Source organism: Vibrio sp. 10N.247.310.98, assembly GCF_041467395.1.
In the GTDB taxonomy this organism is placed as follows: domain Bacteria; phylum Pseudomonadota; class Gammaproteobacteria; order Enterobacterales; family Vibrionaceae; genus Vibrio; species Vibrio crassostreae_C.
This window is the reverse complement of the sequence record NZ_JBFSUL010000043.1, coordinates 1-43,445: the sequence shown is the minus strand read 5'-3', so window position 1 is coordinate 43,445 and position 43,445 is coordinate 1. Positions and strand designations below refer to the sequence as shown.

Genomic DNA, 43,445 nt, shown 5'->3' with positions numbered 1-43,445 from the left:
TTCTTCTTCTCGTACTTTGTATTGAAGATAAAGAATCCGGTAGAAGCTTTAGGTTGTGTAACCGGTGGTCGAAGTGCAAACCCAGCGTTCGCTGCATTGATGGAAAAAACAGGCAACGCAACGCCAGTATTCTCTTTTACTGTGACTTACGCCGTAGCCAACGTGTTACTGACTCTATGGGGCCCAATTATCGTCGGCATTATTACCGTTAATGCGGGTATGTAATTAAAACCTACAACTCATTATAGATTTAAAAAATCATCAACTTATTAACAGACCTACCCAATCAAAAATAGGGTAGGCCTGAATAATCACGCTTAAGTAAAACACTTTATTTAATTACAAGTGTTTAATATTAAATTATTAGGTAAATATTATGACTACTCAAACTCCAACTATCGATTTTTCAAAATTCGCTGACCTAAGCCCATTCGAGCTAAAAGACAAACTGATTGAAGTGGCGCAAGCTGTGCCAGATCGTGCACTTCTTGATGCAGGTCGTGGTAACCCTAACTTCCTAGCAACGCTACCTCGTAAAGCCTTCATCCGTCTTGGTGAGTTTGCGGTAGCAGAAGCAGAGCGTAACTACGCTTACCTAGGTGGTGATTTCGGTGGTATCCCTGATGGTGTTGGCATCGTTGAGCGTTTCGACACGTTCGCAAGCCAATATGCAGCAGACAAAGGCGTTGACTTCCTACGTCGTGCACTAAGCTACGCAAAAGACCGTCTAGGTATCGAAAAACAAGCGTTCCTAAACGAGCTAGTACTGGCTTACCTTGCGTGTAACTACCCAGTACCACCACGTATGCTAGTGAACATCGAGAAAGTGGTTAAACAATACATCGCAGAAGAGATGTACGGCCCAATGCCAATGACGACTAACTTTGACCTGTTCGCAACAGAAGGCGGCACTGCGTCAATGACGTACACGTTCGCAACCATGTTCAACAATGGTCTATTGAAAAAAGGTGACAAAGTTGCGCTAATCACGCCAATCTTTACCCCTTACCTAGAAATCCCAGAGCTTTCTGAGTACGAACTAGAGATCGTTGAACTGCGTCTTGATGAGACCACTTGGCAGCTTCCAATGTCTGAAATCGAGAAACTGGCAGATACAGACATCAAACTACTTTGCGTCGTTAACCCTGCTAATCCAGCATCAGTGAAATTCTCTGACGAGACTCTAGAGAACCTAACAAACTTTGTGAATGAGCAACGCAGTGACCTATTCATCATCACTGATGACGTATACGGCACATTCGCAGATGAGTTCGTTTCTCTGTTCGCAAAACTACCGTATAACACACTATGTGTTTACTCATTCTCTAAATACTTCGGTGCAACAGGCTGGCGTCTAGGCACTATCGGTATTCACGATGAGAACGTGTTCGACGATACACTTCGCTCATTCAGTGAAGCGACACAGTGCCAATTGGACGACCGTTACAAAACGCTAACTCCAGAGCCACGTGACATCAAATTCATCGACCGTATCGTTGCTGATAGCCGCAGCGTAGCATTGAACCATACTGCAGGTCTGTCTCTACCACAACAAGTACAAATGGCGATGTTTGCATTAACTTGTCTAATGGACTCAGAAGGTCGCTACAAAGCCGCTTGTAAACGCATCATCCGTGAGCGCTACACAACGCTTTACAAAAACATGGGTGTAGCAATCGAAGAGAACAAAGACCGTGTGGATTACTACACACTACTAGAGCTAGACACGCTAGGTGGCAAACTTTACGGTCAAGAGTTTGTCGACTGGTTCAAAGCTAACGAGAAAGGTAAAGACTTCCTATTCCGTCTTGCTCACGAAACCGGCGTAATCTTACTACCTGGTAAAGGTTTCGACACAGTACACGCATCAGTACGTGTATCACTAGCGAACCTTACTCACCACGAGTACGAGCTAATCGGCCGTGCAACACGCACTGTATTGGATGAGTACTTCGCTGAGTTTCAAGACGCATAAGTTCAAGTCTGGCTTAGAATCAAATACATGATTTAAAGCCGATGACGTCCAACTCATTAAGAATAAGCCTCGGCGATGTCGAGGCTATTCCGACCAAATAAGCACAGTGGTTAGATCGATAAAACTTCCTATCTTGATGTTCCGTTGTGTTTATTTAGTCGTCTTATCCAAGTATTCAAATCCATTTCAAACTGAAAGAGCGACGCATGAAAAGCATTATTTCTATTCAATCTCACGTGGTTTACGGGCATGCAGGAAACAGTTCTGCGGTTTTTCCAATCCAAAGAATGGGACTCGATGTGTGGCCAATCCACACTGTTCAGTTCTCTAATCACACTCAATATCAACAAGGTTGGACCGGGCAAACATTCGGCTCAGATGATATTCGAAACTTGATTCGAGGCTTAGACAACATCAACGTACTGAAAGACTGTGGTGCGATCCTATCGGGTTATCAGGGAAGCGCAGACCAATGTAAAGCGGTTGCCGAGTCGGTTAATTTAGTTAAAGAAAAGAACCACAGTGCACTCTATGTTTGTGACCCTGTAATGGGTGACCCAGATAAAGGTTGTATCGTTGAGGATGGCGTTAGAACCGCCATTACTAAACACTTGCTTCCTATAGCCGATGTTATAGTGCCAAACCAATTTGAACTAAGTGAATTGACCGGCATTAAAATCCTCTCCCTTTATGACGCGGTTACAGCATGCAAGAAAGCATTGGAGCTTGGTCCAAAGATGGTGCTCGTGAAGCATCTTCACTCATTACCCGATGACGCGTTCAGTATGATTTTAGCAACGAAAAAGGCATGTTATTTAGCCCAACGACCGAACATTGAATTTGCTCAACAACCGGTTGGTGTCGGTGACCTTATCTCTGGCCTGTTTACCGCAGGGTTAATAAAGAGAATGTCTCCCGTAGCTGCATTCCGACATGCAAATAACGCGGTCTATGGTGTGTTGGAGCTAACTAAAAGCTATGGCACTTGGGAGCTACAAACAATCAATGCACAATATGAATTTGTAGAGCCTACCCACGATTTCAACGTGGTCAAAATCGGGTAGAGCGTTTAACTCCGATAGTGGTGGAGGGTGTACCTATTCGATGGGTCGCATCCTACAAACGAGATTACGAGCTAAGACTAAACCTAGCTATATTACTCCCAGAAAGAGACGGACTTCACTTTATCCCTATTTATTAACTTCTCTGTTTATAGCTGTTCTTTTGATTAAACAGAGTCTCTGAATCATTTTAGAGAACATTAAATGAGCCTAATTATGAACCGTCTAATTTCCTCGGGTTTTACCGTTGCTTTGTCATTACTTGTAGTGGCATGTAGCTCACCCCACACGTTGGATGTACGCGTACACAAAGACAATTACAAAGAAGTGGTTGTAGAAGAAGCGATATCAGTAAAAGAGCCATTGCGTATGTGGGCGAGTGAGAACCCAGACTTCTTATACTCTCCAATCGATCAAACAACGCCAATTAAAGTGTCAGGTGAGCAACTAAATATCTTAGCTTTGTCAGGAGGCGGCGCGAACGGAGCCTTTGGAGCCGGTATTTTGATAGGGCTGGAAGAATCTGGCCAATTGAAAGACTACTCAATAGTTACTGGCATCAGTGCAGGAGCGCTAATGGCACCATTTGTATTCATCGGCGGAGATGCATTTCCGAAGATGAAGGAGGTGATGTTAAACATCAATGACAAATCGGTGCTCGGCAAAAAGAACTTTTTAAACACCGTGTTTAAAGATGCTTTTACTGACGGTAAAAACTTGAATCAATTTATCGCTCAGGCGTTCCCTGAACCGATGATCGAGCAAATTGCTGCGCGACACCGCAACGGTAAGCGTTTGTTTATTGGTAGCACACACTTTGATTCTGGAGAGCTTGTCATTTGGAATGTGGGCGCAATTGCAAATAGTGACATGCCAGATAAGTCTGAACTTATATATAAGGTTTTAGCAGCAAGTGCTTCTATTCCTGGAGTCTTCCCACCGCAGTTTATCAATGTGAAGTACGAAGGTAAAAGTTATGAAGAACTTCACGTCGATGGTGGTTTAGCCGCTCAAGTATTTTTCAATCCATCTAACTTCGACTATCAGCAGATCTCAGATGCTCTTGGGTTAGAAAAACCACCACAGCTCGATGTTATTCGAAATGGAGCACTGAAAGCGCCGTACCACTCGCTGAGAGATAAGGGGCTAGATTTAGTAGCAAAGAGCGTATCAAGCCTGACTCTTGCTCAAACACGTGGTGATTTATATCGAATGAAATACATCTGTGAAATCAACAACATTGATATGCAATTTACTTACATCGAGCACGACTTTGGTTACGCCAAACGAACCAAAGACATGTTTGATGAACACTATTTATTAACCATATACGAATATGGTTATCACAAAGCAACTCAGGGCAAACCTTGGGTAACAGAATTACCTTAATTTAGGGATATCGTAAAATGAATAAAACAGTTTTAGCGCTACTTATCATGGCAACGTCTAGCGCTGCCATGGCACAAAATGTGACCTCAATGGAACAGCAAAAAGTCGATAACGACATGCTACAACTGGCCGACGTTCAACAAGAAGCGGCGTTGTTCATGGTTGAAGAAAATTCAGACTACGTGGAGATTGACTACATTGGTCAGTGGGTTGACGTGAACAATTACGTCACACACAAAGAAGCTAAAGAACGCCAGCTTCAAAAGACCACCAAGAAATACATTTACTCGCAAACAGGTGAAACTCTAGAATCCATCGAGCAGCGAATTGCTGAGCATATTCAAGTGGACCAACCTAGATATTTCAGTGTCGATGTTTACCGTAATTACCACGGTGATACTGGGGACTTTAACTATCTAGCTCGAATTATCGAATACATTTAAGTTATTCGTTTGACATCAACGATAAAACCTACTAGCTTAAGTAGGTTTTTTTGTTTCAAATTGACGAATTATTTTCACTAATATTATTCTGACAAAGTAGATATTTCGCCAACCTGTGATAATTTAAATACATAACGATTAAAAGTAAGCACAACAAAATGAATTTCAGCATTGAACAACTTCTCGCGTTCGTTACCGTTTATGACCAACTCTCTTTCAGCAAAGCCGCCGTTAAACTCAATAAACACAGAACGACAATCGGGCAGGTTATTACTAACCTTGAAGACCAACTCGCGGTAAGCCTATTTGAAAGGGTTGGGCGCTCTGTAAAGCCGACAGAAGACGGGCATCTTCTTTACCATTACGCTAAACAAACCATTGAACAAGCTCGTACCTTCGATAAGGTAGCATTGAGCCTCTCTTATGGCGGGTTGGAAAACATCACCTTTGCTTATTCTGGTGTGATACCTCATCAAATGCTTTTGGATATTCGAAAGAAACTGCGTCGTGATTTCCCGATGATGCGAGTGAACTTTTTAATCCGAAACAAAAAGGATATTAAGAAGGGCCTTCAAAGTGGCGAGTACCACTTTGGATTAGTCAATGTGCATGACAGCCGGGGTATACACAGCTTTGATGCGACTTTTCTAGGTCACATTGAGTTTTCCCCATTCGTTCAAAAAAATGGTGAGTTCTCATCTTTGGCGCAAGAGGATGTACTTTTAGCGTTAAGAAATTCAAAGCAGTTTATCTTGAGATCGTTTATTGAAGAGGGAATGTCAGAAAAAGTAACCATCAGCTCCGATAACGAAGAAGTCGATCAATTGGCGTTAGTTATTAAAATGGTTGAAGCCGGTTTAGGGTGGGCACTGTTACCAAAAACGTTTGCTCATTCTGAATTTTCCCATTACGACATTGAACCTATACAGTCGTCTGAAATGCACCAAGGATTCAAATTCGGTTTTGCGCTTTGGTGCAATCATTCTAAGCAAGTGAAGGATGTAAAATTATCGGTTTTATCTGTTATACAAGAACATGTTGATCGAGTATTGAGTCAATATTAGCAAAGGAAGAATGTAGGTAACTTATTAATAGAGGCTCATTTATATGAGCCTTTTGCGTTTCTGTCATCTCGAAAGCTCTTTAATTTTGTAGGGCGACATCCTCTATATAGGAGTAGGGCAACACCATTATTTGGCCTATTCTATGCCCGTCGATTAAGGACCCCCTTTATTGGCAATAAGTGTTTAATTTCTATGTTTATTGCAAGGAAGCAAACTTTCGGCCGGGTTTCGTCACCCGGTCTTTTTTATGAGGCAAATTTTATGACTCGCTGCGGCGGCATTGTTCTTCTTTCCTGCTTTTTATTTACAACATCTTCTTTCGCATCGTTTTATGATCCTGTTGATGGTCAATTTGATATGGGGCATCACCTTGCGGAAAACGCATATGGCTTTTTGCCTATCCCAATTTTGATTACCGAGCCTGCGGTGGGGTACGGCGGCGGTGTGGCTGGTTTGTTTTTACATGAGACGGATGAGGAAAAGCGACAAAGAAAGCAAGCTGCTCTTTCTGCCATAGATGGTGGTGCGCAGTTAGTACCCTCAGCAATGTCAGTAGTGGGCGCAGTAGGGACAGAGAACGAAACTTGGTTTGTATTTGGTGGCCATAGACGATCTTGGATGAATGATTCCATTCGTTACACAGGAGGCGGCGGCTTTGGTGTTGCGAATTTGGATTTGTACACATCAATCAACTGGGGCCCCATAGATCATGACCTTAGAATAGGCACGTCAACTTCGGTAGCCGTACTTTCACAAAAGGTGCAGTTCCGGATTGGGCATACGCCTTGGATGTTGGGAATAAAGCAGTTATTAGCTAAGTCTGAGATTGAATTTGATAACATGGTTTTAGACCGAATTTTGGGTAACGAATCGGTTACTTCTGGTTTAGGGTTGGAGGCTGAATATGACACAAGAGATAATTTATTTTATCCAACCAAAGGTTACAAATTGTCTGCAGATTACATGGTGTACGACGATGCGATTGGCAGTGATTACAATTACCGAAATTTGAACATAGATGGCGAAGCCTATATCCCAATTGCCAATAAATGGACGTTAGGCTTGGCTGCAAATTATCAAAGCTTCGAACAGCAAGACCTGTTTGTATCACCCACAGCGAAACCGTACGTGTCGTTACGCGGGGTGTCATCTTATCGGTACCAAGGAGATGAGATTGAAACAATTCAAGGCCAATTGACGTATAGCATCACTCATCGTTGGAAGGTGTCTGGGTTTTACGGTTCAGGGGTTGCAAAGCAAGATAACGGCATAAGCCACGACAGTACCGTCAATGCCGGAGGTGTCGGCTTTCGATACCAAATCGCGAGACGTTACGGTTTGCACCTTGGGATGGATTATGCGCAAAGCCATGAAGAACGCGCTATCTACTTTAACGTAGGCAGTGGTTTCTAGAACAACGGAATAGGTTAAATTTTTCCAAGAAAAAAGGCGCCAATTAGCGCCTTTTCGTTTTCTATCAATTTCTTACAGTAAGATTACTTCTTACGGCAGAACTCAGCGATTACGTACATTGATTGACCGCCGTTTGTTTTACCAGAAACAAGCTTAGGATCGTCACCAACGCTGATACCACGAATAACAGTACCTTGCTTAATCACTTGGTTAGTACCTTTGATTGGCAGGTCTTTGATTACTGTTACGTCGTCACCTTTCTTAAGTTCAACGCCATTCACATCAAGAGGCTTGTCATCAGCAGACATGCCGATTTGTGCCCAAACTGATGTTTCTTCTTCAAGGTACATCATGTCTAGCGCGTCCTGAGCCCAGCTTTCTGTGTTCAGGCGAGTAAGTTGACGCCATGCCGTTACTTGAACTGGCGCTTCCTGGCTCCACATGCTGTCAGTCAGACAACGCCAGTGGTTGATATCTTTAGGATCGTCAATCTCACCAAGACATTTGTCACATACCATGATGCCGTGATCCACTGTTACGTGGCTGTGTGGCGGCACTGCGTATGCAGTAAGAGAAGAATCAGAACCACATAGTTCACATTTAGATTGGCAGCGTTCTAGCATAGTAGCTTCAGAAGACATAATGGACTCACATTTATTAGGTATTAAATTACGGGGCTATTATCCACTTTATTTACAATAAAGAAAGAGGTCGTACGGTATTCTGTCTTGATTAATTTTAGCTGAGATCAACCATTTGTGTTTTAAAGTTTTATGCAAACGGTTAATTAGGGAAATTGTTCGAACGACAGATACAAAAATGCCAGCGGTTAGGCTGGCATTTGTTTACTTGCAACTATTACTTATTCTAAGAAGGAACCAGTAATGGATCCTGAAGTTAACGCGTTGTCGATCAAGAAGTCTACAGCTTGTGTCTGCATGCTTGCATGATGACCTGCGTCCAAAGGTGTTGGTGTAGTGGTATCTTGCGGTAATACAAATGTACTATGCGCAGCAACATCACTGAACTTAACAAAGTCCTTCGCACCGTCAGGGGTCGTGTTACTCGAATCAACGGCTGTTAGGCCAAGCTTCGTTGCCAACGGTGTGGTTCCCGCGAACGGAGCGTTTGCCACAGTGTTTGGTACTGTATCATCACCTTGTACTTGCCCCATATAAATAGGCAGAACAGGTGAGCCAGAAGCAACTAGATAAGCAGCATTGGTAAATGGGTCAACAGTATCTAACACAGTTTGTGCAGCGTAAGCGAACTGTTGAAAAGCGGCTGTCATGGTTGCTTTCTGTGCTGCAGTCGCGTTTGCTTCAAACGTTTGGTAGCACTGCTTATTAGAAAGACTTCCACAGTTTGCGGTTGCGAAACCTGCGTATTCAGTTGAAGCGCTCAATGCAACGCTGTGCTTAACTTGAGGACCAAACTCTGTAGAACCCAGTAGAAGGTTAGATATCTGACCGCCTGAGTTTTCTATAGCTGCTGCACTGAATGAATAAAGCGAATTAGCTGCGACACTACCGAGCGTACGGTTAGAGGCTGCAACTGCAGTCGTTCCAACAATACCGCCTAGTGAGTGACCTAGAAACTTAACTTGCGAGCCTTTGGTTAAATCAAAACCTTTAAGTGGCGACGCGCCTAACAATGTTGCTTGTGATGATACGGCTAAAGCCGCGCGTAAGCCCATTACATCAAGCGCACTTTGGCGTACGTTATCGCGAGCGACGGGTAAGTTCGCTAAGTTTAGATAAGCCAGAACGTCAGCGTTTGCCGAACGAGTATCATCCAAACTACGTGTACCGTGGAGCGGTAAGTCAATCGCTAAAACAGCTGTTCCGGCTCGTGCTAAGTTGTAGGCAAATGCGTAAGCGTTTTCTTTCGCTGAGGTGATACCGTGTTGGTAGATCACTACATTAGCAGGATCAGAACCATTCGGTGTAAACAACAAGAATTCAACAGCTTCCAATGATTTAACTTGTGGGACAGGAGAGTACTTGGTGAGCACTCTTTCAATATCAAGCGGTGAGCCGTCAACCAGCGTTAAATTTAAACCGATTAACTTCAGCTGTTCAGTTTGACTCGTCGCTAATATGCTTGTGTCGATGCCTGCAGCAACTAACTGGGCTGCCATATTGGCTTGCTCGGCACTATTACTTAAAGTATTTGAGACCTTAGCCAGGCTAGGCATACCCGATTCGAATGGCTGTGCATTCCATTCAGTAGCACTTGTTTCTAGATAATAAGGTAATTGAACGAAACCTTGGCTAACATCAACATTGTCAGTGGCACCGTACATAAGTTCGATGGCTCCTTTGGCTTTCGCGATTGTTGCTGCATCTCCGCCGCCAATGTATTTGTCAAAATCAACATCGTTAGTTAATGCGGTTTTGAACGTTTCAGTAGAAACAAACTGCATTGCGTAAGCTGTTGTAAGGTCGACAGAATTAGGGTTTGCACTGCCTTTCCAGACACTATTAAGGTTTGCAGATGCTAATCCTGTTGCGGTTGCAGCCTTTGTTGCGAAAAGAGAGCTGCCAACCGATTCGGTTGTAAACCACGTCGAATAGATGATGTCTTTGCTATCAAGGCTAACCTTGCCGGCTGCATTGGCCCCTGCAAAGATTGTCTCTACACCCTGAGTTACCTTCTGCGCTTGAGCAAGGCTACCTTCTGTGTAAGTTACTGCACTCGATTTCAGCGCAGCATAACTTGCCGACATGCCAACTGGGTCGCCGTTAACATCCGTTAGTTCATTGGAAAGTGCCAATACGTATTCACTTGAAGCATCTAAGGATTCATTGAACACAATTGTGAATGTGTCAGTTGAGGCGCTAGATAGAACGTTGAAGTCGGTACCTAGGGTCAATACTCCAGCAACACTTGGTGCAGTTTCAGAAGTTAGTGAGCCACTAAGCTTTAATAGGTAAACCCCACCAGTAGCTACACCGTCAGCTAAACCAGTACCTTCAAAATTCATGATGATTGGCATCGAAGTCGACCAACCATCCATTGTATTCATTGCAGCAATAGGGTTTGTTAATGAATCATCACCACCGGTCGGCAAGCCAAGTGTACCGTCGGTAGTATCCATCAACGCGAAACTAGGAAGAGGAACAGCAATATCAGCACCCGTTAATTGAAACTTGATGCTCGTCGCTTGTGCGAGTGAATCTTGAATGTATTGCTCATATTGAATCGCTGTTGAAGCACCTGAACTCGAAGAGTCATCACCACAACCAGCAAGAAACATTGCTGAAGCGAGCAGCGAAATATTAAATAACTTTTTCATGTTTTAATTCCGTTTAGTTGAAGGTGTAGTTCATTTGAATTGCAGATAAGTAAGCTACAGCATCACCAGAGAATTCAAGTTCTTGACCAAGTTCATTGGTTTCTTTGAAGTCACCATCTTTACTTTGTACAAGGGCAAAACCAGCATCGAAGGAAAGGTTAGGGCTGTACTGGTAAGTTAAACCTGCGCTGTACCAGAAACGGTCGCTATCAGGAATACTCAACGTCGCTTCACCAGCTTGCTCGTCATAAGCTAAACCAGCTCTTAAGGTCCATTCTTGGTTTAACTGATAAGTTGCACCCAGTGAGTAACGGTTATTGTCGTCGTAGTCTTCGGTCTTTTTAAAACACTCGCCACTTACACAATCTGAACTTGTCGCTTTAAGCTCTTTGAAGCTACTCCACCCAGTTTGTTGCCACCCGTAGTGAATTGCCCATTGGTCGGTCAATTGGTGGAAAGCTGAAATTTCAATAATCGAAGGCAACGTGATTTTTAGACGTCCTGTTGTTGTCGTAGCACTGCCTTCCACGATGCTGCCCGTGTAATCAGTAAAGTCACCGTCATCAAAGTCGAGGTCTACCTCTGAACGATAAGCGATAGAGAATCGGTTGTTTTCATTCAGTTCATATAACGCGCCCACGTTCCAACCAAATGCAAATGTTTCACCTGTCATACTGATCAGTTTTGTTGAGGCAGGATCTCCAGTGATGTTCGAAATAGAGCCTTGATGACGATTTAGTTCAGCCTCGGCGTAAACAAGGTTCGCACCCGCACCAACACTAAACTGGTCGTTAACTCGATACGCCACATTGGGGTTTAAGTTCACTGACACTAGTGAAGTATCACCTGCAAGATCACCCGCATAAATATCGTCTGGGTAATCGGTAGCAACGCCGTAGTTAGAAAACATACCAATGCCCCAAGCCCATTTATCGTTAATAGGGCTGATGTAGTATGCGGCAGGGACGACTTGCAATGGCGCTACGTCTTTAGATACTTGGCTTTGTCCGCCAGAACCTGGAACATTGTTTTGAGTAATATCCACTTCTGGATCAACGATAGAAACCGCGCCTGAAAATTGGGCTGTATCAAATAGGGTCATTGCGGCGGGGTTTCTCGCTAGTACACTCGCGTTATCAGCTACTGCACCTTCACCTGAAAAGGCACGACCAAGACCTGAGGCAGAATGCTCAGCAACTTGGAAACCAGCCGCAAGTGAGTTACATGCAAATAGTACTGAAAGTGAAACGAGAGAGCGTTGTATTGTTTTCATCCTTGACCCTCCTAGGGCATCGAATTTCGTTATTATGGTTTGAAAACACACTGAGCATTTTTGGTGTTGAAGCTCTAATGTAAATGGCATGTTAAATTCATGTTTTATATAAAGTCAAAGAAAGAGTTGTTATTTTGTGAGGTTATGTTTTAAAGGGGCGGCACTTTAACATCGATAATATAAGTATAATCAATAATTTATTCGTGGTTGGAGGTGTGACCAGAGTGTTTATGCATCGTTGCGGTATAAATAGTGTTCAATAGCTCAATATGTAACAACTTTGTTTCTGTTTACCACCATTCGCTAAATCGGCATAATATCGACACTCGTTAGAAGTCATTAAATTGGAATTTTAAGTTTGGAATTACTCGCGATAGAGTTTCTTGGAAAACCGCTTCGTTTAGAAGGATCAATGGCAGGGTGGCAACAGTTGTATTGGGATAACACTTTGGTATCTCAATTAGATGCGACCACAGACCAAGAAGACGCCCGAAAACACGAATTTACACTACGCGCTGGCGAAGAAACGTTGCAGTGTCACGTTGAATCGACCGTTCAGTGGCAACCGTTTGAGATGACGTATAAAGCGTCGGTGAATGGGCAAACCATTACCGAAGGCAATCGAAACACCAAAGATATTGAACAACAAACTCCTGTTGTCGCTCCTAAACCAGAGAAGCGTTTTAGCTTAATTGGGTTGGTGTCGCTTGGTATGAAAGCGCTTAAAAGCGCCAAGCTAATCAAGGTCGTACTTGCTTCTGCGAGTTTAGCGGCCTATTCATGGTTGTTTTCAATTCAGTTCGCTTTGGCCTTAATCGCCTGTTTAATGTTCCATGAGTACGGTCATATTAGAGCGATGAAATACTTCGGCATGAAAACCAAAGGGATCTATTTGATACCATTTCTTGGTGGCTTGGCGTTATCCGATGAAAAGATTAATACGCGTTGGCAAGATGTGGTTATCTCAATCATGGGGCCATTGTTCGGCCTGATATTGTCGTTAGTATTTATGGTGCTGTATTGGGCGACTGGCGAAATGTTCTTTGCCGGCCTTGCAGTATTTAATGCTCTATTAAACCTGTTCAATCTATTGCCGATTTTGCCTCTCGATGGCGGACATGTTCTTAAAAGTATCAGTTTCTCGATGAACAGTGTGCTTGGCATTGTACTTTGTGTCGCGGCTGCCGTTGCTGGTGTGGTATTGAGTTATCAGTTGAATTTAACCCTGTTTGGTTTCTTATTGATCATGGGCAGTGTTGAAATACTGTTTGAATGGAAAGGACGTCATCACAGTCACTTGTTACCGTTAGACAAATACGGGCAAGTCGTGTCGTTCGTTTGGTATGTAGGTTTAGTGAGCAGTTTGATTGGTGTTATCTGGTATTTTGCATCTACTGGTGATCAGCTATTAAGCCTACCATTACAAATTCTTGGTACTTAACGAGTGAGTTTCTGTTGTTGGAATTATCCAGCTGCTTAGTGCACTTGAACTGTTAGCAAGCAAGAAACTGAAAATGCCCTAACCAATATGGATAGGGCATTTTGTATTTACACCAGCTAGGCGATTCTTACTTAGATTACGCTTTGCAATTTGGTCTTGGTGAACCTGATTGAGGAAGCGTTTTTATCGTTGCTTGTAGATCTTTAATACGCGTACTGTGGGAAGGGTGCGTAGAAAGCAACTCTGGCGGTTGATTACCCCCTGATGCTTTCGCCATGTTTTGCCACAAGTTGACACTTTGGTTTGGATCGAAACCTGCTTGAGCCATATACTCTAAACCAACAACATCGGCTTCAGACTCTTGAGTTCGCCCATACGGTAGAATAACGCCATATTGAACGCCTAACCCTAACGCGGCCATCGTCATACCTTGATACTGTTTGTATTCTGATGCGCCTAACGCGACGTTAGTAATAGACAAGCCAGTATTAGCGATTTGAGACTGAGACAGGCGCTCATTACTGTGGTCTGCAAGAACGTGTGCCACTTCGTGACCGATAACCGTCGCGAGTTGGTCTTGATTGACTGCGACCTTGAGTAAGCCCGTGTATACACCGATTTTTCCGCCAGGCAGGGCGAATGCATTCACTTGGTCACTATCAAACACAACAACTTCCCATTCACTAAAACCTTGTTTAGGAATATATTGAGTGATGCTGTTCGCTACGCACTGAACATAAGCGTTAGTTTTGGCATCTTTGCTGATGGGTTGTTCTTTTTTCATTTGTTCAAAAGACTGTGCTCCAAGCTGAGACATGTCTTTATCTGAAAAAAGCAGCAATTGGTTTCTGCCTGTCGGAGAAGCGCTACACGCGGTTAGGCCTGCTAGTGTGAGAAGCGAGGCAAACTTCATCCATGACGTCATACAATATCCTCTGTGTATTCAGTTTTTATGCATGTTAACATCAACTTGCGTAATAACTAAGGGCTGAAAGATAACTAACAGCCAGTAATATAGAAAAAGCTATGCACGCGATAACAAGATCAATAATTAAGGAACCCACATGAGTATTTGGAAAAAGCCCGTTGACCTAGATACCTTCAACGCGACCTCAAAAAATACCTTAATTGAACACCTCAACATTGTTTACACCGAAGTAAATGACAACTCTTTGGTGGCAACCATGCCGGTTTGTCACTTTACGCACCAACCACTGGGTATGCTTCATGGCGGCGCATCGGTTGTGCTAGCAGAAACGCTTGGCTCATTGGCTGCAAACTTCTGCGTACCAGAAGGCTATTATTGCGTTGGGCTCGATATCAATGCGAACCACGTAAGGTCAATGCGTGAAGGGCATGTCATCGGTACTGCTGAGCCTATTCACTTGGGCGTCTCTACTCAAGTATGGCAGATCAATATCACTGATGATCGTCAACGCTTAGTTTGTACCAGTCGTTTAACCATTGCCGTTAAGAAACATAAGCGATAACAGACTAGGCAGTCGTACGCTGGTTTTGTCTTTAGAAGAAGTAATCAGTACTTAGAACAAGCAATCAGTATTTAAAGAAGTAACCCGAGAAGCCCATGGTCATAACGTTTAAAAGTGGAAAAGTCATCGCAACCGCACATGAATTGGTTGTTCGTTTAGATGGGGAGCATAGAGTCACGCTGCAAGCCCAAGTTGATGCAATTCAATTGATCGGAAAAGGGGCAAATGTTATTTCAGCTAACGGTTCTGAGTGTAAATGGTCGATAAAATTAGACGATGAACAGCAACTCCGTGAAATCGCTAATGAAATTGGCTGCGATGTAATGTAATCCTTTACGGTAAAAGCACTTAACCCTTAAGATTGAATAACATCTTAGGATGTCGTACTCATAATTCACAATAAAATTGTGTCAGTAATATTGATTTTACGCCATAAAATAGGGAAACTGAATTCAATGTCCTTTGAATAAGTTTTCCTCTTTATGAGCAGCCCAAGACTTCGCGTTCAATTTGAAACCCTGTTTGAATACTTCGATGGTAAAGATTCTGATGTTCAACTCGACGATATCACGGATGTGCTTTGTTGTACCCGTCGTAATGCCCGAATGGTACTCAACAAGCTTGAAGAAGAAGGGTGGGTAGAATGGTTACCTGCAGCAGGTCGAGGAAAGTTATCTCAACTTATCTTTAAACAGAATCGTTGTGATGTCAGCGAGAACTTAGCAAGACGCTACTTGCAGGAAGGAAAAATTGGACAGGCGCTGTCAGTGCTTGATCACAATGCTGCCAAACTCACGCAAGTTATTCAAAACTACTTGGGCGTACAGTATCAAGAAGGCGAACAAGTTATTCGTTTGCCTTATTACCGGCCGCTTTCAATGCTTAACCCAACCAAATCGATGCGTCGTTCAGAGCAACATATCGCTTGTCAGGTATTCAGTGGGTTGACTCATCTAGATGAGAATGACCAACTTCAACCCGATCTTGCTCATTCATGGCAAAAAATCAGCGATTACCAATGGCGATTCTTCTTGAGACCCGGTGTTCGTTTCCATAACGGGGAACCTCTGTTAACCAATCATGTTGTGGATACACTGCTTGCACTCGAACCTCTCAACATGTTTTCGCATATCAAAGATGTCTCTTCACCTGCAAATTGTGTAGTAGATGTTTTTCTCACACGTCCAGACAAGTATTTTCCCCTCGCACTAACGGAATCGGTCGCTAAAGTCACATTACCGATCACTTTACGTGGTGAAGACTACGATATTCGACCGATTGGAACGGGACCTTATCGCATTGAAAAGAACGACGAGAAACAACTCGTGTTAACCGCTTTCAATGGGTACTTTGGTTTCAGACCGTTAATTGATCGCGTTGAAGTTTGGGTGGTGGATGAGGCTTATTCTTCAATGGTTTACCCAAGCCTGTCTAAGCCTGTTATGGCCGACCGTGGCGATAGCGATGAAGTAGAACTCGATCCTGGTTGCACGTATTTACTGCTTAATAGAAAGAAGGGTATTGCACAAGATCCCGCATGGGCACAGTTTTTATCTAACGCGTTGAATGCGGCGGATCTGTTTGTTCATATTCCAAAAGAGACTGTTATCGATTTGGGCGTGTTACACGCTTATGGGATAAAACCCGGTTGGTATGACATAAAGTTAAAAGTGCCCGTTTGTCCACCAGCAGATTCGAAGCCTACCATAAGATTAGCGTATCAATGCCAACACCCAATGTTCCCAACGCTTGCAAAGGCGATTGTCACGGTGCTGAAGCAATACAACGTCGATGTTGATCTTTACGGTTACGAAACCGATCCTCCGCACGCCGATGATGTTGATGTTTGGATTAACCCTATGGGCATCGCCAATAACAGAGACGACGCCTTGGCTGGCTGGTTAATGGACTACAGTTTTCTTGATGAATCTAGCCCGGCAGAGGACTTCGACCAATGGTGTCACATGATTGACCGTTGGCGTTCTGGTGAATTCGAGCAATTCCCAGCACGACAGTTAGGTAAACAACTGGTCCAAAGCAATCAATTGATCCCGATGTTCCATTGCTGGTTAGGCGTTAATAAAGATCAATGTGGTACGTTGCAAAACGCGAAATGTAATGCATTAGGTTGGTTCGACTTTAGCCAAGTTTGGGTGAAGCCTGACGTTGATTGAAATCCAAGAAAACTCAGTTAGGACCAAATAACTCATTTAGGAAAAAACGATGCAAACTCTGATGGTTACATTTATTACGCTGGTGGCATTTGCTGCGAATTCAGTTTTGTGTCGCTGGGCCTTAATGGATCAAACGATCGATCCTTTGAGCTTTTCGATCGTTCGCATCTTATCTGGTGCGCTTACGCTTCTGATTTTATTAACGTTATCTTCCCAATCTAAGTCTAAACGTGAGTTAACAAACAACACATCGGCATATGCAAAACTCAAATCACAGTTTCAATTAACATCAATACTGTCACTGCTCGTGTATATGTTTGGTTTCTCGTTTGCTTACTTAGAGCTTGGCGCAGGTCTTGGTGCGCTGGTGTTGTTTGTCGCAGTGCAATTTACGATGATTGCCGCGCACTTGCTTTCTGGTAACAGAATGTCACTTATTGAGTGGTGCGGGTGTTTGTTGTCTGTGGCAGGGCTTGTTTACTTGTTAATGCCAACGGAATCGGCACAGGCACCCGACTTAGTTTCTATCATCTTGATGTCTCTGGCCGGAATTGGGTGGGGCATTTACACATTGGCAGGAAAGAAATCGTCAAACGCACTGCAATCGACCACCGCTAACTTTGGATTCAGTTCGCTAGTTATCCTTGTGGCATTGAGCTTATTAGTTTTGATACCTAATGCGTTAACGCAAGTGTCTATCACTGAGAAAGGTTTGATTTACGCGATTATATCGGGCTCGGTGGCTTCCGGTGTGGGTTATAGTTTGTGGTATTACGTAGTGAAAAAACTGAATACAGTTGTGGCGTCTATTGCACAGCTTTCTGTTCCAGTTATCGCGACACTTGGTGGTGTATTACTTTTATCTGAACCTGTCACCATGCAATTTATAGTCTCATCAACCGTTATACTTCTTGGGATAAGCTTGGTTCTTGTCGCCCCTAAACTTAAGAAATAAAGAGTTCAATCATTAACTTCTATGGCTAAACCAAACAAGAAACAACCGACCAAGACGGTTCAGATTTTCTGTTCCAAATGTAAAACGCAGCTTTTTAAGTATCGGAAAGGTGGCAAAGGTGCACTCGTGAAATGTTTTAAGGAGCGTATCGTTGAAGATTTCACGAAAAAACCATGTGTGTGCCCTGAATGCGGGATTGAATTTGCGCGAGACACTTTGGTTCGAGGTACGCCAGCCTACAAGTTTGTTGGTGGCAAGGTAACGATGAAATAACCTGTCACGATGAAACGACCAGTCATATTAAAACGAGCAAACAATGCTGAAACTAAAAATGCCACAGCACGGTTTGTGTGTGGCATTTCAACGTTGCTTTTGATACTCAGAGTAAAGAATTGAGCTCAGTAAGCTCTGACACGCCCTTGAAGCTTAAGAAGTAATAGCGAGACAATTGCGCCCGTGGTGTCACACAGCATATCTTTCTGTGCATCCCAAATATCGCCTTGTGAACCAAGGAATGCGATACCTTTATCACCACCTGCAATCTCCGCGTACCACCACTCGATGATTTCATAACCTGCAGCAACACTCATGATCGCAAATAACGCAAAGAAACATGCAAGCACCGGTTGAGCCAGTTTTTTACGAATCAAGTACTCAGCGAGTGGGTAAGCATAAAGGCCAATAGAGAAATGCGCGACACGGTCAAAGTTATTCCGTTCTGAACCTATCATGTTATTGAACCAATCAAATGGCACTTCCGCGAAGGTATATTTTGCGCCTATCGTATGCAAAATCAGCCAGATAAACATTAAAACGTAAGCTGTCTTAGTGAAGGTGAGCTTTGTTGATAACCACCAAATACCCACCAATATCGCGAGCGCTGGGACAATTTCGGCAATCCACACCGCTCTTGAAGAGGGAGCGAACGCTGAAAATAGAAACACAGTCAGATACAGCGTCGTCAATGACAGCAATGGTCGATTTTGAGCAAGTGGCGTGATTGTCATATCAAGATCTCTCGTCGAAGTTTTTAATAGTGTTACACAATAATGAACAGTGTTCAATTGGGTCTTAATCACCAGATTTGTTGAAAAGTGGTGTTATCGCCCAGTATCTAGACAAACGGTTGCTAGAGTTTCACAAAAGTTTGATTTACAACAAAGCGATCCTTAAAATCGCTCTATTACTACATAACAAGAAAGAAAGTCATGAAACTGGAAACTGTCGATTACCTTGCTGACGACGCAGCAGAACAATTTGTTCGCTCTCTACGTGAAACTGGTTTTGGTGTTCTTAAGAACCACCCAATCCCGAAAGAGCTTGTTGAGTCAATTTACGAAAACTGGTACCAATTCTTCATCTCTGAAGAGAAAGAGAACTTCCACTTTAATGTTGAAACACAAGATGGATATTTTCCACCTTCAGTGTCTGAAGTTGCTAAAGGCCACACTGTAAAAGACATCAAAGAGTACTTTCACGTATACCCTTGGGGCCAAATCCCTGAACAGCTGAAAGAACAGATTCTAGATTACTACCAACGTGCGAATGCTTTTGCTCAAGAGCTGCTAGGTTGGGTTGAAGCTCATGCTCCTAAAGAAGTACAAGAGAAATTCTCTATTGCGTTATCAGAAATGATCAACGGCAGTGAACAGACTCTGCTTCGTGTTCTTCACTACCCACCAATGCAAGGTGATGAAGAGCCAGGTGCAATCCGCGCTGCGGCACACGAAGACATCAACTTACTGACGGTTCTTCCTGCTGCAAGCGAGCCGGGCCTTCAAGTTAAAGCTCAAAATGACGAGTGGCTAGATGTTCCATGTGACTTCGGTAACATGATCATCAACATCGGTGACATGCTTCAAGAAGCATCTGGTGGTTACTTCCCATCGACAACTCACCGTGTAATCAACCCATCAGGTGAACGCCAAGAGAAGTCTCGTATCTCTTTGCCTCTATTCCTTCACCCGAAACCAGAAGTAGTGCTATCTGAAAAGTACACAGCAAACGAATACCTAATGGAACGTCTAAGAGAGCTTGGCGTTATCTAGTCAGTTCAATGCTTCGTCCCTAAAATTGGGATAGATGTGAAAGGTCAGCTAAGTCGCTGACCTTTTTTGTATCCGTACCAAAGAATTGCGGCTTTATTACTAGGGCGTGTTGATCTTTCGAGCTGATTTTTGCAGCGAGTTGCTGGGTATTTATACAAGGCAGAGGCATCGATGTGTAGCTAGCCTACATGAGAAGCCGATAACGTAGTAGAAATGACCAGCAAACGCTGCCCGAAGGGTTCGGCTAAAAGCGTTTTACTCTTTGTTGAGGGAGATTTGCTTAGAATGACTAGGCTACTTCTCCCTCGCCGCGATTAAAACGCTTTTATCTCGAACAAAATTTAACCGCGAAAGGTCAACACGCCCTAATGGTTGTATTCAACGAAATGGTACTCAGTTTTGACGATAAAAGGTGCCTTTAAGCCAAACGTTAGAAAGTTGTTTGTCCTTAAGCTCGACAAATCTTAGAAAATCGCTTTCAATTAAAGAAGATACGCAACGGATGCGAAACAGGTTACTTATAGTATCCACAGTTCTAGAAATCCATTAATTCAGAGAAGCTAACTGAGTCAACTATGTCGAATTATCAAGATGTGAGAGCAAACTTTCATTGCCATATGGAAAACCCATTGCTTTGGCCGATAATGGAAGTGCTTAAGCAAAAGCCAAGCGGATGGAAAGTACACACATTGGCAGCTCATCTGAACGATCTTGGGTTTGTGCCAGTGTTGGATGCTGTGCCTGAGAAAGAGTTGTTTAAAAAGAACTTCCTTATCATGAATGCGCTTTATCAGCTTCAAGAAACCTTACACCCAGATGGTTGGCTCCAAGTCCAAGCGATGGACATCGAATTGATGAATGGTCGTTATCACGGAAGCAGTCACAGCATCGATCATCAAGACCCACTTCGAGAATACTACATTAATTGGGTTAACTATGAAGCGGATGAAGGTGAAGTCAAAAGGCTGTTGAACGAATTTTGGACTCGGTATAGAAAGTATGTGGGTGGTGATGAACTCGATATGGATCGAAGTCGAGCATTGAACCTGTTTGAGTTACCTTTAGACGCGACACACCATGAAATTAGAAAACGTTGGCGACAACTGGCATTGAGATGGCATCCGGACAGAGACGAAGGCAACACCGCAAAATTTCAGACGCTCTGTGAAGCATGGCATGTATTAAGAAGCTCATAATCGACAGGTATTTTTAGCTGTCTAATTGCTTAGAACCCTAAAACAGAAAGCCCCACATTGTGAGTGACACAAGTGGGGCTTTGTCGTTATTACGCTATGTTTTGGGTAACTACGTTATGTGCTGTAGCGACTTAAGTTATTGGTGTTAGGAGTGATCTTTGCTCTCGCCACTTTTATGTTCAAAGGCATAGTCGAGTACTTTACGGATATAAGGCGCACCGACTTTTGAACCGCCGTTACCGTGTTCAATGACCACCGTCGCGACATATTCAGGGTGTTCATACGGTGCGAAAGCCGTGTAAAGCGCATGGTCAAGCAAGTGTCTAGCGAGTTTCTTCGAGTTGTAGACCTGGTCTTTCGCAAGATCAAAGACTTGTGCAGTTCCTGATTTACCGCCGCTCGTGTATTCAGTTCCCTTAAATGCACGTCTGCCGCTGCCTCGATTACCGTGGTTTACGAGTCGCATCGCATTGATTGGCACATCCCAAATTCTATCCGGTACTTCGGTGATTGAGGGCATTGGCTCCGGTTCGACAAGTTGTTGTGTACTGAAATCTTCACCATGATCTAAGGTGGCTCTTAAGATATGAGGTGGCATCACCTTACCATGATTAACTAATACTGATGTTGCTTTAGCAAGTTGCATAGGTGTCGATGTCCAATAACCTTGGCCAATACCAATCGGAACTGTGTCACCCTGATACCAAGGGGTGCGATAACGCATCATCTTCCATTCTCGAGTCGGCATGTTGGCGGTACTTTCTTCATAGATATCAATGCCTGTCGGTTCACCAAATCCAAATCGGTTCATCCAACTTGAAATTCGGTCAATACCCAAATCGAAAGCGGTTTGATAGAAGAATGAATCTACCGACTCTTCAATGGCTTGAGTGACATCGACAGGTCCGTGACCCCAACGTTTCCAGTCACGCCACGATTTAGAGTTTCGTTTAGAGCCAGGAATTCTCCAAACGCCATGGTCGTTACGGATGGTATCTTCAGAGATGACATGTTCTTGCAGTCCTGCCACAGCCATAAATGGTTTAACGGTTGAGGCAGGAGGATAAACGCCTAGAGTGGTGCGGTTAACCAACGGGTGAGCCGGATCATTCAATAAACGTTGGTAGTTCTTACTCGAAATGCCGTCGACAAATAGGTTAGGGTCGTAACTCGGGCTTGATGCCATCGCCAACACGCTGTTGTCTTTCGGATCGAGAATAACCGCGCTTCCAGTTCGGTGATCAAGTTGCTCAAAGACGTATTTTTGCAGCTCAAGGTCAATATTTAACACGATATCTTTACCAGCTACTGGCGGCACGTACTCAATGGTTCGGACTATTCGCCCACGGCTGTTTACTTCGACTTCTTGATAACCTTTGGTGCCGTGCAGAATATCTTCGTAATAACGTTCAACACCCAGTTTTCCTATGATTGTTGTAGCTTGATAATTCGCTTCTATCCCTTGTTCTTCAAGCTTTCTGAGATCGCTATCATTGATGTGCGCCACGTAACCAAGAACATGGGTAAGCACCTCACCATTCGGGTAAAAACGCTTTAAGCTGGTATCGATAGATAAGCCGGGGAACTGGTACTGGTGCACGGAGAACTTGGCGATCTCTTCCTCCGTTAAGTTCTCTAGAATAGTCACAGATTTAAAACGGCGGGTGTTGTGATAGCGTTTTTTGAAACGAGCGATCTGCTCTGCATCACGGGGGACATATTTGTCTAGCTTGGTGAGCATTGCATCGACATCATCGGTTTGCTCAGGAATCATGGTTAGATCAAAGACAAGCTTGTTCTCTGCAAGCAACACGCCGTTACGGTCGTAAATAAGTCCACGAGTAGGGGCGATAGGTAATACTTTGATTCTGTTGCCATCGGCACGAGTTTGATAGCTTTTAAAATTTTCAACTTGAAGTCGGTATAGATTGCCGACTAAGACAAGAGTGAACATCAAGATCCCACAAAACGCGACGATTACGCGGTTTTTGAATAGGTTCACTTCGATTTTATGGTCACGCATCTTAACGCGTTTATGATTCATTGAAGCCTCAAGGGTCTGTTACATTTGGTTACACTTGTCGAATCGGGACTTTATCTGAATATCACTAGGGTTTTGTAAAAGCTGTGTCATGTTTTGAGGGATCGACAGCATTAGATGGCGGTAAACAGTGCCTTTAATTTTCTCATTACAAAAGATGATAAGTAATTGATGTAAAGATTGGTTTTATGAATTTATAAAGTTCAAGAGTTTTGACGACACTAGAGGTTAGGTCAAAAGAGGTTAGATAAATTTACGGCCCTCAGAATGAGAGCCGTAGAAGGTTAATTTGCTTATTTAGTGGCTTAGAAGCTTTAGTAAATTAGAAGATTAAAACTTCAAAAACCTAGAAGCACAATAAATCCGATATTTAACGAAATCAGTTCGAAGGCTTGAACTGAGATTTACGCATACGGTTCAGAGCAGCCATCACATCTAACGTTCTTGGTTTCGCTAGGTCACCGTAGTTAGGCATGTTAGCGTGCCATTCGTTTTCTAAAATAGCGTTAAACTCTTTAGCAGGGTTGTTTGACCAACCTGGAGTTTGTGCGAATTGGAACCAAGCCCAACCGATCGCATTCACTTCAGACGGTGATTCTAATTGCTCAAGCGCAGAAAGGTCTGCAAACTCTTTACCAAAACGCAGTGACTCTTTGCCTTTAGCATTAACACGGAATTTACCGTCAGTCAGAATGTTCATCAGTGAAGCACGGTTCAATGAACGCGGTACAAACGTTTCTAAAGCAGTTTCACATTCGTTAGTACGCTGAGTAGGGTGCTGAGCAATCACGTCTTTTGCTTTTTCAGTCACATCTACCGCTTGGTAGTCGTGCATTTGAATTACAGTGTTCGCGACATCTAGGTAATCACCAGAGCCACCCATTACAACAATGGTAGAGATATCCATCTCTTCACGAAGCTGACCAATGCGGTCGACAAGTGGTGTGATTGGCTCATCGCCTTTTGACACTAGCGCTTGCATACGCTCGTCACGAATCATGAAGTTAGTCGCTGACGTATCTTCATCGATAAGTAGAGTTTGAACGCCGGCTTCAATCGATTCTTGTAACCAAGCCGCTTGAGACGTAGAACCTGACGCATCTTGTGTGCTGAAGTCAGATGTGTCTTTCTGCATTGGTAAATGGTTGATGTAGTTTGACAGGTTCAAGCTGTGCACACATCGACCATCTTCAGCGCGGATCTTCATCGTATCAATCGCAGTTACAATGCCTTCGCGACCGTCACCAGGAATATGGTTGTAGATAGAACGTTCAACGGCGTTCAACAGTGTCGATTTACCATGGAAACCACCACCAACGATCAGCGTAATGCCTTTTGGAATGCCTAGGCCGGTCACGTCACCTTGGTTTGGAGTATTTAACGTAACACTTAATGATTCTGGAGCCGCGAAAGGTACCGCGTCTTTCATTGGAAGGTCGCAGTTACCCGCGATACGAGGTAACACACTGCCGTTTGCAACGAAAGCGGCTAGGTTGTTTTCATCCAATTGAGCACGCAGCGCTTCTTGGTCTTCAATCGTTTCACAATGTTTGATCATTGCATCGATGTTTAACTCACGCTCAAGCGTCGCGCGACGAATAAACTTCGGTAAGTAGAAAGTGATGATGTTGTTCGCTTTCTTAGCAAGAATGCTACGACCATCAGCTGGTAAATTAATACGGAAACGAATTTCGATGCCGTGGTCTGTGAATACAACAGCTGTGTTGTCTAATACGGTTTGACCCGTCAGCGCGATAGAAACGGTCGACTCTTGTTTCGCGAACTCAGAGAAGCTACGTGCGATAAAGTCACGAGCGGCTACTTGGTATTCGTAAGATTTTTCTTTCAGCCAATCTAACCCGGTCAAAGACCACGCGCGCGTTGCACGAAAACGAGAAGCTGACGCGTATGGGTCACCTTGGATGTGGTCGATGTGTAATTCAAAATCAGCAAAGTCGTATTGACCTTTAATTTGTTGATATGCACGGTAGTTTTGTTTTTCGAGCTTTTTAAGCTTTGCAGTCAACTGATCCATAACGAGGAATGCCTATATAAGGGGAAAGATAAAAACAGAAAGGCGGCGATTATAAAAATCACCACCTTTAGAGTAAAGAGAAAGTAGGCCTAAATCCAAAACTAACTGCTCTTTTTCGCTTTAAGCGTAACGAGTTGTCCCCAAATAGTTTTGATTGATTAAGCTGTGTTCGAATTCTTGGCTCGGCATTGGTCTTCCGTAAAGGTAACCTTGGCCCACATCGCAGCCTTCGTTAATAATAAATTGCTCCTGAACCTCCGTTTCTATGCCTTCAATCGTCACTTTTAAGTCGAGCTTTTTGGCAATTTGGACAATAGAACGAACAATTTCCGAGTCTTCGTGTGAGTTGAGCATTTGGTCGATAAAGCTCTTATCAATCTTAATGGTGTCGAATGGGAACTTCTTCAGATAACTGAAGGAGGCGTAGCCCGTACCGAAGTCATCTAGTGACAATGTAACGCCAATATCGTGCAAAGATCCCAAGGTATTCTTGGCAACCACTTCATCTGCTATCAGTCCACTCTCCGTAACTTCAAGTTCTAAGAAACGAGGCTCTAAATGATAGGTTTCGAGTAGGTGAACCACTTGTTCCGCAAAGTGTACGTTCTTGAGTTGAATTGCAGACACATTCACAGCCATCTTGAAATCTTCAACGTATTCGGACCACTCTTTGGCTTTTTCAATCGCATTGCGTAAAACAAAGCTGCCCACTTCGAAAATCAAACCGTTTTGTTCAGCCATGTGGATCAGGGTTTCGTTAGAGATATCACCCAAAACAGGATGTCGCCAACGAAGCAAAGCTTCAGCACCGACCCAGCGATGCGTCAACGGGCTAACTTTGGGTTGAAAGTAGAGCATAAGGTCATCATTACGAACGGCTTGAAGCAAATAGCCCTCGATCTTATTAATGTGAGTTTGTTCTTCGGTATGGGATTGAGAGTAGTAAGCGAACTTTTGTCCTGAATCTTTGCAGGCTAACATCGCTTCAGAAGATTTCTGCAGAATGCTTTCCGCGTCATCTTCGTCGTTCGTAATTGCAATCCCAATAAACGCGTGCAAATGCACTTTGTCACTTTCGATGTCGAATTCTGAATGACCAACTTTAACGAGCGTCTGGCAAAGTTCTTCAAGGCGATGGTGTAAATCTTTAACGCTAAACGCCAATACGAGGTCAACCGAAGTAGGGCGTGCAGTTAATACATCGATATCACAAATACAGTCGATGCGTTTTCGGTATTCAACAAGCACTTGGTCTAACGCGTTATAGCCGTAGCGTGCTTGTATGCGTCTACCGTTGGTAAAACCAATATGAACGACTGCAAATGAGCTGTCTGTCAGCCTTCTCTGTGACAGTAGCTTGTGGTTTAAGCGAGATTCAAATGCGTTTCGGTTTAAAAAGCCGGTGCCGAGGTCGTGATTCTTTTGGAAGTTAATCTTCTGTTCAGCCGCTTTTCGTTTATCAATTTCTTGATTCAACGAGTAATTAAGGCTCGCGAGATCTTTAGTGCGATTGTAAACGCGGTTTTTTAGGTCGCGATTCATTTGGGTAAGCTTGGCGTGTTGGAATAGGGTTTTAAGCTGAGATTCAATCGAAGTCCGAAAGCTCTCTAACAGTTTGATATAAGTAGGGGTGTAGTGATTCTCTTTCGAGTCCAAGATACAAATGGTGCCAAACAGTTCACCGTTAGGCCAAAGTAATGGAATACCACAATAGGAGACTAAGCCGAGTTTGATGTCTGGGTTGTTGTCCCACTTAGGATCGGCAAGCGCGTTAGGCACAAGAAGCTGTCGTTGAGTTTCCATCACTGTTTCGCAGTACAGCCCATTCCCCAGCGTTTCAGAATCACCTTTGTTGTATGGGTTGTTCTCGCTACGACTGGTTGAAAAAAATTCAATGTAATTGGCGTGAACACGCATGATTAGTGCTGCGGGCACTTGAGTAATTTGAGCTAAGAGGTCGACAATATTCTGCCAACCGTGCTCCATATCGTCTGGGATATCTAAGTCTACTGTTTTTATCTTCTTCATATGACTCCGAGTCAATTATGCTAAATGCATCAACACATCCTGTGTTAATTATGATGAACCAAAGAAAACTATGAACCTTACGTTTAATAAGTATAAGAAATGTTGCACGAAAAAACCTCCGCAATTATGCAGAGGTTTTCAAATGTGAATCCGGGTCTCAGTAATGAGATAATTTTAGATTAAGGCTTTAACTTTATAAAATCTTCTGTATTAAGTTTCTGGCTATAATCTACCGATGGTTGAGCAAACCCATTTAATTGTAGAAATTCTTCTTTAAACCCTTGGTAATCCCCTAAGGTTTGGAAGTTATTTTCGTCCATCTTTTCTAGCAGTTCAGTTACGTGCGCTTGGGTTTCTGGGTCTAATTCCCAATCATCCATACGGATCAATCGCTCACCATCAAGTGGTACTTTGGATTGACCATAAAGTTTACTGCCAAACAGACGCTGCATTTGTTGGATACAACCTTCGTGGGTCTCTTTCTCTTTCATCACCTTATACAAAGCAAGTAAGTAAGGGCTTAATCCAGGGATGAAAACGCTCGCTTTAGTGACTAGGGCTTTACATACCGCCGCGTAAGCGTTGCCATCAAAGTTAGCTAACTCTAGATTAAGAGCGTGGCTGGTTTGGTGAAGGTCGATCTTAGCGCGTCCCAATGTACCGTCTAAATAGATAGGATGTGTGACTTCTGGACCCACATAAGAAAACGCGATTGTCTTACAACCCGGAGCAATAGATTCTGCGTTGATGAGCTCATCTATCCATTGTTCCCAATCTTCGCCTCCCATCACTTTGAGTGTGCTTTCGGCTTCTTCTTCCGTCGCGGCTTCAAGCGTGTTGGTGACCCAGTTGTCGTGTTCCAGAGAAATGGTTGCGCCAGTTACGCTTTCACCAATAGGTTTGATGGCAGAGCGCCAAAACTCATCGGAGTCTGGTTTTGGTCTCACACCTGCGGCTAAGCTGTAAATGATGAGATCGACTTCACCTTCGAAGTAGGTTTCAATGGCTTCGACAACTTGTGAGCGTGTTTCTTGCGAAAATGCGTCGCCAACGATGTTGATAGCAGTGCGTTGCTCTCGTTCGGCTTCTTTTTTGAAGTAGATGTTGTTGTACCAACCAGCACTACCTAGGGATTTTTCGTTTGGACCGCGCTCGAATGAGACGCCGATAGTGTCAGCTTTTGCGCCGCCAAAGGTAAGGGCAATACGAGCGGCAAGGCCAAAGCCTGAGGAAGCGCCGATAATCAGTACTCGTTTAGGGCCATCTTTGATTTGCGGCGCACTCTTAACAAACTTGATTTGTTGCTTTACGGCTTCTTGACAGCCAAGAGGGTGAGCGCTTTTGGCTACCACACCCTTGATAACAGGTTCGATCAGCATAAATAACCTTACAGTTAACGGTGATATGCACTCAGGCTAACGTAAAGCTGTGTAAAATTTATTGAGCTAGACCATTAAAACTTAAAGATACTGATATAATTCTTCGGCGACGAATTCAGCAATCCAAGGTTGAGCTTCTGGTTTTGGATGCAGTCCATCGTTCATCATCCACTCAGGTTTGAGGATGATATGCTCTAGGAAAAACGGCAAAAGTGGCACGTTTTGTTGATCAGCAAGCGCTGCAAAAACGTATTCAAACTGCTGGTTGTAACGCTTTCCGTAATTTGGTGGGATTTTAATCTGCATCATTATAGGTTTGGCGCCCGCAGCTTTTATCTGCTCAATGATCTGCTCAAGATTTGCAGACATCAGCTTAGGTGGGAAACCACGAAGTCCATCATTCGCACCAAGTTCGATAAGAACGGTGTCTGGAGCATGTTCTTCAAGCAATTGTGGTAGGCGGGCTAAACCATTGCCCGTTGTATCACCAGAAATACTCCCGTTAACCACGGTAACCGCTTTATCATGTTTTGCTAGCGCGTCTGGCAACAAACTTGGCCAACTCTGTTTGATATCCATGTTGTAACCAGCACTCAAACTATCGCCAAGTACCAATAACTTTGAATCTTGAGCTGACGCAGAGCCTTGAGCTAAAGAAGCGGTTGAAAATAAAATAAAAAATAAAAAGGAAATTAGTCGAGTCATGCATACATCCATCATTAAAGCAGAAGCTGTTTCCAAGACAGTGTCTACTAATCAAGAACATTTAACAATCCTAGAGCACGTTGATATCGATATTCGTGAAGGCGAAACGGTCGCGATCGTAGGCACGTCTGGTGCGGGTAAATCGACCCTAATGACGCTGTTAGCTGGTCTTGATGTACCAACGAAAGGCGAAATCAGTTTATTAGGACAGCCACTTTCACAGCTTGATGATGAGGCAAGGGCTAAGATTCGCAGTGAATCGGTTGGGTTTGTATTTCAAAGCTTCTTATTAATTCCAAGCCTTTCTGCGCTGCAAAATGTCACGTTACCTTGTTTGTTGAAGGGAGCAGACGAAGACATCGAACGCGCGACTGCTCTGCTTGAATCAGTAGGCTTGAAAGACAGGCTTGATCATTTGCCGTCGCAGCTATCGGGTGGTGAACAACAAAGGGTCGCGTTGGCGCGCGCATTTATGATTAAGCCAAAAATTCTTTTTGCCGATGAACCCACAGGCAACCTAGACCAACAAACTGCTGCCAAAATTGTCGAGTTGTTGTTTGAATTGAACTCATCCCACGGCACAACGTTAGTGTTGGTGACACACGATCCTAAGCTTGCACAACGTTGCCAAAGAACACTCAAGATGCATGTCGGTCAGATAGAGGAAGTCTAAATTGAATTCATCAAACGGACTGAATAAACGCCTGTTTTCATGGAGTATCGAAGAGATTCGACACGGTCAGCTTTGGCCAGTTTCAATCGCTTTAACGCTTATTATTGCTTGTGTATTTGCATTGTCGGCGTTGGCCGAACGTATGGAGCAGGTAATTGTTAAGCAGGGCAAAGATGCGCTTACTGCCGATATCGTGTTTATCTCAGCAAACCCAGTTCCACAATCCTTATTAGACCTCACTCAAGTTGAACAGTTAGAAAGCTCTCAGTTGACTCGTTTTTCAACCATGGCATTCAGTGACAACTCGATGCAGTTAGTGACGGTGAAAGCGGTTGAAAGTAATTATCCATTACGCGGTGAAATGATCTTAGTGGGTGCTGATAAAGCATCAAGTAACCATGTTGAGCCAGGGGAACTTTGGTTAGACGAGCGTATATTTGCACAGTTAGAGGTTGAGATTGGTGACGTTGTCACTATTGGCGATGCCGATTTAGCGATAACTGGACGAATCACTCAAGAACCAGGCTTAAGCTTTAACCCATTCCAACAGATGCCAGCCGTTCTGATTCATACAAGCGATATTGATGCCACGGGAGCGATTCAACCGGGCAGTCGTGTTAGTTTTAGGCTGTTTCTCAACGGTGATGATACAAAACTGCAAGCCGCGCAAGACAGCGTAGAATTAACACCAAGCGATCGCTGGCGTACTCAAGATTCTGCGAGCCGTACTAACGACATGTTCGAAAGCACGACTCAATATCTTTCGTTAACCGTTGCTATTGTTGTGATCATGGCTGCGACCACTTTGGTACTCACTTGCCAACATTATGTTGCGAGTCGCCGTAAAACCATCGCGATGCTTAAGAGTTTGGGTGCAAGCAAGCAGTGGATCGTTAAATGGTTGTCTGTACAGGTATCTTTATTAGTGGTTATCGGTGCAGTACTGGGAATAACTATCGGTATCGGCTTAGAGTTTTTGCTTCGTATACCTCTGGGTGACTTATTACCAACGCCACTTCCTAGCTATGGTATTGAACCTGCAATCTTGGCGATTTTATCAAGCATCTTAATTGGTGTTCCTGCTCTTGGTATTCCGTTAATTGGCTTGGTCAATACCTCGGCAATCAGCGTTATCCAATCAAGTCACCAGTCCAATGAAAGCTACAAGAAATATTTGTTGTTACTGGTACCGATTATTCCAATGATGCTGATGTATGGCGACAATCTATTGGTATGGATAGTTCTAGCGGGTATCGCTTGCCTGTTCTTAGTACTTGCGGTCGTTAGTACGCTTGTTCTGCGTTTGGTTGGCAAGTTGCCGACATCTACGTCTATGCGTTTAGCATTGAGCAGAATTAATCGCACACCTTTAGCGACGGGGATTCAATTTGGCTCTTTAGCGCTTTCACTGATGTTGCTGTCTATCATCTGGTTGGTAAGAAGTGATTTACTGTCAGATTGGCAGCAAACCTTACCCGAGAACGCACCAAATGCGTTTGCACTTAACATTGCAAGCTATGAAAAAGACAGTTATCTCGAGACGATTGATGCAAACGAAGTAGAGCGTACTCAAGCGTTTCCAATTATCCGAGGACGACTGACGACGATAAACGGTGTCGAAGCATCGGAATACAGTGATACCTCTGGAGAAACAGACGCACTAAGCCGTGAGATCAACTTCACTTGGGGAGATAGCTTACCTAAGTACAATGAAGTATTAGAAGGCAGCTGGACACAAGAGCATGGCGTATCTGTGGAATCGGATGTCGCGGAGCAACTGGATCTAAAGATTGGCGATGAGCTGTCATTCACAATCAACAGCCAGAATGTTTCTGCCAAGGTGAATAGCATCCGCAAAGTCGAGTGGCGAGAAATGAAGCCGAACTTCTACTTCATTTTTACTCCAGATGTCTTGAGTTCAATCCCTTCTACTTGGCTAGTGAGCTTCAGATTAGAAGAACAACACAATCAGATGCTCAACGAACTCTCTCGAAATCATCCAACCGTGAGTTTGATGGATATTCGTAAGATGGGTAGCAAGATCCAAGAGTTGCTTAAGCAGATTGTTTGGTCGATTACCGTACTTGCGGCGTTAGGTGTGGTGGCGGGGCTGTTGCTTATCTTCACTCTATTGCGATTGAGCTTATCTCAAAGACAACAAGAGATACGCTTGTATCGAACATTAGGCGCGAGTAAGAAGCGAATTCTCAATACTATTTGGTGTGAGTACGGTTTAATGGCGTTAGTCGCAGGCTCAATTGCAGCCCTTGGTTCTGAGCTCAGCGTGGCAGGAGTGATGAACTTTGGTTTTGAGTTACAACCTTCACTTCACCCGATGTTGTGGATAGCGCTACCGGTGCTAACGTTCATCACATTAGCCGCGGTAGTGAATAGCTTAATCAAACGTTTGTTGGCACCAGTAAACAAGGATTTTGGCTAGTCGTTAGCGAGATCTAGCCAAGCGCTTAAAACGGTCTAAAAGTGAGATTATTTATACTTAGTCATGCACTATTTATAATACGTCGCTTTAGACCGTTTTTTATTTAACCAACCGGTAGCATAAGTAAAAAATATCGCACCTTAGATTCCACTGTTTTTAGCATTTTTTAAAACTAATTACCCAATAATGCCGATTTAATGAACAGCGGTTAGTCCCTGTAAACAAAGGGTTTGCGCAACTTAGCAAGAACGTTATCAACAGTTATCCACAAAAACGGTGGATAACTTTAGGGATAAGTTAACCGGTATGTTTTAAGAGTACTGAGGCAGCCTTTATGTGGCGTCACTTAGGACAAATTTGACTGTTAGAATAACCTTTAAAACCCTATCTGGAGTTATTGAGTCAAGAGATTATTTATGTTTTTTACATAGATATTAAATCCCGCCTATCTAAGACCTTGATAAAAATGTGTTTTAATTCATCGCAGAACAAAAGTAGAATAGAGGCAGTTAATCTTATTCTACAGAACACGATGAACCACAACAAAACGGATACAAATCAACCTTCTATTGCCATTGTTGGTGGTGGTATTGCCGGAACAACGAGCGCGATTCACTTTAGTGAGTTGGGTTTTAAGGTCACTATCTTAGAAAAAGGGCCGAGTTTGGTTAATGGTCCACCAATTTGCCACCTGCACGCTGGCGGCAATTTGTATCGAGATATTTCTGTAGAGCAGTGTCTTCAATTGCTCACACAGTCAATTGATACCGTCCGCTTATTCCCTCATACGATCAATATTCGTCCGACAATCATCGCCGTTCCGCACAGTGATGGTGGAGAGCCGTTGGATCTGCTTCCTCGTCTCAAGATAATCAAAAGCGCTTATGCCGATCTTGTTAAACAAGATAAAAGCAACCAAGTGCTCGGTGATCCGGAAGAGTATTATAAGCTGTACAGCAAAGAAGATTTATTAGCACTTTCTGCGAAAACACAGCCTCTGAAACCAACATCGCTTGATGATTGGTGTATTCCTTTCGCCAAGCATACGGATTTAGAGACCCTAAAGTATCCTGTTGCGATGGTCCAAGAGTATGGCTGGAGCGTATTCCGACTTTCTGCGACCGCTCAACTCTCTTTGGGGCAACAAACTAACTGTACTGTGTTAACCAACAGCCGATTACAATCTGTTGAGTCGACAGGTCAAGGTTGGTCTTTGACTTATACCGATGCCGAAAACCAAAGCTGCCAACTAACGACCGATTACTTGATTAATGCGAGTGGGTTTGAAACGGGTATCGTAGATGACTTTGTTGGCTCTAAGCAGCAAAGACTTGTTGAGTTTAAAGCTGCATACGTTACAGAGTGGCCATATTCGCAAGAATGTAAGGAAGAGTGGCCAGAAGTTATCTTCCATGGCCCGAGAGGCACACCGCAAGGCATGGCGCAATTAACGCCGTATGCTGATGGTGTGTTCCAACTTCACGGCATGACAGAAGGGATTACTCTGTTTGAGGGTGGGCTTGTTTCATCGTCAACAGACTCGTCACAGCCACAGTTGCCTTCGAAGCTGCTTAAGAAAATCGTATCGGGTTGGAGTGAAGATCAGCTTGAATTAAGAACTCGCGCGGCAATAACGCATATGTCTCAGTTCATCCCAAGTTTCAGTTCTGCATTGGTCGGTGGTAAACCTTTGTTTGGTGCACAACAGATTCCGGGAACCGATCCAAGCTTAAGAGCTTCAGACGTTTCATTCTGTGGGGATCGCTATGCTCGACTTGAAGTAGTAAAAGCTTCTTCAACATTAGAAGCGGCACAAAAGGTCGCTGAGCAATGGTTTGATGTATCAGAGGCGGCATCTATTGAAGACACACACTCAGTGACAATGTCACTTAATCTAAATGATATTGAAAACAGAGCGATAGATTTGACACAAGAACGTGGATACCCAGAAGCGCTTGCCAAGGTGTCAGGTCAAGATCACGCTTAATAGCCTATAATTAGTCTATCATCATCGACTGCGTTTAATTTCTTCAATTCGGCTTACTGTAATAGGTAAGCCGAATCTTCATTTCAACATCTGCTTAGATACCGAACCTCATCTAAATGACATCTTCCTAGTTGATTATTCTCAGCTACATAGCATTTAGCACATAACACATCGCAAAAACTAATAGCCGAAAAACTGAGCCCATTGGCACCAAACATCTTGTAAGCCCAAGCGATCGCCCTTGCTGAACGATATCGCATGTCCAGGTTTTGCTTGCGCCAAGCGTGGTAAATCGATTCTGGCGACACATCCTATCTTCGGATAACCACCTAAGGTCTGTCTATCATTAAGCAGCACGATAGGCTGTCCATCTTGTGGAATTTGAATCGCACCTAGGGCAATGCCTTCTGACAATAGCGAAATGTCAGGCGAGTCTACGGGCTCGCCACTGAGTCGATAACCCATCCGATTAGAGTTTTGGTCAACGTGATACTGCGCGTTATACAAAATCTCTCTTGCTGACTCGGAGAATAGCTCGCTTTGATAGCCTTCAATCACTCGTAGGTTCACGGGTAGATTGTAATCAGGCGTGTATCGGAAGGTAACACTCAACGCTTTAAATGGATGAGAGAGTTGGTGTTGGGTAAAAGCGATTTGTTGCCCTTGCTGGCATGGCTCGCCATCTTGCGTTAATCCACCAATCTTTTCACGAGTGACTGTAGAGCAGCTATCAAGAGTTGATGGAACATCGAAACCGCCCTTAATGGCTAAATACGCCCTTAGACCATTTTTAGGCAAACCAAATGAGAGAACTTGCCCCTTAAAAGCTTGAAAAGTGCTCCAGTTAGCCTGTGGTTTACCATCGAGTTTCGCTTGTAAATCACCCCCGCATAGTGCCATCTCGCAATCAACATCGATTCTCAACGCACATTGCCCAAGCGTGATTTCCAACGCCGCTTGGTTGACTGGGTTGCCCAATAGATGGTTAGCCCAGCTATAAGAGTAGTCATCAACCGGTCCACCTTGCGTTAATCCAAGATGAGCAACACCAAATCGCCCAAAGTCTTGAATCAAACTCAACGGGCCGGGCTTAATCACTGTCAGTGTTGGTTTAGTTTTTGTCTTAGCCATTTACGATGCCTCCACCCAACTCTACAAATTCTTTTTTTGAAATCGCTATGAAACGGACGGTATCACCAACATTAAGCAGAGACAGTGGTCTTTGCGTGATATCGGCGTTCTTCAACTGGCTATGATCGAACAACGGAAGTGGGCAATTGCCAATAATATTCCAACCGCCCGGTGAATCCGAAGGGTACACAGCTGTTTTCGTATCCGCGATGGCGATACTGCCTTTGGGCACAATTAAGCGGGGTGTGGAGTGACGGGGCAAGGCAAGCTCATTAACCACATCCGACATAAAGGCAAAGCCAGGCGTAAACCCAATCGCACTGACGCTGTATGTCTGTGAGGTGTGATGTTGAATTATCTGGTCGAGCGACAGGCCTTTGTTTTGATATCGGTCTAAATCGAGCGCCGTTTCTGGTGAGTAATAGGCAGGAAGCTCAATCGTATCGCGAGTTTTACTAACACTAGAAAAGGACGACAGAGCATGACTCAACAAATTATTGAGCTGCTCAATGAGCTGCTGTTCTGATATTCGATAAGGGAGGTAATCGACCAATATTGTTTGGTAAGCCGGTGTCACATTCATCAACACCGATGCTAAGTTTTGGCGAATGGCATCGGAAAAGTGAGCTATGTATTGCGCATATTCGGCGCTAGATTGATTATTTGAAGGCGATAGCGTCAAGGTCACCAAAACGCTGCATTCCGCGACTGGCGCTATATTGAATTCAATCTGATTCGTCGTCATTTCGTTTCCATACGTTTGTTATCTTGCCTTTTTTAGCTTACTTGGCGTGTCTCACTTCCGTGTCCAAGCCAATACAAATCAATTAGATCTCACGAGCGATTAGACCATGCGTCATACCAATCACACGCTTCATACTAATTAAAAGCGTTGAGGTCTTGTCTGATTTTTCTAATTAATGCGATGGATTGAGGGTTATCACCATGAACACAGATAGTATCAGCTTCAATAGGCAGTCTTTCGCCCTCTAAAGTCGTAACCGAGCCATAGTTAATGATTTGCATAACTTGGTTATAGATATCGTCTTGATTGACGTAAACCGAGCCTTTTTGAGTACGTGGCGCTAATTGTCCGTTATTTAAATAAGCACGGTCGGCAAACGCTTCAAACAAGAGAGGCAAGTCATGGTCGTCAGCAATATCCAAATACTGTTGATTGTCTGATGAAGAGAGAATCATCAACGGGATGTTAAATTCAGCGACGGCTTGGGCTACCGCATTGAACACATCAATGTTTGCCATCATATCGTTATAAAGAGCGCCATGAGGTTTCACATAGCCAACAGTGGTATGGTGATAGCGGCAAAGGGCTTGTAATGCACCGACTTGATAACAAACCAGCTCACTGATTTCGTCCATGGTGTGTGGAATAGAACGGCGACCAAAACCAACGAGATCTTGATAACCGGGATGAGCACCAATTTGGGTGTGATAGTGCTGCGCCAGTTTTATCGTCTTGGACATAACGTGCGGATCAGACGCGTGGAAGCCACAAGCGATGTTTGCCATATCGACCCATCCCATGACCGACTCGTCATCGCCCATCTTCCAATTGCCGAAACTTTCTCCCATGTCGCAATTAAGCAAAATCTTCGTTGTCACGTGGTGCTAATCCTTTACGTTGAGGTAAGTAATGACGGTCTTATAAATACCATAAATAAACAGTGACCTAACTCAAACTTTCGACACCGTAGATTTACCAGTATGGCATTTCATATATAGTTGAACTATTGATTAAAGGATTAATATCTATCTGTATATTAGGTGAGCACATGATATCCCGCCAGGTTTGCTTAGGACTAGCATTAATGATACCTGTTTTTGTCTCTGCTCAAGAAAACTCTCTAGACCAGCTGATGTCGATGAGCCTTGAAGAGTTGTCTATGTTAGATGTCGAAATGGAAACGGCTTCGAAAGTGACACAAAAACTCACTGACATTCCCTCGTCGGTGTACGTACTTTCTAATGAGCGAATTCAGCGCAGTGGCGCGAAAACCATTGCAGAAGTCCTAACGCTTGTACCCGGACTCAAAGTCACCAAATTCAACGAAACCTCATGGTTTGTTTCAACACGCGGCTTTCATGATGGGTTATATAACAAGATGCTCGTGATGATGGATGGACGAAGCTTGTTTAGCCCAGTCTATGGCGGTACGTATTGGAGCGACGTTGACTATGTACTTGCCGACATCGAACGCATCGAAGTACTCAAAGGCCCCGGCGGAACAATTTGGGGGGGCAACGCGGTTAATGGTGTAGTCAATATCATTACTAAGTCTGCCAATGATACGCAGGGGACTTATCTCTCCGGTGTCGCGTCTAATACTAATAACTATGAATTTAGTGTTCGTCAGGGATTAAGCCTAAACGACAGTGTGAATGCTCGTGCCTTTTATAAGTACCGAGAAGAACCCACGTATCGCACAAACGAATCTGAAAAATGGAAAGCACAAACGGCAGGGATGGTGTTTCAGCCAAGTAATACTGATGAAAATTGGTCATTACGTATTGGTGGTGAGAAAAGCTTTTATGAGTCGGAATTGTATACGTTTCAATATGATAACTCAGGGTCGTTTGTCGGGGCACAAGCCAATGATTTCGATAACAAGAGCCAATCTGTTTACGTCCAATTCAACGACTCTCGCCATTTTGATGAAAGTTCGACACTCTCATATTCGTTATGGGGTGAATATAATGAGGATAATGCGCCAGACGCTCCGGGAAGCTATTCGACCCTCGATTTTGACTCTACTTATATCAACCAACTATCGGAAAGCCATCAGCTAACACTCGGTGGTGGCCTGCGATATATGTATCTTGATTTCTCCTCAAGCCAAGTTTCGGACGTGGATTGGTACAATCCCGATTACTACGGTCGAGCTTACAACATCCAATCTGCCAACGATTATATTGCGAACGCTTTTATACAGTCTCAAATTCAAATGACGGAAGCGCTGTCTATTACTCTTGGTGCCAAGGTTGAACACTTTACACAGAATGAATCAACTGAGCTTTCACCTCAATTGCGTGGTTTATATAAGTTCACCCAACGTCACTCCGTATGGGCGGGGCTTAGCCGTGCGGTCGTTGCACCATCTTATATGGATTCCAATTCCACCTATTATTTCAATAGTTACAATGCTGACTCAAACAACAGCTACCTAGATGTATATAAATCAAGCTCGAGTCTTGAAACAGAGAGTGTCGTAACGGCGGAAATGGGTTATCGCTACTCAAACAATTCAAATTTCGAACTCGATGCAACGATTTATCTGAGTGAACATGACAACCTTCGCTTTCACAGCTATGACCCGAATGATATCCCTGCGAATCATGTCTATGTCGGTGCGTTGTCTGATGATTATAAAGCAAAAACTTATGGCTTAGAGTTAGGCGCGAGTTACCAACTCACCGCAGATTTAGCCAGTTACCTGAGTTACGCCTATACGACATTGGAAGGTGAGAATAAAGGTGATGACCTGAAATCTAGTCCTCAAACGAGTGTTTATTACGATATTGATAATGAACATTTAGCCACGGCACAGTTGATGTGGAATATCACCGAAAGTTGGCAATTCGATGTGATAGGCCAGTACATTAATGTGAATTACCCAGACTATTGGGTAGCAGGCGATGGCACTCAATATAAATGGCAGTCTTACCCGCATGAAATAACCTTTGATGCGCGTCTCGCATGGAAAAAATCGTCCGCAGCACCTTTAATTGAAGTGGTTGTTGAAAATATAGGTAAGAGTGACGGCTATCAAGCTGAATTCACATCTCAGAAAAGCGTCAATCAAGAATCGGTGTATGTGAGGATCTCTCATGAATTCTAAATGGCTTAAGCACCGCATTAAGCTCGGCTTATCTAAACTAGGCTTAGCGGCTTTAACGATGCTTATTGTGCCGTTGAACACCTCAGCTGCTAGCTTCAAACCTTATGAAGTGAAAGCGGTGTACCTTTTTAGAATTGCGAATTTTATACGTTGGAATGATGAAAGCTCAATGAACGCTGTGAACTTTTGTGTGATTGGCGATGAAAAGGTAAGCCAAGTGCTAACGTCAATTACCGAGGGGAAATCTATTCGTTCGCTCGCTATCCGAGTTCAACAGTCGATTACTTCTAAGTGTGATATTACGTATTTGTCTGACCGTAAAAATGACCAATTTCTTAGTCAAGAGCACTCGCCACATACTGTGACAATCAGTGATATCCCTAACTTTACGGACTTAGGTGGAATCATTGAACTCACGCACATCGATAATAAGCTCAAACCTAAGATCAATCTAGAGAACGCAAGGCGCGGTGACTACGTCATTGGCTCGAACCTGTTACGAATCGCTATAGTGGAGGGCCAATAATGTTGTCTTTCATTAATAACATATCGATTAAAAACAAGCTGATATTACCCATTATCATCTTCATCGCAGTCACTTTTGTAACGATCCAATCGGTAAATTACACTGTCACGTTTGAGAGAGAGAAAGAGAGTCTTATTCAGCGTGTTAAAGTGCTAGCACAAGGTGTTGCTTATAACTTGCAAGCCGCGATTTTATTTGAAGACAAGTCATCGGCTCAGGAAATATTGTCAGCTTTCGTCGCAGATAAAGATATTGTTAGAGTGAAGCTCTATGACATCAACGAACAGCTTTTTGCCAGCTATCAGGTGAGCAACACTCTGGTTCCAAGGCCAAACGCAGAAGAATTAGACGATATCGCCGATCATCAATTTGCCATCTCTGAGCATTTCATCTTCTTGCTCGTTCCAGTGACACTGGATGGCGCAGTGATCGCGAACTTGAGAGTAACAATATCGAAAGAGACGTTTAATTCGATCTTAACGAATATTTTCAAGGTTGCGGTCGTCTATCTGTTGTTTCTGGTGATGTTAGGTGGAGTACTGGTCAAATTGGTGCAACGCTTGATTATCGAACCGATGTTTGACCTCAATGAGGCGATGCAAGCCTTTGTTGAGCGTCGTTCGAAGCAGCCTAAATTAGTCGTAACGAACCGCGATGAAATCGGTGATCTGGTTCGAGCTTTCAATACCATGTTAGAAAGGCTTCAACATCGCGACAACCAAATCAATTTTACGTTAGACAAGTTACAAGAAGAAAAATCATTCGCAAATGAGGTCATTGAAACCGTTCAGCACTCTTTGTTGGTGGTAGATGAAAAAGGACTCATTCTTCATGCGAACGCAGCTACTCGGGATATTTTTAAATGCTCGGAAGCCTTTCTTGAGAACTTGTTGTTCCAAGAGTTGATCGCGACCAAGCAAACGGGTTACTTACAAGATGTTATTGATGCCAATATTGAACTTAATGACGAATTGCTGGAAACCACCGATCTCTTTCAATCGAAACGCTGGCTTCGTGTGAGCAGCCGTTCTTTGACAAAACATGGTCGTATTCTCTATGCAATCCAAGATGTCACCGACATAGAAACGGCCATGAGTCGCCAACGTATTGCTGCGGGTGTTTTCGAAAACAGTAAAGACGGTTTGATCGTGCTGAACTCGTCCAATGTGATAACCATGGTTAACCCGGCGATCACACAACTTCTCGGTTATCACTCTGATCTGCTGGTGGGCAAAACACCCTTTGAAGTATTTTCGTGGCAGCAATTTTCATCACTGATGCCTACAATTCGCAGTTCGTTAGACAATTATGGTCAATGGCAAGGCGAAGTGTGGGAGAAGAGCGCGTCCGGTACGTTAGTTCCAATGTTTGTCAAAGTGAATCGAGTTGCCTCAGACAACGAGAAAGACGAGTTTGATATGGTATTAACGCTGTCTGATTTATCCAACGTTAAAGAGATGGAAAGACTCGAACACTTGGCCCATCACGATGCGTTAACCGGGTTAGCGAATAAAGCGCAGCTGTATAAGGTTATGGATGATGTTGTCACGTCGAGCCACTATTCAAATCAGCATTTCGCGGTTATTTACTTGGACTTGGATGGCTTCAAAGAAGTGAATGACAATTATGGACACGATGCGGGTGATGAAATCCTTAAAGAAGTGTCAAACCGGTTGTTATCTCAGGTAAGAACAGGGGATTTGGTTGCACGTTTGTCGGGTGATGAATTTGTTCTTATTATTAAACAGACCAACAAAGTCTTGTTAGCTAAGTTAGCCGAACGATTGTTGGATCTGATCGGGCAACAAGTAAACTACAAACAACGTTCACTTCATGTTGGAGCGAGCTTAGGTATCCATTTAGTTGATGGCTCAGAGCGTGATATTGACGTTATTCTAAAAGTTGCTGATGAGGCTATGTACCAAGCGAAACGCAAAGGAAAAGGTCAGTTTGTGTTCGCTCGTGAGGGTAAGTAGGTACCGGTGTTTGTGAGCTGACCCTAAGTTGTTGTATCATAAGTGATAGGTTGAATATTTTTAATTAAAAGGTCTGCTAAGCATGAATGTTTTAGTTACAGGTGGCATAGGTTACATTGGTAGCCATACAAGTATCCAGATGATCAACGCAGGTATGACACCTGTACTTTTTGATAGCTTGTACAACAGCAAACTAAGCGTTCTAGAGCGCATCGAAAAAGTCACGGGCGTTCGTCCCAACTTCATTGAAGGTGACGTTCGTGATAAAGCGCTTTTGACTGAAACTATGAAGCAACACAACATCGAAGCGGTTATCCATTTTGCTGGTCTGAAAGCCGTCGGAGAGTCTGTGGAAAAGCCTCTTGAATACTACGACAACAACGTAAACGGCACGTTAGTTCTTGTTGATGCAATGCGTGATGCGGGTGTAAAAACCTTGGTATTTAGCTCTTCAGCAACGGTATACGGCGATCCTGCAAGTGTGCCAATTACTGAAGACTTCCCAACCAGCGCAACCAACCCATATGGTCGTAGTAAACTAATGGTTGAAGAGTGTTTAACCGATTTCCAAAAAGCCAATCCGGATTGGAGCATTACACTGCTGCGTTACTTTAACCCTGTAGGTTCACATCCAAGTGGTGAGCTAGGTGAAGATCCGCAAGGTATCCCAAATAACCTAATGCCATTTGTCTCTCAAGTAGCAGTAGGCCGCCGTGAATTCCTATCTGTATTTGGTAGCGATTATCCAACAAAAGATGGTACTGGCGTTCGCGATTACATCCACGTAATGGATCTGTCTGATGGCCACATCGCAGCGCTTGAGAAAGTAGGGCGCAAAGATGGTCTTCATATCTACAACCTTGGCACTGGTAACGGTTCAAGTGTATTAGACATGGTTAAAGCGTTTGAGGAAGCGAGCGGTAAAGATATCCCTTATAAGCTTGTCGAGCGTCGCCCGGGTGACATTGCAGAATGTTGGGCAGATCCTGCTAAAGCTCAGAAAGAGCTTGGTTGGAATGCAACACGTACACTGACTGAAATGACTGAAGATACATGGCGCTGGCAGTCAACCAACCCTGATGGTTTCCCTGGTTGATCTAGTTGTTTCATGAATAGTTAACTTGCAAAAAGATGCTTTAGGGCATCTTTTTTGATCTAAATCGAATAAAAAGTAAATTAGTGGTTAAAAAGTATCATTCTGTATCTGTTGTGTTATCATCCACGCGAATTATATGTTTAATGTTAATTTTCTTTGGAGTTAATCATGGAACTAGCCCTAGTCATCACTTTCATTATTGCTGCAGCTGTAATGGTTAAGAAAGAAATGGCAGAGAAGTAATTTCACTTTATCCCTTTTTGATACAATTTTTAGTGAAATAATAAAAGCCAGCATTTGAACTGACCCCCAATAGTTGGACACCAATTATTGGGGGTCTTTTTATGTCCA

General features: G+C 43.6%; 34 protein-coding genes and 1 pseudogene. 22 read left to right on the top strand and 13 right to left on the bottom strand.

The annotated features are described in order from the left end of the window. From AB6E78_RS16140 to AB6E78_RS16110, 7 genes and pseudogenes are all read left to right on the top strand, one after another. Window positions 1–225: pseudogene (locus tag AB6E78_RS16140) on the top strand (aspartate-alanine antiporter); the annotation flags it as partial. A 151-nt stretch (window positions 226–376) separates the two neighbouring features. Continuing rightward, on the top strand, window positions 377–1,975 hold the full coding sequence (locus AB6E78_RS16135; protein ID WP_372133495.1) for a bifunctional aspartate transaminase/aspartate 4-decarboxylase: 1,599 nt from the start codon (window positions 377–379) through the stop codon (window positions 1,973–1,975). Window positions 1,976–2,181: 206 nt separating this feature from the next. Continuing rightward, entirely contained in the window at window positions 2,182–3,039 is an 858-nt protein-coding gene (gene pdxY / locus AB6E78_RS16130) for a pyridoxal kinase PdxY (RefSeq protein WP_017060057.1), read from the top strand. Window positions 3,040–3,252: 213 nt separating this feature from the next. Continuing rightward, window positions 3,253–4,425: a patatin-like phospholipase family protein gene (locus AB6E78_RS16125; RefSeq protein ID WP_017060058.1), complete on the top strand. Its 1,173-nt coding sequence runs from the start codon at window positions 3,253–3,255 to the stop codon at window positions 4,423–4,425. Window positions 4,426–4,442: 17 nt separating this feature from the next. Beyond that, window positions 4,443–4,868: a hypothetical protein gene (locus tag AB6E78_RS16120; protein WP_372133492.1), complete on the top strand. Its 426-nt coding sequence runs from the start codon at window positions 4,443–4,445 to the stop codon at window positions 4,866–4,868. A 158-nt stretch (window positions 4,869–5,026) separates the two neighbouring features. Further along, entirely contained in the window at window positions 5,027–5,932 is a 906-nt protein-coding gene (locus tag AB6E78_RS16115) for a LysR family transcriptional regulator (RefSeq protein WP_102394484.1), read from the top strand. Between the two features lie 261 nt (window positions 5,933–6,193). Beyond that, window positions 6,194–7,345 (top strand): BamA/TamA family outer membrane protein, encoded by a 1,152-nt coding sequence (locus AB6E78_RS16110; RefSeq protein WP_017069662.1) that lies wholly within the window; start codon window positions 6,194–6,196, stop codon window positions 7,343–7,345. 83 nt (window positions 7,346–7,428) lie between these two features. On the opposite strand, the gene AB6E78_RS16105 is transcribed toward AB6E78_RS16110, so the two are convergent. The 3 genes from AB6E78_RS16105 to AB6E78_RS16095 all read right to left on the bottom strand — a co-directional run bounded on the left by AB6E78_RS16105 (window position 7,429) and on the right by AB6E78_RS16095 (window position 11,916). After that, entirely contained in the window at window positions 7,429–7,986 is a 558-nt protein-coding gene (locus AB6E78_RS16105; protein ID WP_017060062.1) for a PhnA domain-containing protein, read from the bottom strand. A 221-nt stretch (window positions 7,987–8,207) separates the two neighbouring features. Then, on the bottom strand, window positions 8,208–10,643 hold the full coding sequence (locus AB6E78_RS16100) for a VolA/Pla-1 family phospholipase (RefSeq protein WP_372133489.1): 2,436 nt from the start codon (window positions 10,641–10,643) through the stop codon (window positions 8,208–8,210). Window positions 10,644–10,656: 13 nt separating this feature from the next. Next, window positions 10,657–11,916, bottom strand: a complete 1,260-nt coding sequence (locus tag AB6E78_RS16095) for an outer membrane protein transport protein (RefSeq protein ID WP_017064607.1) — start codon at window positions 11,914–11,916, stop codon at window positions 10,657–10,659. 358 nt (window positions 11,917–12,274) lie between these two features. Between AB6E78_RS16095 and AB6E78_RS16090 the strand changes: the two genes are divergently transcribed. Then, entirely contained in the window at window positions 12,275–13,357 is a 1,083-nt protein-coding gene (locus tag AB6E78_RS16090) for a site-2 protease family protein (protein WP_017060065.1), read from the top strand. 136 nt (window positions 13,358–13,493) lie between these two features. On the opposite strand, the gene AB6E78_RS16085 is transcribed toward AB6E78_RS16090, so the two are convergent. Beyond that, window positions 13,494–14,282 (bottom strand): M48 family metallopeptidase, encoded by a 789-nt coding sequence (locus tag AB6E78_RS16085; RefSeq protein WP_017060066.1) that lies wholly within the window; start codon window positions 14,280–14,282, stop codon window positions 13,494–13,496. A 139-nt stretch (window positions 14,283–14,421) separates the two neighbouring features. On the opposite strand from AB6E78_RS16085, the gene AB6E78_RS16080 reads away from it, so the two are divergent. The 5 genes from AB6E78_RS16080 (at window position 14,422) to AB6E78_RS16060 (ending at window position 18,249) form a co-directional block, all read left to right on the top strand. Then, complete coding sequence (locus AB6E78_RS16080; RefSeq protein WP_017060067.1) at window positions 14,422–14,847, top strand: hotdog fold thioesterase; 426 nt, start codon at window positions 14,422–14,424, stop codon at window positions 14,845–14,847. Between the two features lie 95 nt (window positions 14,848–14,942). Continuing rightward, on the top strand, window positions 14,943–15,176 hold the full coding sequence (locus AB6E78_RS16075) for a DUF3389 domain-containing protein (protein ID WP_017064605.1): 234 nt from the start codon (window positions 14,943–14,945) through the stop codon (window positions 15,174–15,176). Between the two features lie 153 nt (window positions 15,177–15,329). After that, entirely contained in the window at window positions 15,330–17,021 is a 1,692-nt protein-coding gene (locus tag AB6E78_RS16070) for an SgrR family transcriptional regulator (RefSeq protein ID WP_372133486.1), read from the top strand. A gap of 49 nt (window positions 17,022–17,070) precedes the next feature. After that, complete coding sequence (locus AB6E78_RS16065) at window positions 17,071–17,976, top strand: DMT family transporter (RefSeq protein WP_372133483.1); 906 nt, start codon at window positions 17,071–17,073, stop codon at window positions 17,974–17,976. A gap of 21 nt (window positions 17,977–17,997) precedes the next feature. Then, window positions 17,998–18,249, top strand: coding sequence for a hypothetical protein (locus AB6E78_RS16060; protein WP_372133480.1), 252 nt, complete (start codon window positions 17,998–18,000; stop codon window positions 18,247–18,249). Window positions 18,250–18,374: 125 nt separating this feature from the next. Here AB6E78_RS16060 and AB6E78_RS16055 read toward each other — a convergent pair whose 3' ends face one another. Next, window positions 18,375–18,983 carry a DUF2238 domain-containing protein gene (locus AB6E78_RS16055; protein WP_372133478.1) on the bottom strand — a complete coding sequence of 203 codons (609 nt, stop codon included), beginning with the start codon at window positions 18,981–18,983 and terminating at the stop codon, window positions 18,375–18,377. A 201-nt stretch (window positions 18,984–19,184) separates the two neighbouring features. Here AB6E78_RS16055 and AB6E78_RS16050 point away from each other — a divergent pair, with 201 nt between their 5' ends. Together AB6E78_RS16050 and AB6E78_RS16045 are read left to right on the top strand one after the other, a co-directional pair. Further along, on the top strand, window positions 19,185–20,024 hold the full coding sequence (locus AB6E78_RS16050) for an isopenicillin N synthase family oxygenase (protein WP_017060073.1): 840 nt from the start codon (window positions 19,185–19,187) through the stop codon (window positions 20,022–20,024). A gap of 575 nt (window positions 20,025–20,599) precedes the next feature. Further along, window positions 20,600–21,220 (top strand): DNA-J related domain-containing protein, encoded by a 621-nt coding sequence (locus tag AB6E78_RS16045; protein ID WP_029235437.1) that lies wholly within the window; start codon window positions 20,600–20,602, stop codon window positions 21,218–21,220. 145 nt (window positions 21,221–21,365) lie between these two features. Here AB6E78_RS16045 and mrdA read toward each other — a convergent pair whose 3' ends face one another. From mrdA to AB6E78_RS16020, 5 genes are all read right to left on the bottom strand, one after another. After that, on the bottom strand, window positions 21,366–23,264 hold the full coding sequence (mrdA, locus tag AB6E78_RS16040) for a penicillin-binding protein 2 (RefSeq protein WP_017060075.1): 1,899 nt from the start codon (window positions 23,262–23,264) through the stop codon (window positions 21,366–21,368). 376 nt (window positions 23,265–23,640) lie between these two features. Then, a complete protein-coding gene (locus tag AB6E78_RS16035; protein WP_017060076.1) occupies window positions 23,641–25,296 on the bottom strand; it encodes an ABC-ATPase domain-containing protein in 1,656 nt (551 codons plus the stop codon). Window positions 25,297–25,416: 120 nt separating this feature from the next. After that, the gene (locus tag AB6E78_RS16030) at window positions 25,417–27,324 is read right to left on the bottom strand and encodes an EAL domain-containing protein (RefSeq protein ID WP_372133475.1); all 1,908 of its coding nucleotides are present in this window, start codon (window positions 27,322–27,324) and stop codon (window positions 25,417–25,419) included. 179 nt (window positions 27,325–27,503) lie between these two features. Next, a complete protein-coding gene (gene fabV, locus AB6E78_RS16025) occupies window positions 27,504–28,703 on the bottom strand; it encodes an enoyl-ACP reductase FabV (protein ID WP_017067782.1) in 1,200 nt (399 codons plus the stop codon). 81 nt (window positions 28,704–28,784) lie between these two features. Beyond that, window positions 28,785–29,408, bottom strand: a complete 624-nt coding sequence (locus AB6E78_RS16020) for an arylesterase (protein WP_017069908.1) — start codon at window positions 29,406–29,408, stop codon at window positions 28,785–28,787. On the opposite strand from AB6E78_RS16020, the gene AB6E78_RS16015 reads away from it, so the two are divergent. The 3 genes from AB6E78_RS16015 to AB6E78_RS16005 all read left to right on the top strand — a co-directional run bounded on the left by AB6E78_RS16015 (window position 29,407) and on the right by AB6E78_RS16005 (window position 34,508). Then, window positions 29,407–30,081 (top strand): ABC transporter ATP-binding protein, encoded by a 675-nt coding sequence (locus AB6E78_RS16015; RefSeq protein ID WP_017067780.1) that lies wholly within the window; start codon window positions 29,407–29,409, stop codon window positions 30,079–30,081. The genes AB6E78_RS16020 and AB6E78_RS16015 overlap by 2 nt on opposite strands. A gap of 1 nt (window position 30,082) precedes the next feature. Continuing rightward, entirely contained in the window at window positions 30,083–32,521 is a 2,439-nt protein-coding gene (locus tag AB6E78_RS16010) for an ABC transporter permease (RefSeq protein WP_372128976.1), read from the top strand. Between the two features lie 532 nt (window positions 32,522–33,053). After that, window positions 33,054–34,508 carry an FAD-dependent oxidoreductase gene (locus tag AB6E78_RS16005; protein ID WP_372133472.1) on the top strand — a complete coding sequence of 485 codons (1,455 nt, stop codon included), beginning with the start codon at window positions 33,054–33,056 and terminating at the stop codon, window positions 34,506–34,508. Between the two features lie 180 nt (window positions 34,509–34,688). Here AB6E78_RS16005 and AB6E78_RS16000 read toward each other — a convergent pair whose 3' ends face one another. The 3 genes from AB6E78_RS16000 to AB6E78_RS15990 all read right to left on the bottom strand — a co-directional run bounded on the left by AB6E78_RS16000 (window position 34,689) and on the right by AB6E78_RS15990 (window position 37,262). After that, a complete protein-coding gene (locus AB6E78_RS16000) occupies window positions 34,689–35,639 on the bottom strand; it encodes a biotin-dependent carboxyltransferase family protein (protein ID WP_102333625.1) in 951 nt (316 codons plus the stop codon). After that, entirely contained in the window at window positions 35,632–36,384 is a 753-nt protein-coding gene (locus AB6E78_RS15995) for an allophanate hydrolase subunit 1 (protein ID WP_017060083.1), read from the bottom strand. The genes AB6E78_RS16000 and AB6E78_RS15995 overlap by 8 nt, the downstream gene beginning before the upstream one ends. Window positions 36,385–36,518: 134 nt before the next feature. Then, on the bottom strand, window positions 36,519–37,262 hold the full coding sequence (locus tag AB6E78_RS15990; protein ID WP_372133469.1) for a 5-oxoprolinase subunit PxpA: 744 nt from the start codon (window positions 37,260–37,262) through the stop codon (window positions 36,519–36,521). 170 nt (window positions 37,263–37,432) lie between these two features. Here AB6E78_RS15990 and AB6E78_RS15985 point away from each other — a divergent pair, with 170 nt between their 5' ends. The 4 genes from AB6E78_RS15985 (at window position 37,433) to galE (ending at window position 43,094) form a co-directional block, all read left to right on the top strand. Further along, window positions 37,433–39,496, top strand: a complete 2,064-nt coding sequence (locus AB6E78_RS15985; RefSeq protein ID WP_372133273.1) for a TonB-dependent receptor plug domain-containing protein — start codon at window positions 37,433–37,435, stop codon at window positions 39,494–39,496. Beyond that, the gene (locus AB6E78_RS15980) at window positions 39,486–40,022 is read left to right on the top strand and encodes a YfiR family protein (protein WP_017060086.1); all 537 of its coding nucleotides are present in this window, start codon (window positions 39,486–39,488) and stop codon (window positions 40,020–40,022) included. Before AB6E78_RS15985 ends, AB6E78_RS15980 begins: the two co-directional genes overlap by 11 nt. Next, on the top strand, window positions 40,022–41,998 hold the full coding sequence (locus tag AB6E78_RS15975; protein WP_372133271.1) for a diguanylate cyclase domain-containing protein: 1,977 nt from the start codon (window positions 40,022–40,024) through the stop codon (window positions 41,996–41,998). The genes AB6E78_RS15980 and AB6E78_RS15975 overlap by 1 nt, the downstream gene beginning before the upstream one ends. A gap of 82 nt (window positions 41,999–42,080) precedes the next feature. Next, window positions 42,081–43,094 carry a UDP-glucose 4-epimerase GalE gene (gene galE, locus AB6E78_RS15970; RefSeq protein WP_372133465.1) on the top strand — a complete coding sequence of 338 codons (1,014 nt, stop codon included), beginning with the start codon at window positions 42,081–42,083 and terminating at the stop codon, window positions 43,092–43,094. Window positions 43,095–43,445: the final 351 nt, after the last annotated feature.

Coding starts and splice junctions, on each gene's coding strand:
- AB6E78_RS16030 (WP_372133475.1), bottom strand. CDS start 27,324: ATGAAGAAGATAAAAACAGTAGACTTAGATATCCCAGACGATATGGAG.
- AB6E78_RS15980 (WP_017060086.1), top strand. CDS start 39,486: ATGAATTCTAAATGGCTTAAGCACCGCATTAAGCTCGGCTTATCTAAA.
- AB6E78_RS16105 (WP_017060062.1), bottom strand. CDS start 7,986: ATGTCTTCTGAAGCTACTATGCTAGAACGCTGCCAATCTAAATGTGAA.
- AB6E78_RS16055 (WP_372133478.1), bottom strand. CDS start 18,983: ATGACAATCACGCCACTTGCTCAAAATCGACCATTGCTGTCATTGACG.
- AB6E78_RS16060 (WP_372133480.1), top strand. CDS start 17,998: ATGGCTAAACCAAACAAGAAACAACCGACCAAGACGGTTCAGATTTTC.
- AB6E78_RS16045 (WP_029235437.1), top strand. CDS start 20,600: ATGTCGAATTATCAAGATGTGAGAGCAAACTTTCATTGCCATATGGAA.
- AB6E78_RS16110 (WP_017069662.1), top strand. CDS start 6,194: ATGACTCGCTGCGGCGGCATTGTTCTTCTTTCCTGCTTTTTATTTACA.
- AB6E78_RS16085 (WP_017060066.1), bottom strand. CDS start 14,282: ATGACGTCATGGATGAAGTTTGCCTCGCTTCTCACACTAGCAGGCCTA.
- AB6E78_RS15975 (WP_372133271.1), top strand. CDS start 40,022: ATGTTGTCTTTCATTAATAACATATCGATTAAAAACAAGCTGATATTA.
- AB6E78_RS16065 (WP_372133483.1), top strand. CDS start 17,071: ATGCAAACTCTGATGGTTACATTTATTACGCTGGTGGCATTTGCTGCG.
- AB6E78_RS16000 (WP_102333625.1), bottom strand. CDS start 35,639: ATGGCTAAGACAAAAACTAAACCAACACTGACAGTGATTAAGCCCGGC.
- AB6E78_RS16035 (WP_017060076.1), bottom strand. CDS start 25,296: ATGGATCAGTTGACTGCAAAGCTTAAAAAGCTCGAAAAACAAAACTAC.
- AB6E78_RS16080 (WP_017060067.1), top strand. CDS start 14,422: ATGAGTATTTGGAAAAAGCCCGTTGACCTAGATACCTTCAACGCGACC.
- AB6E78_RS16075 (WP_017064605.1), top strand. CDS start 14,943: ATGGTCATAACGTTTAAAAGTGGAAAAGTCATCGCAACCGCACATGAA.
- AB6E78_RS16125 (WP_017060058.1), top strand. CDS start 3,253: ATGAACCGTCTAATTTCCTCGGGTTTTACCGTTGCTTTGTCATTACTT.
- AB6E78_RS16020 (WP_017069908.1), bottom strand. CDS start 29,408: ATGACTCGACTAATTTCCTTTTTATTTTTTATTTTATTTTCAACCGCT.
- AB6E78_RS16005 (WP_372133472.1), top strand. CDS start 33,054: ATGAACCACAACAAAACGGATACAAATCAACCTTCTATTGCCATTGTT.
- AB6E78_RS15985 (WP_372133273.1), top strand. CDS start 37,433: ATGATATCCCGCCAGGTTTGCTTAGGACTAGCATTAATGATACCTGTT.
- AB6E78_RS16120 (WP_372133492.1), top strand. CDS start 4,443: ATGAATAAAACAGTTTTAGCGCTACTTATCATGGCAACGTCTAGCGCT.
- AB6E78_RS16070 (WP_372133486.1), top strand. CDS start 15,330: ATGAGCAGCCCAAGACTTCGCGTTCAATTTGAAACCCTGTTTGAATAC.
- AB6E78_RS15995 (WP_017060083.1), bottom strand. CDS start 36,384: ATGACGACGAATCAGATTGAATTCAATATAGCGCCAGTCGCGGAATGC.
- mrdA (WP_017060075.1), bottom strand. CDS start 23,264: ATGAATCATAAACGCGTTAAGATGCGTGACCATAAAATCGAAGTGAAC.
- pdxY (WP_017060057.1), top strand. CDS start 2,182: ATGAAAAGCATTATTTCTATTCAATCTCACGTGGTTTACGGGCATGCA.
- AB6E78_RS16095 (WP_017064607.1), bottom strand. CDS start 11,916: ATGAAAACAATACAACGCTCTCTCGTTTCACTTTCAGTACTATTTGCA.
- AB6E78_RS16115 (WP_102394484.1), top strand. CDS start 5,027: ATGAATTTCAGCATTGAACAACTTCTCGCGTTCGTTACCGTTTATGAC.
- AB6E78_RS16135 (WP_372133495.1), top strand. CDS start 377: ATGACTACTCAAACTCCAACTATCGATTTTTCAAAATTCGCTGACCTA.
- AB6E78_RS16100 (WP_372133489.1), bottom strand. CDS start 10,643: ATGAAAAAGTTATTTAATATTTCGCTGCTCGCTTCAGCAATGTTTCTT.
- AB6E78_RS16050 (WP_017060073.1), top strand. CDS start 19,185: ATGAAACTGGAAACTGTCGATTACCTTGCTGACGACGCAGCAGAACAA.
- galE (WP_372133465.1), top strand. CDS start 42,081: ATGAATGTTTTAGTTACAGGTGGCATAGGTTACATTGGTAGCCATACA.
- fabV (WP_017067782.1), bottom strand. CDS start 28,703: ATGCTGATCGAACCTGTTATCAAGGGTGTGGTAGCCAAAAGCGCTCAC.
- AB6E78_RS16015 (WP_017067780.1), top strand. CDS start 29,407: ATGCATACATCCATCATTAAAGCAGAAGCTGTTTCCAAGACAGTGTCT.